The organism is Phenylobacterium sp. (assembly GCF_013911965.1).
In the GTDB taxonomy this organism is placed as follows: Bacteria; Pseudomonadota; Alphaproteobacteria; order Caulobacterales; family Caulobacteraceae; genus Phenylobacterium.
Genome location: NZ_JACESE010000013.1, coordinates 1 through 54678 on the forward strand (window position 1 = coordinate 1; position 54678 = coordinate 54678).

Here is a 54678-nt window from a genome sequence, read left to right on the forward strand (position 1 = left end):
CCCCCGTGACCACCGCCCCCCGCGCGCCTATCTTCCGCGGATGACCGACACGCTCGACGCCGCCCCGCTTCCCGACCTGCCACGGACGCCCACTCAGGACGGGCCGCCCGTGCGGCTCTATCTGGTGGACGGCTCGGGCTACATCTTCCGCGCCTATCACGCCCTGCCGCCCCTGACCCGCAAGAGCGACGGCCTGCCCATCGGGGCGGTCTCGGGCTTCTGCAACATGCTGTGGAAGCTGCTGGTCGACATGCGCGCCCAGGCCGATGCGCCGACCCACCTGGCCGTGGTGTTCGACCATTCGGAGAAGACGTTCCGCAACGACCTCTACGACCAGTACAAGGCCCACCGCCCGCCGCCGCCGGAGGACCTGATCCCCCAGTTCCCCCTGGTGCGCGAGGCGACGCGGGCCTTCGGCGTGCCCTGCCTGGAGCTTCCCGGCTATGAGGCCGACGACCTGATCGCCGCCTATGCCTGCAAGGTGCGCGACGCCGGCGGCGAGGTGACCATCATCTCGTCGGACAAGGACCTGATGCAGCTGGTCGGCGACAGCGTCTTCATGCTCGACACCATGAAGAACCTGCGCATCGGCCGCGAGCAGGTGATCGAGAAGTTCGGCGTGCCGCCGGAGAAGGTGGTCGACGTCCAGGCCCTGTGTGGGGATTCCGTCGACAATGTGCCGGGCGCCCCGGGCATCGGCATCAAGACCGCCGCCCAGCTGATCAACGAATATGGCGATCTCGACACGCTGTTGTCCCGCGCCGAAGAGATCAAGCAGCCCAAGCGCCGCCAGACCCTGATCGACTTCGCCGACCAGATCCGCCTGTCGCGCGAGCTGGTCCGGCTGGACTGCAACACCCCGCTGCCCTCCCCCGTCGACGCGCTGGCGGTGACCGAGCCGGACCGCACGAGCCTGGTCGCCTTCCTGGACGAGATGGAGTTCCGCACGCTCGCCCGCCGGGTGGGCCAGGGCGAGGCGGCGCCGAGCCAGGGCCCCGCCCCGGCCGCGCCGACGCCAAGCGCGCCCGAAATGCCGAAGATCGACGTCGAGGCCTATGCCTGCGTCCGCGATCTCGGGACCCTGGAAATGTGGATCGAGAAGGCCCGCGCCGCCGGGGTGGTGGCCTTCGACACCGAGACCGACGCCCTGTCCTCGGCCAGCGCCAATCTCTGCGGCGTGTCGCTGGCGGTCGCGCCGGGCGAGGCCTGCTACATCCCGCTGGGCCACGAGGAGCTGGACGGCCTGGCCCTGGAGGCGCCCGCCGACCTGACCCAGATCCCCATGCCGGTGGCGCTGGAGCTCTTGAAGCCCCTGCTGGAAGATCCGGCGGTGCTGAAGGTGGCGCAGAACGCCAAGTACGACCTGGCCGTCCTGTCGCGCTACGGCATCCGCGTGGCGCCGGTCGACGACACCATGCTGATCTCCTACGTGCTGGAGGCCGGCCTGCACGGCCACGGCATGGACGAGCTGTCGCGCCTGCACCTGGGCCACGAGCCCATTCCCTTCAAGCAGGTGGCCGGGACCGGCAAGTCGCAGAAGAGCTTCAAGCATGTCGAGCTGAAGTCGGCGACCTGCTACGCGGCCGAGGACGCCGACGTCACCTTCCGCCTCCATCAGGTGCTCAAGCCCCGCCTGGCCGCCGAGGGGCTGGCCACGGTCTATGAGACCCTGGAGCGGCCACTGGCCGGCGTGCTCGCCGACATGGAGGTGGCCGGCATCGCGGTCGATCCCGAACGGCTGCGCCTGCTCTCCAACGACTTCTCCATGCGCATGGCCGAGTACGAGGCCAAGGCCCACGCCCTGGCCGGCCGGCCCTTCAACCTCGGCTCGCCCAAGCAGATCGGCGAGATCCTCTATCAGGAGATGGGCCTGGCCTCGGGCCGCACCACGGCCACCGGCGCCTCCTCCACCGACGCCTCGGTGCTGGAGGAGCTGGCCGCGCAAGGCCACGAACTGCCCCGCGTCCTGCTCGACTGGCGCCAGCTCTCCAAGCTGAAGGGCACCTATACCGACGCCCTGGTGGCCGCCATCTCGCCGGAGACCAGGCGCGTCCACACCTCCTTCGCGCTCGCCGCCACCACGACGGGGCGGCTGTCCTCGTCGGACCCCAACCTGCAGAACATCCCCATCCGCACCGAAGAGGGGCGCAAGATCCGCCAGGCCTTCGTGGCGGAGCCGGGCAAGGTGCTGATCAGCGCCGACTACAGCCAGATCGAGCTGCGCATCCTGGCCCATATGGGCGACATCCCGCAGCTCAAGCGCGCCTTCCAGGAGGGCCTGGACATCCACGCCATGACGGCCTCGGAGATGTTCGGCGTGCCGATCGAGGGCATGCCGGGCGAGACGCGCCGGCGGGCCAAGGCGATCAATTTCGGCATCGTCTACGGCATCTCGGCCTTCGGTCTCTCCAACCAGCTCTCCATCCCGCAGGACGAGGCGGCGGCCTATATCCGCACCTATTTCGAACGTTTCCCCGGCATCCGCGACTACATGGACCGGGAGAAGGCGCGCGTGCGGGCGCAGGGGTTCGTCACCACCCTGTTCGGCCGCAAGGTGAACATCCCCGACGTGAAGGCCAAGTCGGTGGGCCAGCGCGCCTTCGCCGACCGGGCGGCCATCAACGCCCCCATCCAGGGGACGGCCGCCGACGTCATCCGCCGGGCCATGATCCGCATGCCGGGCGCGCTGGCGGCCGAGGGGCTGCAGGCGAAGATGCTGCTGCAGGTGCACGACGAACTGGTCTTCGAAGCGCCGGAAGCCGAGGCCGATGCGGCCATCGCGGTCATCAAGCGCGTGATGGAGACCGCCGCCGAACCGGCCGTGGCCTTCAGCGTGCCGCTGGAGGTCGAGGCCCGCGCCGCCGGCAACTGGGACGACGCGCACTGACAAGGCCCCTCTGGCGTCAAGCGCGAGGGTGACGTCGAGGGGGCGCGCGCACCGCATCCCGGAACCTGCGCCTTGGCCTCACGTTCCGGCCCGGTCATGGTCGCAGCCTCCGAACACGAAGCCGAGACCGCCGTCCGCCAGACCCTGCGCTGGCTGAGGGCGGCGCCGCTCGGCGCGCTCACCCAGCTCGCCTGCCGCTTCGGCTACGCCGCCCGCGGCTTCGTCTATCTGAGCATCGGGGCCATCGCCCTGTTTGCGGCCCTGGAGCTGGCGCCGGAGGCCGAGGGCTCCATGGGCGCCCTGCGCGCCTGGGCGCAATGGCCGCTGGGCTTCGTGCTGCTGTGGGTCACGGGCCTTGGCCTCTACGGCTTCGCCGGCTGGCGGCTGCTGCAGTCGGTGTTCGACGCCGACCGGCAGGGGACCGCGATGAAGGCCATCCTGACCCGCCTCGGCCAGGCGATCAGCGGCGCCGTCTATGGCGGCCTGGGCTACTCCGTCTTCGGCGCCCTCGACACGCTGGAGGATCTCGCCGAACCCGACGACCAGGGCGCCGAACAGGCCGCCGCCCAGCAGGCGCTGGCCATGCCGGGCGGCGAACTGGCCATCGCCGCCGTGGGCGTCTTCGTCTTCGCCGCCGGCGTGGCCAATATCGTCAAGGCGGTGCGCGGAAATCTGGACGAGCGCCTCGTCTGCCAGGACCGGCTGAGCGAGGCCGCGGGCCTGATCGGCCGCATCGGCTACGGCGCCCGCGGCGTCGCCTTCCTGACCGCCGGGACGATGCTCGCCCGCGCCGGCCTGCACGCCAGCGCCGAGGAGGCCGCGGGCCTGGGCGACGCGCTCCAGGCCCTGGAGCGCGCGCCCCTAGGTTCGCCCCTGCTGGTCCTGGTGGCGCTGGGCCTCGTCGCCTTCGGCCTCTTCGCCCTGCTGGAGGCCCGCTACCGCATCATCCCCGCCAGCGAGGTGGTGGAGGATTAGGCCGCCGCCCGGGCGGCCCTGGCCTGGATGATCTTCTGACCGGAATCGTCGAGCCGCGCGGCGGTGAGCACGCCCGTCGCATAGGCGCCGGTGTCGAGGCCCAGGCGGTGGCGGGTGACCTGCGGGGCCTCCATGGGCGTATGGCCATGGACGATCACCTTGCCGAAGGGGCCCGAGGCCTGCAGGAACTCGCCGCGGATCCACAGCAGGTCCTTCTCCGCCTGCCGCGCCAGCGGCACGCCCGGCCGGACCCCGGCATGGACGAAGGCGTAGTCGCCCACCTCCAGCATCAGCTCCAGGCCCGAATAGAAGTCGCGATGGTGTGCGGGCAGGCCGGCGTCGAACTCCGCCCGGGCGCGAGCCCAGGCTTCCAGGTCGGTGCGCGCCGCCGGCGGCTGGACGCCATAGGAGGCCAGCGTCGCCGAACCCCCGTGCTCGGCCCAGGTGACGCCGAAGGCCGCGTCGTCGAGGAACTGCAGCAGCGCCTCTTCGTGATTGCCCTTCAGGGCGCGGACCTCGAAGGGCGAGGCGCGCGCGGTCTCGAGGATGGTCTCCACAACCTCCGCCGAGCCGGGGCCGCGGTCCACATAGTCGCCCAGGAAGACCAGCAGCGGCGCCTGGGCCGGCGCGCTGGCCTCGGCGTCGCGGGCGAGCTCGCGCAGGAGCGAGCCGAGCAGGTCCGAGCGCCCGTGGATGTCGCCCACCGCATAGACCAGCCGCCCGTCCGTGGAGGGCGGGGCGGCGGACTTCCGTTGGCCGAAGAGGCGGGAGAACAAGGGCGGTCGAACCTCCAGGTTGCGCCGGGCAGATAGTGCGCGTCCCGCAGCGGTCAAGGCAAGCTGCGCCTATCCGAAGACGGCGGAGATGACGGCCGCCGAGGTCGCCACCACCAGGATGGAGAGGAAGGCGCCCACCCGCCCGTAGTCGGCGAACTTGTAGCCGCCCGGCCCCATGACCAGCAGGTTGTTCTGGTGCCCGATGGGGGTCAGGAAGTCCGAAGAGGCGCCGATCAGCACGGCCAGCAGCAGGGCGTCCGGCGACACCCCGAGCTGGTTGGCCACGGCGATCGCCACCGGGCCCATGATGACGGCGGTGGCGACATTGTTGAGGAAGATGGACAGCAGCAGGGTCGCCGCCGTGGTGGCCGCCGCCGCCGCCCACAGCGCGGAGTCGCCCAGCGCCAGGCCCAGCCAGTCGGCCACGATGGCGGCCGCCCCGCTGGTCTCGAAGCTTTGGCCCACCGGGATCATGGCGCCCAGGAGGACGATGGCCGGCCAGTCGATGGAGGAATAGATCTCCCCCGAGGGCAGGAAGCGCAGGGCCGCCAGTCCGGCGGCGGCGGCCGCGAAGGTCAGCGCCGTGGGCAGGCCGAAGCCCACCGCGGCGATGACGGCGGCGGCGTAGATGGCCAGGGCCAGGGCCGCCCGCCGCGGCTGCACGGCCACCGCCGACTTGCGGTCGAGCTCCAGAAGGCGGCCGTAGCGCAGATAGCTCTCCAGCCGCTCGGCCGGGCCGTGGACGACGAGCTGGTCGCCGGCCCGGATCTCCATGGCCCCCAGCGGCCCGTCGGCGCCCGCGGCCCGCGGCCCGGCGGCCACCACGCGCAGCTCCCGGTCGGTCTCGGCGGCGATGGTGTCGTAGGGCCGGCCGATCAGGGGCGAGCCATGGGCCACGGCGACGCGCGAGGTCACCGCGTCCTGCGCCGTCGACCGCTCCACCGTCAGCTCGCAGCCGACCTTCTTGGCGAACTCCCAGGGGTCGATGGAGGAGACCACCAGGATCCGGTCGGTGGAGGCCAGGCGGTCCACCCTGTCGGGCTTCAGGCGGCGGTGCCGCCGGACGACCCCCAGCACATGGGCGCCGGCCTCCTTGATCTGGCCGAACAGCGCCTCTGGCGTCAGCTCGGCCTCGTCCTCGCTCGCCGGGCGCGGCGGGGCCAGTTCGAAGACGTTGCGGCCGCCGCTGGCGGCCTCCTCGCCCTTGCGGCTGGGCGTCAGGCGCCAGCCCACCAGGCAGAGGTAGAGCAGCCCCATGCCGGCCACGGCGACGCCCACGGGCGTCATGTCGAAGAAGCCGAAGGGCTCGCCGAGCTGCTCGCGACGGACCGACGAAAGGATCAGGTTGGCCGGCGTGCCGATGAGCGTCGTCATCCCGCCCAGGATGGTGGCGAAGGCGAGCGGCATGAGCCCCGCGCCGGCCGGCCGGCCCGAGGCGCGGCAGACGCTGGCCACCGCCGGCATGGTGATGGCGAGCGCCGCGATATTGTTCATGAAGGCCGAAAGGACGGCCGCCGTCAGCAGCAGGATGCTGAGCTGCAGGGAGAAGGGCGCCTTCAGCGCCGCCAGCTTCTCCGTCGCCGCGGCCGCCACGCCGGTGAGTTCGATGGCCCGGCCGATGATCAGCACCGCCGCGACCACGACGACGGCCGGGTCGGAAAAGCCCTGCAGCGCCTGGTCGGGCGCCACAAGGCCCAGCACGAGGCAGGCGCCGAGCGCGGTGATCGCCACCAGGTCGTGGCGCACCCGGTCCCAGGCGAACAGGCCGAGCGCGATCAGCAGGACGAGGCCCGCCAGCAGAGCGTCGCTCAAGCGCCGGCCCCCGGCTGGGCGGCGGCCGGCGGCGGCGGCGGCGGCTCGGCGTCCTGGCCCGGCACGCCGAGCGGCCGCACCGCGGCGTACCACAGGACGGACGGATCTTCCGGCGCGACGTCCGGAATGTTGGTGGTGATCTCGACGCCCCGCACGCCCATGGCCTCCAGCCGCTCGGCCACGGCCTGCGCACGGGCGGCCGCCACCCGCGCGTCGCGCGGTCGCGGCCCCCTAGGGCCGGGGCTGGCCGATCCAATGACTTGAGCGGCCGGAATGTTCCATCGCCGGAAGGCCCAGGCGATCAGATCCAGGCGCCGCTCGGCGGATTCGCTCAGCGTGCTGCGGCCCTCCTCGAAGGGGATGAGGGGCAGGTCGACGAAGGGCGGGGTGAGCTCCAGCCGCACCTCCGGCAGGAAACGCTGGGCGGCCGCTTCCAGAGCCGCATAGTCGCTGAGCGTCGCGCCGTCCTCCAGCCGCACCGCCGCCGTCAGGCGCCCGGGCTCCGGCGCCACGGCGGCCTCCACCGTGGCCACGCCGCCCAGCATGTCGCGCAGACGCTGCTCGGGCGTGGAGCGCAACGGACGGGAGGTGGCGAGCGCCCGGTTGGCCAGGGCCCCGCCCGCCGGGTCGGCCTGGGGCAGGCCGTCGGCGGTCAGGATCTGCTCGATCTGCACGTTCGGCCGTCCGCCCAGGGCCTCGGCGACGCGGGCGTCGGCCTGCCGCTGAAAGCGGCTGGTGACGATGACGGCCCGCACCTCCTCCACCCCGCCCCCGCCGGCGCGCACCTGGAGGTCGGTGATGTGCTGATCGCTGGTGGCGAAGACCTGCTGGATGGCGTTGCGCACGCGGGCGGTCTCGCGCGCCTCCACCACGATGTCGCGCAGGGAGACGGCCAGGGGCAGGGAGAGCAGCAACAGAGTCGCCACCAGGGCGATCTCCTCCCACCGGCGGCGGCGGCGGATCACCGGCGTGAAGCCGTAGCGGCGCGCGACCGCCACCACCGCGCCGAGAATGGCGACGACATTGGTCAGGAACAGCAGAAGGGCGCCGCCGGCCACGCCCCAGGCCCGCGTCGCCACGCCATACCCGACCACGGCCAGGGGCGGCATCAGGGCCGTGGCGATGGCCACGCCGGCCACCACGCCCGGCCGCTTGGTGATCAGCACGTAGGCGCCGACGATCCCCGACAGGATGGCGACGATCAGGTCGAGCAGGGTCGGCCGGGTGCGCGCCAGGATTTCCGGGGTGACGTCACGCAGCGGCGAGGCGAAGACGATCAGGGCCGAGGCCGCCACCGACACCGCCGCCCCCAGGGCCAGGCTCACCGCCGCCCGCTCGAAGGCCCGCGCGTCGAGCCGCGCCACCCCCATGCCCATGCCCATGATCGGCCCCATGAGCGGGGAGATGAGCATGGCCCCGATGACCACCGCGGCCGAGGACTGCAGCAGGCCCAGCGCGGCGATGCCGCAGGAGCAGAAGAGCAGGGCGAAATAGCCGTTGGAGATCCGCGCGCCCTCGGCGACCTCGGCCTCGATCTGCAGGCGCTCGGCGTCGGTATGGGGGGCCGCGCGGTTGTCCAGCGCCTCGCGGAGCCGCTTCCAGCCGAGGCGGACAAGGGCGCGCAGGCGCAGGGGAACGAAGCTCTCGAACATGCCGGCCGTTTAGCGGATGCAGGCCGGGCCTGTCTCGCCTGTCTCGGTCACGCCGCCGCGCGCTGGCTCGGCCGGCCGGCCGCGGCGGCGCCGATCTCGAAACGCGCGATGCTGTCGGCCAGGATCTTGGCCTCGCTGTTCAGCGAATGGCTGGCGGCCGTTGTCTCCTCCACCATGGCGGCGTTCTGCTGGGTGACGCGGTCCATCTCGTTGACCGCGGTGTTCACCTCCTGAAGGCCCGTGGCCTGCTCGCCGGCGCTGGCGGCGATCTGGCGCACCAGCTCGTCGATCTGCGCCACCTGGGAGACGATCCGTTCCAGCGCGGCGCCGGTCTGGCCGACGAGACCCACCCCCTGCTCGACCTGGTTGGTGGAGGCGCTGATCAGAGCCTTGATCTCCTTGGCCGCGTCGGCGGACCGCTGGGCCAGCGCCCGCACCTCGGAGGCGACCACCGCGAAGCCCTTGCCGGATTCGCCGGCGCGGGCGGCTTCGACGCCCGCGTTCAGGGCCAGCAGGTTGGTCTGGAAGGCGATCTCGTCGATCACGCCGATGATCTGGCTGATCTGCTGGGCGGAGGTTTCGATCTGGGCCATGGCCGCGACAGCGTCGGCGACGACAACCCCGGCCCGCTCGGCGTCGGCGCGCGAACTGGCCACCACCGCGGCGGCCTCCTTCGCGCCCTCGGCGCTCTTGCGGCCGGTCGCCGTCACCTCGTCCAGCGCCGCGGCCGTTTCCTCAAGGCCGGCCGCCTGCTGCTCGGTGCGGCGCGAGAGGTTGTCCGCCGCCGCGGCGATCTCACCGGCGCCGGCGCTCATGTTGTGGGCGGCGCGGGCGATCACCGTCATCGCCGCCTGAAGCTGGTCGGCGGCGGCGTTGAAGTCGCGGCGCAGGGCCTCGTACTGCGGCGTGAAGGCTTGGGCGATACGATAGGTCAGAACGCCGCGCGCCAAGTGGTCGAGACCTGCGGCGAGACCTTCCACGACCGCCTTGCGCTCCTCCTCGACCGCGGTCTGGAGCTGGTGACGCTCCTGGCTGGCCGCGGCCTCGGCGGCGCGCGAGCGCTCCACCGCCTCGGCCGCCTGCTCGGCCGCGGCGCGGGCCTCCTCGGCGCGCGCCACGGCCGCGCTGGAGGTCTCGAACATCTGCAGGATGCGCAGGGCCGCCCAGATGAGGACGCCGGCCTCGGCCACCAGGATGACGGCGTGCAACAGCACGCGGGCGATGTCGCCCCCGCCGGGGAAGACGGCCGCCGGCAGCAGGAAGCTGAGCGACAGGTGGTGCGCCGCCACGGCGCCGGCCGCCGCGACGATGGCGCGCCAGTCGCAGAAGACGATCAGGGTCGCGAGCGCCGCGAAATAGGCCATGTGGATGTCGATCTGCCAGGCCTGGCCCGCATAGGCGGCGACCAGCAGCGAGACGCCGCCCATCAGGGCGACGCTGAGCGCCGCGCGTCCGGCCGCGCCCTCGCGGTCCAGCCGGGCCAGCAGGGTCGCCGCGCCGGCCAGGGCCGAGGCCGAAAGGCCGAGCGCGAGCCACGGCCCGCCATGCGTGGCCGCCGCGATGGCCACCAGCGGGACGAAGAGCCAGCAGAGGACGGTGATCACCTTGGCCCCGAAGGCGCGCTGTGCGTCGAGGGTCACGGTCTGGGAGGCGGACATGGTCGCGGTTCCGGGATCAGGAGGCGGAAGGCGGCGGCTCGCACGGTCCGGCGAAGCCAGGATCGATGACCAGCCAGGCGCCGTTGGCGCGCAGCGCCCGCGCGAGTCCCGGCTCCGCGCCCGGCGGGGCGGCGGTGATCACGATGGAAGAAAGGGTTCCGACGCCGGCGACGTCGCCAGCCCTGTCGGCGGCGTCCAGCGACCGGGCGGCCGACCACCAGGGGGGAAAGAAGGCCGCCGCACGGTCGGGCGAACGCGGCTGGGCCCCGAGCACCACGGCGGGCGCGAGGCTGAACAGGCAGAGGGCGGCGGCGGGAAGCCAGGCGGACGCCACGCGTCTTGCTCCTCAAATCGAGGAGAACACCGCTATACGGGCCGTCTTAACCAAAGCTCTACGGGAAGGGTGCGGGAAGGGGGGCGCGGCAAGACGCCGCACCTGGGCCGGCGGGGGGACGGCCTGCGCGGCCGTCCGCCAGGGGTGCAAAAGGACCCGAAGTCGCCGCGGGGTCCGAGCCGGCCGGCCCCGCGACTTCACCTTCGAGCGCTTCGATCCATCAGAAGACGAAGGCGATGATGGCGCCCACGACGACGACGAGACCGACGATATAGATGATCTGGTTCATGGCTTCTCTCCACGGTTTCAGTGTCCGCAGAGGGAACGCCACCCTCCCGCCCAGGTTCCGGCGGCGCGCCCGCCGAAGCGCTCACGCCGGGGCGCGGGCGGCGTCCTCCAGCCGGAGGCCGGCGAGTTCGGCCTCCGACTCCGGCGTGCCCGGCAGGTGGGTGCCGCGCAGCGAGGCGCCCGCCGTCTCGATGACGAAGAAGAGCGAGACGAGACCCACCACGCAGGCGGCGATCATCAGATAGGCCGGCATCATCGGATCGCCGGTCCGGGTGATCAGCCAGGAGCTGGCCGCCGGCGCCGTCCCCCCGAACAGCGAGGTCGAGACGTTGTAGGCGATGGCGAGGCCTGCGAACCGCACATGGGTCGGCAGCATGGCGGGGAAGGTCGAGGAGATGGTCGCCAGCTGCGGCACGTAGAGCATGCCCAGCACCGCGAAGCCGACGATCGCGCCGACGAAGCCCGTGGCCATCAGGTGGTAGAGGGGCACGATGGCGATCACCAGCCCGATCAGAGAGAACCACCACATGGGCTTGCGCCCCACCTTGTCCGACAGCGCCCCGGCGAAGGGGACCAGCACCATCATGAACAGCATGCCGATGATCGGCACGATCAGCGCCTGTTCCGTCGAAAGCCCCAGCCGCGCCTGCAGATAGGTCGGCATGTAGGACAGCAGGGTGTAGTTCACGACGTTGAGCGCCACGACGAGGCCGCTCATCACCAGCAGGGGCTTCCAGTACTTGGAGACCAGGTCGCGGAGTTCGGCCTTGCGGCTGGGCTCCTGCTCGCCGTGCGCCTCGATCTCGCGGAAGATGGGCGTGTCCTCGATCTTGGCCCGCATATAGACCCCGACCAGGCCGAGCGGCGCGGCCACCAGGAAGGGCAGGCGCCAGCCCCATTCGGCCATGGTCTCGGCCCCCAGCGCCAGGTCGAAGCCAAGCATCAGGAGCGCGCCGAGGGAGAAGCCCGCGAGCGTGCCGAACTCCAGGAAGCTGCCGCAGAAGCCCCGCGCCTTGTCCGGCGCATACTCGGCCATGAAGGTCGCCGCCCCGCCGTACTCGCCGCCGGTGGAGAAGCCCTGGACCATGCGCAGCACGATGAGCGCCGTGGGCGCCCAGAAGCCGATCGTGTCGTAGGAGGGGATCAGGCCCACGCAGAAGGTGGCCACCGACATCATGATGATGGTCAGGGCCAGCACCGTCTTGCGCCCCAGCCGGTCGCCCAGCGGGCCCCAGAAGAAGCCGCCCAGCGGGCGGATCAGGAAGGAGATGGCGAAGGTGGCCAGCGCAAAGAGCGTCGCCTGCGCCGTCTCGCCCGGGAACAGGGCCTGGGAGATGTAGGTCACCCCGTAGGCGTAGATGCCGTAGTCGAACCACTCCGTCGCATTCCCGATGGCCGAGGCGGCGATGGCCCGCTTCAGCACCCCCGGCGGCACGGCGGCGGTGGAGCCGGCCGGCACGTCCTCGCCGACCAGGTGATGCTCGTGATGGCTCATGGGGTTGGTCCTCCTCGGGGATCGGCGGCGCCCCCGCGAGACCTTCGGCCACGCGACGGCGCCTGCAGAGGCGACAACCCGCGGCGGCGCCCCTCAGTTCTTCGTCTGCGTCTTGAGGATGAGAGGCATAACAGCCGCAGCACAGGCTTGGCCACCCCGCAGGGGGAAATGGGCTGGGCTTGAGTAGCGGCGCGACTGGTCCGCCCGGCCCCGCCAAGTGGCGACAAACGACGCAGGGGAACGACTGGCGATGATCCGTCGCCGGTCCGTCAGGAACTCTCCGCAACCTCTCGGATCAGGGGCGCAGTCTGCCGCTCATCTTGGCTTGACGGGCCCGGCCGACATCCTGGCGTCTTGATGATCTGTCCGGCGCCGGCGCGCCGGCCGCCACAGGAGATCCGCCATGGAGCTGGCCGAACTGTCCGACCGCGCCTGGACCCTGCGCCAACGCTACGCCGAACTGGAGATACGGCGCCACGGCCGCCCCTGGTCGCGCGAAGAGATCGCCCTCGGCTTCGTGGGCGACGTCGGCGACCTGATGAAGCTCGTCCAGGCCGCCGAAGGCGTGCGGGCCATCCCGGACGCCCGCGCCAGGCTCGAGCACGAACTCGCCGACTGCCTGTGGAGCGTCCTCGTCCTGGCGCGCCTCTACGAGGTCGACCTGGAGGGGGCCTTCGATCGCACCATGGCCGAGCTCGACGCAGCGATCGCCACGCGGCTTCGAGACCCCGGGTCATGAACCCGGCCGACAGAGGTCGATGCGATGAGAATCCTGGTGGAGCCGAGGGGAGTCGAACCCCTGACCTCCTCATTGCGAACGAGGCGCTCTACCAACTGAGCTACGGCCCCAGGAAGGCGCGGAGTTAGGCGGGCGGCGGTGTTCTGTCAAGCGCGCGCGAGGGCGCAGCCGGGAGGTCCGCGGCGGCGGCGCGACCTCCCCGTCCTTGTCAGGAGGCGTCCGGCCCCGGTAGAACCGGCGCAACACGGACACGGGACGCCATGATCGCCATCATCCAGTTCATCTTCTTCATCATCGGGGCTCTGATCGAGCTTCTGATCTGGGCGATCATCATCAACGCCATCCTGTCGTGGCTGGTCGCCTTCGACGTCATCAACCTGCGCAACCCCTTCGTCTACAACGTCGCCAACTTCCTGGACCGGGTGACCGCGCCGATCATGCGGCCGGTGCAGCGCATCATCCCGACCCTGGGCGGCGTCGACATCAGCCCGATCATCGTCATCCTCATCCTGATGGGTCTGCAGCGCTTCCTGCTGCCAGCCCTGCAGGGCGCGCTGATCGGCGCCTTCATCTAGGGCTTCGCCGGTGCGGCTGGCCGTGCGCCTGACGCCCAAGGGCGGGCGCGACGCGGCCGAGGGCTGGGCGGCCGACGGCGAAGGCCGGCCCTACGTCAAGGTGCGCGTTTCGGCCCCGCCCGTGGACGGGGCGGCCAACGCCGCCCTGATCTCTTTCCTGGCCAAGACGTTGAAGCGTCCGCGCGCGTCGGTCCGTATCGTCTCGGGCGAGACGTCGCGCCTGAAGATGATCGAGATCGAGGACCTTTCCGATGAAGCGCTCGCTGCGGCCTTCGGCCCCCGCCCCTAAGCGTCCGTCCGCCGCCCTGGCCGCGGTCTTGCTGCCGGCCGTCCTGCTGGCCGCCTGCGTCGCCGGCCCCTCCGGCAACAGCGACGTGCCCGAGCCCGCCCGGCCCGTGGACCTCACGAGCTATATGGGCCTGTGGTACGAGCAGGCGCGCTATGAAACCTCCTTTGAGGAAGGCTGCGAAGGCGTCACCGCCGAATACGCTCTGAAGCCCGGCGGCGAGGAGGTCTCGGTGACCAACACCTGCCGGCAGGGCTCGGTCGACGGGCCGGTGGAGGTCTCCGAAGGTCGGGCCGTCCCGGCCGGCGATCCGATGGGGGCCAAGTTCAAGGTCACCTTCTTCGGCCCGGCCCTCTTCACCAACTATTGGGTCCTCGACCACGGCGAGGCCTATGAGTGGTCCATCGTCGGCGAGGGGTGGGGGCGCTTCCTGTGGATCCTGACCCGCGACGCCACGATCTCGCCCGCCGTCTATGACAGCCTGACGGCGCGGGCGGCCGAACTCGGCTATGACGTCTCGATGCTGCGGCGGACGCAGCAGCCGCCGGGCCCGCCGCCGGCCGCGCAGGAGAACTGACCATGATGAAAGCCCTCCGTCTGGCGAGCCTCGGGGCCCTGGCGTTCGCCCTGACCGCCTGCGCCGGCGCCCAGCGCCTGGACGCCGCCGGCGACGTACACGAGCTGCTGGTGGCCATCCGCGACGGCGACCAGGCGGCCTTCGACGCCCATGTCGACCGCGCCGCCCTCCGCCGCCAGATCGAGGCCCGCCTGGCCCAGGAGGTGGAGGAGGCGCCGGTGGACTCCAACGTCCGCGCGCTCGGCGCCCTGCTGGGGCCGGCCATCGCCAAGGCCGCCAGCGAGCAGCTCGTCCAGCCCGACGTCTTCCGCGGCGTGGCCGAATATTACGGCTATGACCGCAGCCAGCCCCTGCCCAACCGGGTCGCCATCGCCGGCTCGCTCAAGGCCCTCGAGGACGGCCGCGTCTGCGCCACCCGGGACAAGGACGGCCCCTGCCTGCTGGTCTTCACCGAGGAGGAGGGCGTCTGGCGCCTGACCGGTTTCGAAGGCGACGTGGGCATGCTTCGGCGCTAGTCTTCCCGCCCGACAGGGAGGGGCCCATGGGTGATCTGTCGAACTACGCCTGCTCGGACTTCTCGGACGGGCGCTGGACCCGGCCGGTCTATCGCCGCGGTCAAGGCCCTGCCGTCATCGTCATCCACGAGTTGCCCGGCCTGCACCCGCTGGTGGTCGACTTCGCCGACCGGATCGTCGCCGCGGGAATGAGCGCCTGGTGCCCCAGCCTGTTCGGCGAGCCGGGCAGGCCGGTCGGCCGCGGCTACATGCTCGGCGAGGCGCTGAAGGCCATCTGCATCCGCCGAGAGTTCCATGTCTGGGCGAAGGACGCCTCGAGCCCCATCGTCGACTGGCTCCGCGCGCTCGCCCGCCAGGCCCATGCCGAATGCGGCGGCCAGGGCGTCGGCGCGGTCGGCATGTGCTTCACCGGCGGCTTTGCGCTGGCCATGATGACCGAGCCCGCCGTCGTGGCGCCGGTGGTGGCCCAGCCGTCCCTGCCGCTCATCGCCGGCTCGAAGGCGCGGGCGGCTTCGATCGGGGCGAGCCCGCAGGAGATCGCCTGCGCCAGGGCGCGGTTCGAGGACGAGGACCTCTCGATGATCGGCCTGCGCTTCAAATCCGACAAACTGGTGGGCGACGCCCGCTTCGACCGCTACCGCGCCGAGTTCGGCGCGCGCTTCGAGGCGATCGAGTTCGAGGACGCCGACGCCGCGCCCGCCGACGTGCCGCCTCACTCCACCCTGACCCTCCATCTGCGCGCCGACGGCCCGACTGCCGAGGCGGCCGACAGGGTGATCGCCTTCTTCCGCCGGCGCACGGGCGCCTGAGCCGGAACCGCGCCGCCCTTCCGGCGCGTTGGAGGCGGGCCTGGACTTGCGGCGGCCGCGCCCCTAGAAGCGCGCCCTTCCCCTGCCCGGGCGTTCGAACCGCCGGCCAGGCCCGAACCAGATGAGCGACCCGTCATGACACGCAGACCCCCGATTTCCCGCGGCGCCGGCCGTCCGGCGCAGAAGGGCCCCAGCCAGCGCCAGCTGCGCGCCGGCGAACTGGTGCGCCACGCCCTGGTGGAGATCCTGCGCGAGGAGGAGCTGGACGACCCGGCCCTCTACGGCGTGCCGGTGACCATCACCGAGGTGCGCGTCAGCCCCGACCTCAGCCACGCCACCTGCTTCATCCAGCCGCTGGGCGGCGAGAACGCCGAGGCGGTGACCGCGGCCATGAACCGCGCCTCGCGCTTCCTGCGCGGCAAGCTCGGCCGGATGATCGACCTGCGCGTGACGCCGGACCTGAAGTTCCGCCACGACGAGACCTTCGACGCCGCCGAGAAGATGAACCGCCTGTTCGACGACCCCAAGGTCCGCCAGGACCTCGACCGGCCGGACGGCGACGCCCCCGACTCCGGCGACGAGGACTGACCCGTGGGTCGGCGGCGCAAGGGCGAGGCGGTGTCCGGATGGATCTGCCTGGACAAGCCCTATGACCTGACCTCCACCCAGGCCGTCAGCCGGGTGCGCAGGATCTTCAACGCCCAGAAGGCGGGCCACGCCGGCACGCTCGACCCCCTGGCCACCGGCGTCCTGCCCATCGCATTGGGCGAGGCGACCAAGACGGTCGCCTTCATGGTCGACGCCGACAAGTCCTACAGGTTCACCATCGCCTGGGGGACCTCGACCACCACCCTCGACCGCGAGGGCGAGGTGACCGGCCGCTCCGACGTGCGCCCGACGCCCGACCAGGTGAAGGCGGTGCTCCACGAGTTCGAGGGCGAGGTGATGCAGGTCCCGCCCGCCTACTCGGCCATCAAGGTGGACGGCGAGCGCGCCTACGACCTGGCCCGCGCCGGCGAGGCGGTGGAGCTTTCCGCCCGCCCCGTCCTGATCCACGGCCTGGCGGTGGGCGAGGCCCCCGACGCCGACCACGTCGAAATCCACATGGACTGCGGCAAGGGCGCCTATGTGCGCGCCGTCGTCCGCGACCTGGCCGCCCGGCTCGGCGCCGAGGCCCACGTCAGCGAGCTTCGCCGCACGCGCGTGGGGCCGTTCACCGAAGCCTCGGCGATCGGACTGGATTTGCTGGAGGATTTGGGGCATAAGGCCCGCCAGTCGGAGGCCCTGCTTCCGGTCGAGACCGCGCTGGACGACATCCCGGCGCTGGCCGTGACCGACGAAGACGCCTTCCGGCTCAAGCAGGGACGGTCGATCGTTCTCGTTCCCCGACAGGTCGAAAGCTTGAGAGCCGGGCTCGCGCCGGGCTCTCGAACCGTTTCGGCCATGTGCGGCGGCGTGATGGTGGCCCTCTGCGAGATGCGCGCCGGCAGGCTCGAGCCGTCGCGGGTCTTTCACCTCGACTAGAGCGGAGACAACCCGATGTCGATCACGGCCGACCGCAAGGCGGAAATCATCAAGTCGCACGCCCGTGGCGAAGGCGACACCGGAAGCGCCGAAGTGCAGGTGGCGATCCTGACCGAACGGATCATCAACCTCACCGAGCACTTCAAGACGCACAAGAAGGACAACCACTCGCGCCGGGGCCTGCTCAAGCTCGTCTCCCAGCGCCGGTCGCTCCTCGACCACCTGAAGAAGTCCGACCAGGGCCGCTATCAGGCGCTCATCGAGGTCCTCGGCCTGCGCCGCTAAGGGCCTTCATCCCCGCCCCCGCCTTGCGCGGGGGCGTTGCATATGGGGCCCTGGCTCTTAAGGTCCCCGTTGCGCCGCCCCGTGCGGCGCGCCATCTAACGATCGCCGCCCGTCCGAAACAGGCCGAGACGGGCAAGACGGCGGTCCGGGGCGCTCGCCCCAAGACGTACGCCGAGGGTTCAGACGAAATCCTCGATCCGCCTGTTCACCTGGAGAGGATTTCGGAAGTCCGACGCCCTGTCCGCCCCCGCGAGGAATTCGCCCGCGGGATCTGAAAGAAGAAAATCATGTTCGACATCAAACGTAAGACGATCGAGTGGGGCGGTAAGACGCTGACGCTCGAAACCGGCCGCATGGCCCGTCAGGCCGACGGCGCCGTGCTCGCCACCTATGGCGAGACCGTGGTGCTGGCCACCGCCGTCTACGCCAAGAGCGCCAAGCCGGGTCAGGACTTCTTCCCCCTGACCGTCAACTATCAGGAGAAGACCTACGCCGCGGGCAAGATCCCCGGCGGCTTCTTCAAGCGCGAAGGCCGGCCCTCGGAAAAGGAGACCCTGGTCTCCCGCCTGATCGACCGTCCGATCCGCCCGCTGTTCGTCAAGGGCTTCAAGAACGAAGTCCAGGTGGTCATCAACGTCCTGGCCCACGACCTGGAGAACGATCCCGACATCGTCGCCATGGTCGCCTCCTCGGCCGCCCTGGTCATCTCCGGCGCCCCCTTCATGGGTCCGATCGGCGCCGCCCGCGTCGGCTTCATCGACGGTGAGTACGTGCTCAACCCGACGCTGGAGCAGATGAAGGAGACGAAGATGGACCTCGTCGTCGCCGGCACGGCCGACGCGGTCATGATGGTGGAGTCCGAGATCCAGGAGCTCACCGAAGAGCAGGTCCTGGGCGGCGTGACCTTCGCCCACAAGGAAATGCAGCCGGTGATCGAGGCGATCATCGAGCTGGCCGAGCATTCCGCCAAGGAGCCCTTCGAGTTCGAACCGGAGGACACCGACGCGCTGAAGGCCAAGATGAAGGACCTGGTCGGCGCCGACATCGCCGCCGCCTACAAGATCACCAAGAAGCAGGACCGCTACGAGGCGATCGGCCAGGCCAAGGCCAAGGCCCTGGACGCCATGGCCAAGTCCGAGGCCAATCCGGACGGCGCCGACGCCCAGAAGCTGGCCGGCGTGTTCAAGGAGCTGGAAGCCGACGTCGTCCGGCGCGGCATTCTCGACACCGGCCTGCGCATCGACGGCCGCACGGTCGACACGGTCCGCCCGATCGTGTCCGAAGTGGGCGTGCTGCCCCGGGCCCACGGCTCGGCGCTGTTCACCCGTGGCGAGACCCAGGCCCTGGTGGTCGCCACCCTGGGCACCGGCGACGACGAGCAGTTCATCGACGCCCTGGAAGGGACCTACAAGGAGAAGTTCCTTCTCCACTACAACTTCCCTCCCTTCAGCGTCGGGGAAGCCGGCCGCATGGGCTCGCCCGGCCGCCGGGAGATCGGCCACGGCAAGCTCGCCTGGCGCGCCATGCGCCCGATGCTGCCGCCGACCGAGGAGTTCCCCTACACCATCCGTCTGGTCTCCGAGATCCTGGAGTCCAACGGCTCCTCCTCCATGGCCACGGTCTGCGGCGCTTCGCTGGCCCTGATGGATGCGGGCGTGCCCCTGAAGAAGCCGGTCTCCGGCATCGCCATGGGCCTGATCCTGGAATCCGACGGCTTCGCGGTCCTGTCCGACATCCTGGGTGACGAAGACCACCTGGGCGACATGGACTTCAAGGTCGCCGGCACCGCCGACGGCATCACCTCGCTGCAGATGGACATCAAGATCGCCGGCATCACCGAGGCGATCATGAAGCAGGCGCTGGAGCAGGCGAAGGCCGGCCGCCAGCACATCCTGGGCGAGATGAAGAAGGCCATGGACGCGCCGCGCACCGAGCTCGGCGAGTTCGCGCCCAAGATCGAGACCATCAAGATCGCGGTCGACAAGATCCGCGAAGTGATCGGCTCGGGCGGCAAGGTGATCCGCGAGATCGTCGCCGAGACCGGCGCCAAGGTCGACATCTCCGACGACGGCACGATCAAGATCGCCGCCCCGGAACAGTCGAAGATCGACGCCGCGCGCGACTGGATCCGCTCCATCGCCTCGGAGCCGGAAGTCGGCGCCATCTACACCGGCAAGGTGGTCAAGGTGGTCGACTTCGGCGCCTTCGTGAACTTCTTCGGCGCCAAGGACGGCCTGGTTCACGTCAGCCAGATCTCCAACGAGCGCGTGGGCAAGGTCTCCGACGTCCTGACCGAAGGCCAGGAAGTGAAGGTCAAGCTCCTGGGCTTCGACGATCGCGGCAAGACCCGCCTGTCCATGAAGGTCGTCGACCAGCAGACCGGCGAGGACCTGTCCAAGAAGGAAGAGGCCGAGGCCGAAGCCTAAGGGCCTCGCCTCACCTCCGAACGGTCAGGGGCGGCTGCGGCGACGCAGCCGCCCTTTTTCGTGGACGTCGCAGGCGCCTTGGCCTAGAAGCCGCGGCTCGAAGGGTCCGCAGTTCACCCAGGCGTCACCGCCCCGCTTGTCGGGGAGCTAAACCTGCCTTGATCTTCCAGCCGCCGCGCTTGTCCTTATGCAGCGCTCGGGTCGAAAGCCGGTGACCACGACGCCCCCCTTGCGGGGTCCTCGAGCGCCCGAGAGGATCAAGTCATGCCGCGAACGGCCCTGCCCTACGCCACGCCCGACATCTCCGCGCTCGCGCGCTTCCTGCGCGACCAGCTCGCCGCCCGCGCCACGCCGCCCGGTCATGTGGAGATGCTGAACCTGCTCGCCCGCGCCGCCGGCGCGCGCAACTTCCAGCACTTCCGCACGCTGGCCGAGCCGACAGCCGCGGCGCCTTCGGCCAGCCCGAACGAGCTCGAGCGGGTCGAGCGCCTGGCCCGCCAGTTCGACGCCCAGGGCCGCCTCGTCCAGTGGCCCGCCAAGCCCTCGCAGCAGGCGCTCGCGCTCTGGGCCTTCTGGGCCCGCATGCCGAGCGGCGAGAGCTTCACCGAACAGGCGATGAACACCTTCCTGAACGGCCTGCACCGCTTCGGCGACCCCGCCATCCTGCGACGGTCCCTGGTCAGCGCCGGCCTCGTCTCGCGCACCCTCGACTGCCGCGACTACCGCCGCATCGAACGCCAGCCGCCGCCGGAGGCCCTGGCCCTCATCCGGCGGCTGGGGCGAGGGCGGACGGCGCCCTGACGTCCGCCCGAAACGCGAAAGGCCCGCCGGAACTGGCGGGCCTTCTGGCTTGCCGGGCCACGCCGGCCTGACCTCCGTGGAGGCGTCGGTCAGCCGCGCAGCTTGCGCAGCAGGACGTCGAGGTCGCGGGCGAGGTTCGGGTCCTCGGCCTTCAGGGACTCGATACGGCGCACCGCATGCAGCACCGTCGTGTGGTCGCGCCCGCCGAAGCGGCGGCCGATGTCGGGCAGGGAGCGGGTGGTGATCTGCTTGGCGATCCACATGGCCGTCTGGCGGGGCCGGGCCACGGCGCGGGCGCGGCGTTCCGACAGGAGGTCGGCCTGCTTCAGCCCATAGTGCTCGGCCACCACCTTCTGGATCTGGTCGACCGTCACCCGGCGTTCCGGGGCGGCCAGGTGGGGCCGCAGGATGGCCTGGGCCTCGTCCAGGGTCAGGTGCGCCACCTCGGCGCCCACACGGGCCACCAGGGTGTTCAGGGCGCCCTCCAGCTCGCGCACGCTGTCGGTGAAGCGGTCGGCGAGGAACTGCAGCACCTCGGGCCGGGCCGCCGGCGTGAAGCCCCCCTGGCGGGCCAGCACGGCCAGCTTGCGCTCCAGGATGCCCATCCGCAGGTCCCGGTCGGCCGGCTCGATGCCGCAGACGAGGCCGGCCTGCAGGTGCGAACGCAGCCGCGGCTCCAGGTCCGACAGTTCGTGCGGCGGCCGGTCGGCCGTCATCACCACCCGGCGGCCGTCCTGGACCAGGGAGATCAGGGTGTGGAACAGCTCCTCCTGCGTCGAGGCCTTGCCGGCGACGAAATGGACGTCGTCGATCAGCAGCAGGTCGGCGTCGCGCAGCTCGTCCTTGAAGGCCGCCGTCTGGCGGTCCTGCACGGCCTTGACGAAGGTCTGGGTGAACTTCTCGGCGGTCAGATAGACCACCTTCTTCTCCGGCGCCGTGCGCATGGCCTCCCAGCCGAGCGCGTTCAGAAGGTGGGTCTTCCCGAAGCCGTAGGGCCCGTGGAAGACCACCGGGTTGAAGTGGCCGTCGGCCCAGGCGCCGACCCGCTTGGCCACGGCGAAGGCGAACTCATTGGCCGGGCCGGGCACGAAGTTGTCGAAGGCGAAGCGCTCCTGCAGACCGCTCGGACGCGCCGGACGGGCGGGCGCAGCGGCGGCCGACGGGGCCAGGTTCTCCAGGACCGTCAGGACCGGCGCAGGCGGCGCGTTGGCGGCGGGCGGCGGCGCGGTCTCGGCCGGGGCCAGGGCCTCGAACTCCATCTTGGACTTCAGGTCCAGAGCCCGGCCCTGCGGATCGTTCTCAGCCCACAGCTCGCCGATGCGGCGCCAGGCGTGGCGGCGGATCCAGTCGCGGGCGACGCCCGTGGCGGCCACCAGACAGACTTCGCGCTCCGACCGCTCGCGCAGAGCGGCATGTCCCAGCCAGGACCCGAACGTGGCCTCGCCCAGTTCGCGTTTCAGCGTCTGGCAAGCCTTCGCCCAGACCGCGATCGCCGGCGTGTCCGCCGCCCTGTCTGCAAGACCTCCCGAAGCCATACCGACACAACCCCCAGATCTTCCGTCACCTCAGATCGAGACCCCACGCCTCGACCCCCTAATTCAACAAACACAGAGGCTTATCCGGCGAGCGCATAGACTCCCGCCGCCGATTTTTCATCCGAACTCGAATGGAAATACGTGTGTGTTGAAGGTCCAGAGACTAGCCAGGGGCGGGGGGGGGTCAACGGTGATTCTTCGCGCCGTCCGCGGATATTTTCGTTGACTCATCGGCGGGCCCTCGCGCCACAAGGGAATTGCCAAAACACCGCTCCGTTAACTGAGAAGTTTGGTCGCAGGCGCCGCAGGGCCAAGCTTTCGCCACGAAAAAGCCCGCAGCCTCAAGAGGCATGCGGGCTTTCCCGAAAGCTGATTAGATTCAATGCGTCAGACGGTCACTGCCGCCTTAAGCTCAAGCTTTAGGCAGCGGCGAGCTTCTTCAGCTGAGCGTTCAGCCGCGAGACCTTCCGAGAGGCCGTGTTCTTGTGGATCACGCCCTTGGTCACCGCCCGCATCACCTCCGACTGCGCCTCCACGAAGGCCGTCTTGGCGGCGGCCGCATCGCCGGCGGCGACGGCCTCCTCGAAGCGGCGCAGATAGGTGCGCACGCGCGAACGACGGGCTTTGTTGACTTCGGTGCGGCGGGCGATCTTGCGGATCGCCTTCTTGGCGCCGGGCGTGTTGGCCATAGGACAGCTCTCGAAAAGTGTCGCGCCCGAGCACGGGCCCGGGCGTTGAAAATCGGAGGCGCGGATATACGGGATGCGACAGCCCGGGTCAATGCCGGCCCCGCGCTTCGTCTCCCCGTTCAATCCTGGCCGATGAAGCGCCGCCAGGCGGGATGGGCGGCGATCAGGTCCGCCATCAGCTGATAGCCGCCCGCCCCCGGATGGGCGCCGTCGCCGGCCCGGGCCTCGGCCAGCCAGGTCCCGCTCACCGCCAGCGGGCGCAGGACGTCGAGATAGGGGACCTTGAGGCGGGCGCAGAGCGTCTTGAACGCCTCGTTGAGGGCCTCCAGCCGCGCCGCCAGGGCCGGCTCCTCGGCGGGGGGCGGACCGACCATCAGCACCGGCGCCAGCCGGGCGCCCTGCGTCAGGAGCAGATGGGCGGTCTTCAGGCTCTCGGCCGGCGAAAGCCGCGATCCCCCGCCCCCAGCGGCGTTGGCGTCGTTGCGGCCGAAGGAGAAGACGATCCCGCAGGGTTCGGCCTCCGTCAGCCTCGCCTGCGCCTCGGCGGCCCAGCGGCGGGCGATGTCGGCGCTGGCCTCGCCCCGGACGCCGAGGTTGTAGACGGTCACCTCCGGCCGCCCGGCCAGGGCCCGGCCCAGCCAGCCCTGGTGGTCCGGATCGCCGACGCCGGCGACGAAGGAGTCGCCGAAGGCGAGGATGCGCATGCTAGCGGCCCTTGAACGCCGGCTTCCGCTTCTCGACGAAGGCGGCCATGCCTTCCTTCTGGTCCTCGAAGGCGAAGAGGGAGTGGAAGAGCCGGCGCTCCACCGCCACGCCGGCGGCGAGCGTGGTCTCGTAGGCGGTCTCCGCCAGCTCCTTGTTCATCATCACCGCCAGCGGCGACTGGCCGGCGATCTTGGCGGCGACGGCCAGGGCCTCCTCCACCAGCTTGTCGGCGGCCACGATGCGGGAGACGAGGCCCGCCCGCTCGGCCTCCTCGGCGTCCATCATCCGGCCGGTCAGGATCATCTCCATGGCCTTGGACTTGCCGACGAAGCGGGTCAGGCGCTGGGTGCCGCCGATGCCGGGCGCCACGCCCAGATTGATCTCCGGCTGGCCGAACCTGGCCGTGTCGGCGGCCAGGATGAAGTCGCACATCATGGCGAGCTCACAGCCGCCGCCCAGCGCGAAGCCGGCCACGGCGGCGATGATCGGCTTGCGGCACTGCTCGATCGCCCGCGCGCCGCGGGTGAAGGTGTCGGCGGCGAACATGTCCGCATAGGACTTGTCGGCCATCTCCTTGATGTCGGCGCCGGCGGCGAAGGCGCGTTCCGAGCCGGTGAGCACCAGGCAGCGCACCGCCTCGTCCGCCTCGGCCGCGGCGACGGCGGCGGCCAGCTCGTCCAGCAGGGCGGCGTTGAGCGCATTCAGCGCCTGGGGCCGGTTCAGGCGGATCAGGGTGACCGGCCCGTGGGCCTCGACGATCAGGGTCTCGTAGCTCGGGGCGGACATGGGGCGGCCTCCTTTGCGCGTGTGCCCTTCGCGCTTAAGGCCCCTCGACCGCATAGCCAAGGGCGCGCAACCGTTCGGGCAGCCCGTCGGGACCGATCAGATGGCCGACGCCGACCACCACCACGGTCGTCCCGCGCCCGTCCAGACGGGCCGTCAGCGGCTCCATCCAGGCCATGTTCCGGGCCACCACCATGCGCTGGTAGATGCCGGGCGCGGCCTCGCGCAGGGGATCGAGGGCCTCGTCCTCCAGGGTCGCCACGTCGCCCGCCATCCAGGCGGCCACGAGGCGATCGAACTGCTCCGGATCGGTCTCGAGCTGCTCGAGGGACTCCTCGAGGCTCGCCACCTGCTCCTCCAGGGGGGCGGCGGCGAACATGGCGATCTGCTCTTCGGCCGTCTCGAAGGCGCGCCGCGCCACGTCCGGGGGCGCCGTAAGGCTGATCTGGCGCTCCACCCCCTGGTCGGTGGTCGCACCGGCGCGGCCGAAGGCGAGGGTCGCCAGCATGACCTCGGCGAGCCACGGCTTGACGCCCGCCAGCAGCTGCGGCGGGGCGCCATAGAGGGCGCCGACCCGCGCCAGCCGCTCACGCCCCTCGACCGAAAGCAGGTCCGGGAGGGACTCGCCCGCCGGCAGCCGGCCCAGCCGCAGAGCCGCCGCGGCCCCCTGGGCCTCGGAGGCGGCGTCCACGGGCAGTTCGAACCAGAGGTCGTCGGCCTGGGCCAGCCCCGCCTCCAGCGCGTCCGGCCGCCAGTCGAGGCCCGGCGGCAGGAGATGCACCGAGCCGAAGAGGATCATCTCGGAATCGGCGTCGCGCACCGTCCAGACCGGCGGCTCGGCCCGCGCCGGCTCGCAGGCGGCCGTGAGGCCCACGGCGAGCAGGAGGGCGATCATGGACCTGCGGCGCATGCTCACCTCTGGCAGACGGGACAGTAGAAGGTGGAACGGCCGGCCTGGACCGTGCGGGCGATGGTTCCGCCGCAGCCGGGGTTGAGGCAGGGCTCGCCCTCGCGGCCATAGGCGCGGAAGCTGTGCTGGAAGTAGCCCAGCGCGCCGTCCGCCGAGGCGTAGTCGCGCAAGGTCGAGCCGCCCGCGGCGATCGCCTCGGCCAGCACCTCGCGCACGGCCTGGACGAGGCGCGCCAGCCGCTCGCGGCCGATCCGGCCCGCCGGCCGGTTTGGGGAGATCCGCGCCCGGTTCAGCGCCTCGCACACATAGATGTTGCCCAGGCCCGCCACGATCCTCTGGTCCAGCAGCAGGGTCTTGGGCCCCTGGCGACGGCCTTCGAAGGCGCGCGCCAGGTGGGCGGCGTCGAAATCGGCCGAGAGGGGTTCGGGCCCCATGCCGGCGAACCACGGATGCTCGGCGAGGGCGTCGGTCTCCGCCAGCCCCATGAAGCCGAACCGCCGGGGGTCGTAATAGGTGACGCGCCCGCCGGCCTCGGTCTCGAACACCACATGGGCGTGGCGGGGGTCGGGATCGGCGGCGTAGACGAACTGGCCGGGCCGGGCGGAACCTTCGGGCCTGGCGATCTCAAACCGGCCGGTCATGCCCAGGTGCATGACCAGCGTGTCGCCCCGGTCGGTGGGCAGCAGCAGGTACTTGGCCCGCCGGGCGAGGTTGCCGGCCCTGGCGCCGGTCAGGCGCTGGACGAAGTCGGGCGGAAAGGGAAAGCGCAGGTCGGGCCGGCGCGCCTCGACCCGGGTCAGCCTCTGGCCGTCCAGGACCGGCGAAAGGCCCCGGCGGACAGTCTCGACCTCGGGAAGTTCGGGCATGCCGCTTCGATTGGCAGACGAAGGGGCCAAGATCAACTTGCGTCACGAGCCCGCGCCTGCGCTGGCGCCGCCGCGCGCGGGGGGCTAAGAGCGAGCCATGACCGGACCTGCCGCCACCTTCGGATTCCGCGACGTCGCGGCCGACGAGAAGCCGCGACTGGTGCGCGGCGTCTTCGACCGCGTCGCCCGCCGCTACGACCTGATGAACGACCTGATGAGCGGGGGCGTCCACCGGCTGTGGAAGGACGCCGTCGCCGCACGCCTCAACCCGCAGCCCGGCGAGGTGATCATCGACTGCGCCGGCGGCACCGGCGACATGTCCCGCCGCTTCGCGAAGATGGCCCGGCGCGCCCAGGCGCGCCGCGGCGGACCGGACGCGAAGATCTTCCTGATCGACTACAACGCCGAGATGATCACGGCCGGGCGCGAGAAGGGCTCCGAGCCGGAGATCTGCTGGAGCGTCGGCGACGCCCAGCGCCTGCCGCTGCCGGACGCCTGCGCCGACGCCTATGTCATCGCCTTCGGCATCCGCAACGTCACCGACGTCTCCGCGGCCCTGCGCGAGGCCCGGCGCGTGCTGAAGCCGGGCGGCCGGTTCCTCTGCCTGGAGTTCTCGAAGCCTGTCACGGAGCCCCTGCAGAAGGCCTATGACGCCTATTCCTTCAAGGTCATCCCGCAGGTCGGCGAGTGGGTGGCCAAGGACCGCGAGTCCTATCAGTACCTGGTGGAGAGCATCCGCCGCTTCCCCGACCAGCAGACCTTCGCCCAGATGATGCGCGAAGCGGGCCTTTCCCGCGTGAGCGTCACCAACTTCACCGGCGGCGTGGCGGCCCTGCACCAGGGCTGGGCCATCTGAGCATGGCGCGACCGGCCGCCTATGGACGCCTGCTGGCCGCCGCCTGGACGCTCGCGCGCCACGACGCCCTGCTGCCGGCCGAGTACGAGACCCACTATCCCCCGCCGATCCGCGACCTTTCCCGGGCCGTCCGCCTGCTGGGCGGCCGCCAGGCGCGGGAGGGCCGGCCGGGCGAGCGCCTGGCCGCCGCCCTGGTCACGCTGGGACCCGTGGCGATCAAGCTCGGCCAGCTCCTCTCGACCCGCGCCGACATCTTCGGCGCCCAGTTCGCAGAGGACCTCGCCCGGCTGAAGGACAAGCTGCCGCCCTTTCCCATGGAGAAGGCGCGGGCCCAGGTGGAGACCTCGCTCGACCGGCCGGTGGAGAGTCTGTTCGCCCAGTTCGGCGAGCCGGTGGCCGCCGCCTCCCTCGCCCAGGCCCACGACGCGCGCCTGCACGACGGGCGCCGCGTGGCGGTCAAGGTGCTGCGGCCGGACATCGGCTACCGCGTGGCCCAGGATTCCGCCGCCCTGGAGCTGGCCGCCCGCCTGGTCGCCCGCTTCGTGCCCGCCGCCCGCCGGCTCGAACCCCGCGCCTTCGCCCAGACGGTGATCCGCGCCACCGAGCTCGAGCTCGACCTGCGCCTGGAGGCCGCCGGCGCCGACGAGCTGGGCGAGGTCATGGCCCGCGACGGCTACATGTTCGCGCCCAAGGTCATCTGGGAGGGCGTGGGCAAGCGCGTGCTCACCCTGGAATGGGCGCGCGGCGCGCCGCTTTCCGATCCCGCCACGCTCGACCTGCCCGATCTCGACCGGCCGGCGCTGGCCTCCACCCTCATCCGGGCCTTCCTGTCCCAGGCGCTGGACCATGGCGTCTTCCACGCCGATCTGCACGAGGGGAACCTGTTCGTCGAGGCGCCGGCGCGCATCACGGCCGTGGACTTCGGCATTCTCGGCCGCCTCGGTCCGGACGAACGCCGCTATCTCGCCGAGATCCTCTACGGCTTCCTGGAGCGGGACTACGCCAAGGTGGCGGAAGTTCACTTCCGCGCCGGCTATGTGCCGCCCCACCACGACAAGGCCGCCTTCGCCCAGGCTCTGCGCGCGGTCGGCGAGCCGGTCTTCGGCCGGGCGGCCAGCCAGGTCTCCATGAGCCGGGTCCTGATCCAGCTCTTCGAGATCACCGCCCTCTTCGACATGCACCTGCGGCCGGAGCTGGTGCTCCTGCAGAAGACCATGATGACCGTGGAGGGCGTGGCCCGCCGCATCGACCCGGACCACGACATCTGGGCCGCGGCCGATCCCGTCGTGCGTCGCTGGATCCTGCGCGAGCTGGCGCCGCCGGCCGAGGTCAAGCGGCTGGCCGGCGAGGCCGTGGAGGTCCTGCACGGGCTGAAGCGGCGGCTGCAGGAGCCCGACCGGCCGGTCGCCATTGTCGAGACGGTCGAGCCCGACCGCAGCTGGGTGTGGTTCGTGATCGGCGCGGCCACGGCGGGCGCCGCCTTCCTGGCGGGCGCCCTCTTCTGAGGCGAGAGGCCTAGGCCTGGCCGACCGGGCCCGCCTCGCCCTGGGCCTTGCGGGCGGCATAGACGCCGGCGAAGTCGATCGGGTCGAGCAGGAAGGGCGGGAAACCGCCGTCCGAGGTCACCGCCCCGATCACCTGCCGGGCGAAGGGGAAGAGGAAGCGCGGGCACTCGATCAGCAGCACCGGCTCCAGGTCCTCCTGGGCGACGCCGTTGATCTGGAAGACGCCGCCATAGACCAGCTCCACGTGGAAGACCGGGCCGTCCTCGCGGGCCGCGCGGGCCGAGAGCTTCAGGTCCACCTCGAACAGGCCGTCTTCACGCCCGCGAGCGTTCATCTCCACGCCCAGGTCGATCTGCGGCTGCGGGCCGCCGGCGCGCAGCGCCTCGGGCGCCCGGGGGTTCTCGAACGACAGGTCGCGGATGAACTGCGCCAGGATGCGCACCCCCGGGCCGCTGTCCTGCGCGCCATTGCCTTGCGCGCCGTTGCCCTGAGCGGGTTGGGATGCCGCGTCGGTGTCGGTCATGAAGCCTGTCCGTTCTGGAAAAAAACCTTGAGGGCGGACCGGCTCGAAATGGTCCGCCAGGAGCGGCAGGGGCCACCCTTTTCTGGCGCGGGCTGCTAACATGGCCCCCACAGGGATGCAACGTCGGTCCTGACGGCGGCGTTCTTGGCCACTATATAGGGCGTTACGGGCGCGAGCCCCACCACGCCAGAAACCGACGAGATAGCTGTTGCCCCTACTGGAGCTGATCATCTTCGCCGCCCTCGCGGCCATCGTCCTCTACCAGCTCTACTCGGTGCTGGGTCGCCGGGTCGGCCGCCAGCCCGAGGACCAGCCGCAGCCGGAGACGGCGCCGGCCCAGGTGCGCGCGCCTGAGCGCAATCCCGCCGAACAGGCCGAGGAGGGCGTGGCCCTGACCGGCGTCGCGGCCATTCGCGCGCGAGACCCGGCCTTCGACCTCTCGCACTTCCTGCACGGCGCCAAGTCCGCCTACGAGATGATCGTGCGCGCCTTCGCCGAGGGCGACCGCACGACCCTGCGCAACCTGCTGTCGGACGAGGTCTACAGCTCCTTCGACAGCGCGCTGTCGGCCCGCGAGGCCGAGGGGCGCAGCGAGCAGGTGGAGTTCCTGCATCCGCCGCGCGCGGACATGGACCGGGCGCAGCTCGACGGGGACCGCGCCCGCATCACGGTGCGCTTCCTGGCCGAGATCCGCAGCCGGACCAAGGACGCCAGCGGCGAGGCCGTCGACGATCGCCGCACCGCCGAGCTCTGGACGTTCGAGCGCAGCCTCAAGGCGCGGGACCCCAACTGGACCCTGGTTCACGTGGCCGCCGCGGAGGCTTAAGTCGTGTCCCTGCGTGCGTGCGGCGCCCTGGCCGGCGCCCTTCTCGTGTCGGCCTGCGCCACCGCGCGCACGCCTGTCGAACCTCCGCCCCAGACGCCCCCCGAGCCCGGCCGGCCGCCCGCCGAAGCGCCGGTTCCTCCGCCCATGGCGGCGGAGTTCCGGGATCTGCGCGGCTGGGCCCAGGCCGATCACGTCGCAGCCTTCGCCGCCTATCGCGCCACCTGCCATGTGGCCAAGGGACCGGCCGAGGCCGAGGTCTGCCGCCGCGCCCGCGCCCTGCCCGATCCCGGCGATGCGGCGGCCCGCGCCTTCTTCGAGGCCAATTTCCGGCCCCAGCCGATGGCGGGCGAAGGCGTGCTGACCGCCTATTACGCTCCGGAGTACGAGGCGCGCCGCAAGCCCGATGCGGAGTTCAGCGCGCCCGTCCGGCCCAAGCCGGCCAACCACGCCGCCCTGTCCGGCCGCGCCGACCGCGCGGCGATCGAGGCGACGCCGGCCCCCGATGCGCTCGCCTGGATGCGTCCGGAAGAGCTCTTCTTCCTGCAGGTCCAGGGCTCGGGCGTCCTCACCTTCCCGGATGGCGAGCGGGTCAAGGCGCTCTACGCCGCCCATAACGACCTGCCCTTCGCCGGCATCGCCAATCCGATGCGCGACCGCGGCCTCCTGGCGGCCGACAACACCTCGGGCGAGGCGATCCGCGCCTGGCTGGCCGAACGCCGCGGGGCCGAGGCCGACGCCATCATGCGGCTGAACCCCCGATACGTCTGGTTCCGGCTGGAGCCTGACGACGGCCGTCAGCCGGTCGGAGCCGCCGGCATTCCCCTGCCGCCGGAACACTCCATCGCCGTGGACCTCAGCCAGCACGCTCTGGGCTCGGTCTTCTGGATCGACGCCGAGGCGCCGATCCTCACCGGCGCCTTCCCCACCTATCGCCAGCTGGTGGTGGCGCTGGACACCGGCGGGGCGATCAAGGGGCCGGTCCGCGCCGACCTCTATCTGGGTTCCGGCCCCGCCGCCGGGGTCGAGGCCGGCCGCGTGCGGCACACCCTGCGCATGGTCCGCCTGGTTCCGCGGGTCGGTCCCGAACCCGCGGCGAGCCCCGCCGCGCCATGAAGCGTCCGCTCCGGCCCGAGGAGCACAGGCTCTGGTCGGTCGTGGCGGCCACCGTCCATCCTCTGCCCGGCCGCGCCACGCCAAGCGCCCCGGCGCCCGAGCCGCCGCCCGAGACGGAGCCGGGCCCGGCGCTGAGCGCGCCCGCACGCAAGGGCAAGGGGATGGTGAGCGGCGCGCCGGCCCACGCCCCGGCCGTCCCGCCCAAGCCGGGCATCGGTTCGGCCTGGCCGACGCCCGAACACATCGAGCCGAACCGCCGGCATCGCATCATCCGCGAGCGGGACCCGATCGCCGCCCGCCTGGACCTGCATGGCCTCGACTACGATCGCGCCCGCGCCGCAATGGAGAGCTTCCTGCGCCGGGCCTGGGACGAGGGCCACCGCAGCGTGCTGATCATCACCGGCAAGGGGTCCCGCGGCGGCGGGATTCTTCGCCGGGCCGCGCCGGAATGGCTGGCCGCCGCCCATCTGAAGCCCATCGTCGCCGGCGTCTCCGAGGCCCACCGGCGGCACGGCGGCGAGGGCGCCCTCTACGTGGCGCTGAAGCGCAAGCCGCGGGGCTGATCGCCCGGCTTGCGCGTTGAGGGGGGATGGCGCCAGAAGGTCCATCCCCAGAAGGTCCATCCCATGAGCAAGCCCCTGACCGTCACCATTCCCCACAGCCTGGGACCGGCCGAGGCCCGCCGGCGCCTGGACGAGGGGTTCGCCAGGATGGCCGCCCAGTTCGGCCAGAACGCGAAGCTCGCCAAGGACTGGAACGGCGACCGCATGGGCTTCTCGGTCAGCGCGCTCGGCCAGACCATCATCGGACACCTCGACGTCCTGGCCGACTCCGTCCGGCTGGAGGTGGCGCTGCCGGGCGTCCTTGGCCTGATGGCGGGCAAGATCCGCGGCAAGGTCGAGACCCAGGGCCGCCTGCTGCTGGAGAAGAAGTAGGCCCGAGGGCGCGCCGCCTTCTCCGTCACGCCCGCCCTCATGGCGGGCATCCCCGTCCGGAGCGGGCGCAAGCTGCGCGAGGGAGCCCCGGCGCAAGGCCGGGCATGGCGATCGGGGAGAGCCTCAGCCCGTCCGGTTCGCCTTCTCGTCCAAGCCGGACACGCCTTCGCGCGCGGCGAGCTTTTCGGCCACGGCCTGCAGCGGCACGCCCGCCGCGGCCATGACCACCAGCCAGTGATAGAGCAGGTCGGCGCTCTCGGCGGCCAGCGCCTCGGCGTCCCCCTGGACGGCGGCGATCACGGTCTCCACCGCCTCCTCGCCCAGCTTCTTGGCCGCCCGCTCGGGCTCGGCCAGCAGCCTGGCGGTGTAGGAGGCCGAGGGGTCGCCGCCCTTGCGGCTTTCGATCACCGCCGACAGCCGGGCCAGCACCTGCGCCAGGTCGCTCATCGGAACGCCGCCTCGGCCTCGCGGCGCATCTCGGGGCCGGTCATGCGCGCCGGCAGCCCGGCCGCGGCCATGGCCTGCTTCACCTCGGCGATGGAGACCTCGCCGAAGTGGAAGATGGAGGCCGCCAGCACGGCGTCGGCCTTACCCTTCGTCGCCGCCTCGACCATGTGGGCCGCCGATCCGGCGCCGCCGGAGGCGATGACCGGCACGGTGACGGCCGAGGTCACCGCGCGCAGCAGGTCGATGTCGTAGCCCGTCTTGGCGCCGTCGCGGTCCATGGAGGTCAGCAGGATCTCCCCCGCCCCCTTGGCCACGGCGAGCGCGGCGTAGTCGACCACGTCCAGGCCCGTGTCCTTGCGCCCGCCATAGGTGAAGACGCGCCAGGCGCCGTCCTCGGTCCGCTTGGCGTCGATGGCCGTCACCACGGCCTGGGAGCCGAAGGCGTCGGCGCAGGCGGCGATGAGGTCGGGGTTCTCCACCGCCGCGGTGTTAACGCTGATCTTGTCGGCGCCGGCCAGCAGCAGGCGGCGCGCATCCTCCACCGTCCGGATGCCCCCGCCGACGCTGAGCGGCATGAAGCAGACGTCGGCCGTCCGCGCGATCACGTCCAGTATGGCGCCGCGGCCTTCGTGGCTGGCGGTGATGTCCAGGAACATCAGTTCGTCGGCGCCGGCGGCGTCATAGGCGCTGGCCTGCTCGACCGGGTCGCCGGCGTCGCGCAGGGACAGGAACTGCACGCCCTTGACCACGCGGCCGTCCTTGACGTCCAGGCAGGGGATGACGCGCAGGTTCAGCATCAGGCGGCGGCCTTGATGGCTTCGCCCGGCTGGATGGCGCCGGTGTAGAGCGCCCGGCCCAGAACCGCCCCGGCGATGGGGCGGCCCTTGCGGGCGCGCAGCTTCTCGATGTCGGCGACGCTGGCCAGGCCGCCGGCGGCGATCACCGGGATGTCCACGGCGTCGGCCATGGCGCCGAAGACGTCGACATTGAAGCCGGTCAGGGCGCCGTCGCGCTCGATGTCGGTGATGATCAGGGCGGCCACGCCGGCGTCCTCGAACCGCTTGGCCACGGTGACGGCGTCGAGGTCGGAGTCCTCGGTCCAGCCCTGGACGGCCACCTTGCCGCCGCGCACGTCGACGCTGACGGCGATCTGCTCGGGCCAGCGTCGGGCGGCCTCGACCACGATCTGCGGCTCGCGCACGGCCACCGTGCCCAGGATCACCCGGCTGACGCCCTTGTCGATCCACCGCTCCATGTCGGCGAGCGTCCGGATGCCGCCGCCGAGCTGGACCGGCACGGAGACCGCCTCGAGGATGGCCTCCACCGCGTCGGCGTTGACCGCCTTGCCCTCGACCGCGCCGTTCAGGTCGACCACGTGGATCCAGGGGAAGCCGGCGTTCGCCCACTGACGGGCCTGATCGGCCGGGGAGGTGTTGAAGACGGTGGCGGTGTCGAGCACGCCGTGCAGCACGCGCACGCACTGGCCGTCCTTCAGGTCGATGGCGGGGTAAAGAATCAAGGTCGCCACTCCAGAAAGCGCGCCAGAAGGGAAAGCCCGGCAGATTGTGACTTCTCCGGGTGGAATTGAACTCCCGCCACATTGCCGCGCGCCACGGCGGCGGCGAAGCGGCCCCCGTGGTCGGTCCAGGCGGCCACGTCGGCCGGATCGGCCGCATGGAAGGCGAAGGAGTGGGTGAAGTACATGGCCGCGCCGGGATCGAGCCCCAGGCCGCCGCCGGCCGGGCTCAGATCCTCCACGGCGTTCCAGCCCATGTGCGGGACCTTGCAGGTCGGGCTGGCCGGCGCCAGGCGGCGCACCTCGCCGCCGATCCAGTCGAGCCCCGGCGTCTCGCCGAACTCCAGTCCGCGCGTGGCCAGCAGCTGCATCCCGACGCAGACGCCGAGGAAGGGGACGCCGCGCTCCCGCACCGCCTCGGTCATGGCCTCGACCACGCCCTCGCGCGCCATCAGGGCGTCGCGGCAGGCGGCGAAGGCGCCGACGCCGGGCAGGACGATGCGGTCGGCCCTGGCCACCACTTCGGGATCGTTGGTCACGGCGATGCGCGCGCCGCCGGGGCTGGCGGCGGCGACCCGCTCCAGGGCGTTCTGGGCCGAACGGAGATTGCCCGACCCGTAGTCGATCAGGGCGACGGTCTGCATGGGCGGGTCCTAAAGCACGCCCTTGGTGGACGGGGCCTGGCCGCCGGTCTTCGGGTCGATCTCGACAGCCGTGCGCAGGGCGCGGGCGAGCGCCTTGAAGCCGCTTTCGGCGATGTGGTGGCTGTTGTCGCCGTAGAGCGTCTCCAGGTGCACGCAGGCGCCGCAGTTCATGGCGAAGGCGTGGTGGAACTCCTTGAAGAGCTCGGTGTCCATCTCGCCGATCTTTGGCGTGCGGAAGGCGACCTTCCAGATCAGATAGGGCCGGTTGGAGAGGTCGATGGCGCAGCGCGTCAGGGTCTCGTCCATGGGGATGTAGGCATGGCCGAACCGGCGGATGCCCTTGAACCCGTCCAGCGCCTTGTGGATCGCCTGGCCGAGGACGATGCCGGTGTCCTCCACCGTGTGGTGGGCGTCGATGTGCAGGTCGCCCTTGGTGCGCACCTTCAGGTCGATGCCGCCGTGGCGGGCGAAGGAGTCGAGCATGTGGTCGAAGAAGCCGACGCCCGTCTCGACGTCGGACACGCCGGTCCCGTCCAGATCCACACTGACCGTGATCTGGGTCTCCTTGGTGTTGCGGACCACCTCGGCCGTGCGCGCCATGGTCTCTAGAGTCCTTTCGAAGCGGCGAGGTCCTTGAGCGAGACCTGCGGCCGCGGGCCATAGTGCGAGATCACCTCGGCCGCCGCCAGGGCGCCGAGCTGGCCGCAGACGGGCAGCGAACGATCGCTCGCCAGTCCATATAGGAAGCCGGCGGCGTATTGATCCCCCGCGCCGGTGGTGTCGACCACCTTGTCGACCGCCGCGGCCCAGATTTCGTGCCAGGCCTCGCCCGAGACGATGACCGAACCCTTCTCGCTGCGGGTGACCGCGGCGATCTGGCTGCGGGCGGCGAGCGCCTTCACCGCGGCGTCGAAATCCTGCGTCTGGAAGAGGGCGGTGACCTCGGCCTCGTTGGCGAAGACGATGTCCACCTGGTCCTCGATGAACTCCATCAGCGCCCCGCGGTGGCGCTCCACCACGAAGGCGTCCGACAGGGTGAGCGCGATCTTCCGCCCGCTGGCCCGGGCCAGGCCCGCGGCCTTGGCGAAGGCGCGGCGCGCTTCGGACGGATCGAAGAGGTAGCCTTCCAGATAGACGACCTTCGAGGCCTCGATGACCGCCGGGTCGACGTCGTCGGGGGTCAGCTCGGTCGAGGCGCCCAGATAGGTGCACATGGTGCGCTGGCCGTCGGGCGTGACATTGATCAGGCAGCGGGCCGTCGCCGGCCCGGCCCCCAGGGGCGGCACGTCGAAGCGGACGCCCGTGGCGCGCATGTCGTGGGCGAAGACCTCGCCCAGCTGGTCCTTGGCCACCTTGCCCAGATAGGCCGCGCGGCCGCCGAAGCTGGCGATCCCGGCCACCGTGTTGCCGGCCGAGCCCCCCGAGGTCTCCACGCCCGCAGCCATGCGGCCGTAGAGGTCGACCCCGCGCGCCTCGTCGATCAGCATCATCGAGCCCTTCACGAGGCCCTCGGCCTCCAGGAAGGCGTCGCTGGCCGGCGCGATCACATCGACGATGGCGTTGCCGATGGCGGCGACGTCGTAAAGCTCGGTCATTCCGGGGGTTTTCCCTCTCTCGGCTGGGGTCGGGCGCCGATTACAGGGAAAGCCCGGCCGGGGCAATGTGAAGTCGGTGCGCGCCCGGGCCAAAGAGGCGCCCGCCCAGGCCTTGCGCGGGGGCCCGCGATGGGGCCCCATCGCGCCGATGGACCTCCACCACTTCAGCGACGACCCGCAGATTTCGGTCTTCGAGCCCCGTCCGGTGCGCACGCCCTCCGAGCGCGGGCCGGGACGCGACTGGCTGAACGGGCCGCTGGTGTGGGCCATCGACGGCGATCACCAGGCCATGTACCTCTTTCCCCGCGACTGCCCGCGCATCCTCGTCTGGCCGACGGCGAAGACGAGCGCCGCCGACCGGGAGCGCTGGTTCGGCGACAGCCCGGCGCGGATCATCGCCTATGTGGAATGGGACTGGTTCGAGCGGCTGAGGACCACCGCCATCCACCGCTACGACCTGCCGCCGGACTCCTTCGAAAGCCTCGACGACGCCGGCATGTGGATCTCCCGCGCCGCCGTCCGGCCGACGGCGGTCGACACCCTCTCCGACCTGCCCGCCGCCCTGCGCGCCCAGGGCGTGGAGCTGCGCCTGACCGAGCGGCTGACCCATCTGCGCGGCCTGTGGTCCACCACCCTGCATGCGAGCGGCCTGCGCCTGCGAAACGCCCAAGACTGGAGCTGAGCCCTCGATGAAGATGCGTCTGGCCGCCGCGCTCTGCGCCGCCCTGCTCCCCCTGGCCGCCCAGGCCGCCGACTGGCGGACGCCCGACCCCGAGACGCTCCTGGTGATCGACACCTCCAGGGGCCGGATGGTGGTCGAGATGGCGCCGGAGGTCGCGCCCCAGGCGGTCGAGCGCGTGAAGCTCCTGGCGCGGGAAGGCGTCTATGATGGCCTGCTGTTCCACCGGGTGATCGAAGGCTTCGTCGCCCAGACGGGAAATCCGAACAATCGCGACGGCGGGACTTCCCGACACCCCGACCTGCCCCCGGAGTTCACCTTCCGCCTGACGCCGGCGCTGAAGGACGAGGTGGTCTTCGTCACGGAGGCCAGCGACGCGCGCAGCGGCTTCCTGCGGGCCCTGCCCGTCGCGGCGGTCTCGGCCGGCGAGGAGGCCCGCGCCCGCAACGGCCGCGTTCTGGCCTGGGGCGCCTACTGCCCGGGCGTCTTCGGCATGGGCCGGCAGGCCGATCCCGGTACGGCCAACAGCGAGATCTTCGTCATGCTCGACGCCGCCCGGCGGCTGGACCGCGACTACACGCCCTTCGGCCGGCTCGTGCAGGGGATGGAGGTGGCCCGCGCCCTCGCCGTGGGCGAGCCGCCGCAGGCGCCCGACAGCATGGTCCGGGTCCGGCTCGCCGCCGACCTCCCCGAGGCCGAGCGTCCCAAGCTGGAGATCGCAGACCCTGCGGGCGAGGTGTTCCAGGCCAGGCTCGCCGCCCTCCGCGCCGAGAAGGGCGCCGACTTCACCGTCTGCGACCTGGAGATCCCGGTGCGCTGAGCGCCGGGGGCGGAGGCCGCCGGCTCAGCCGCCCCCAGCGGCCTGCGCCTCGGGCTCCGGCGGCCCGGCGCGCGCCGGCGGCGCAGCGCGTTCCCGCAAGGGCATGACCGGGATCATCAGCATCAGCACGAAGCCGATGATCAGCACCGCCAGGCTGAAGACGATGCCGTGGACCACGGCGGTGGAGAAGCTCTGGCGCACGACGTGGTCGACCGCCCGGGCCTGCGGATCGCTGAGCCGCGCCTCGGCGGCCGCCGGATCGGCGTCGCGCTCCATGGCCATGCGCTGAAGGTCCGAGAGTTCCAGCCGCTCGACCTGAACGCCGGGCGTCGCCGCCGAGAGGCGGTCGAGCTCGGCGGTGAGGCCCGAGGTCAGCAGGGCGCCGAACAGGGCCACGCCCATGGTCGAGCCGATCTGGCGGACGAACTGGCCCGAACTGGTGGCCACGCCCAGCTGGTGCATGGGCACGGCGTTCTGCACCGCCAGGCTGAAGAGGCTCTGCCCCGGCCCCAGCCCGATCCCCACCAGAAGCAGCCGCCAGGCGAGGTCCAGCGTGCCGGTGTCGGGGCCGATGAAGCAGAGGGTGAAAACGCCGACGATCAGGATCGCGCCGCCGCCGATCATGAAGGGCTTGTAGCGGCCGGTCCGCGTGACGAGCTGTCCGTTGATGGTGGAGGAGGCGATCAGCCCGACCATCAGGGCCAGCATGGTCAGGCCGCTGCGGGTCGCCGGCACCCCCTGCCCCACCTGCATGTAGAGGGGCAGGAAGGAGGTCACGCCCATGAAGGCCATGGAATAGACAAAGGCCGCGCCATTGGCGGTGTTGAAGGTCCTGTTCCTGAAGAGCTCCAGCGGAAGGATCGGATCCCAGACGGCCCGCTCGACGAAGACGAAGGCCGTCAGGGTGGCGGCCGACAGGGCCAGCAGGCCGAGGATCACGCCGGAGGTCCAGGCGTAGTCGCGGCCGCCCCAGGTGATGGCCAGGAGGAGCGCGGTGAAGCCCACCACGATGAGCGCCGCCCCCGCATAGTCGATGCGCCCTTCGCCCCGCCGGGGCAGCTCCGGCATCTTCAGGGTGATCATGGCCACGGCGGCCAGGGCGAAGGGCACGTTGACGTAGAACACCCAGCGCCAGCCCTCGATCACGTGTCCGGCGAAGCTGACCGTCCCATGGTCGGTGAAGAAGCCGCCGATGACGGGGCCGAAGACGCTGCCCACCCCGAAGACCGCGCCGAAGAGGCCTGAGAACTGCGCCCGTTCCCGTGGGGCGTAGAGATCGGCGATGATGGCGAAGGCGGTCGTGAAGAGCGCGCCGCCGCCGATCCCCTGCACGGCGCGGAAGGCGATCAGCTGGGTCATGCCGCCGCCGAGCAGAGGCAGGTCGCCGAACTCTCCCGAGAGGCCCGCCAGCCACGAGCCGACCAGGAAGACGCCGATGCCCACGAGCAGGATCGCCTTGCGGCCGAAGATGTCCCCGAGCTTGCCCCAGATCGGCACCATGACGGTGGAGGCCAGCAGGTAGGAGGTCGTGGCCCAGGCGTAGAGCTGCAGGCCGGAAAGGTCCGCAACGATCCGCGGCATGGCCGTGGCCACCACCGTCTGGCTCATGGCGCTGAGCAGGAAGACGATCAGGACGGAAATCAGGGTGAGGCGGCGGTCGGCCTCCTCGACATGCGGCTCTTGCAAAACGGCGTTTCCCGGCAGGGCCCGAGGGTCCCGCCAAACCTGGAGTTCTGAAATGTCTTTGGCCCCGCCGCCGGGCCGCGCGGGCGGCCCGGCGGCGGGGATGAATGACCAGACGTTATCAGAACTTACACGCCGCGCACGTCTTCATCCGTGGCCGCCGCCGCCGGTTTTCCGCGTCGCGCGCCGGGCGGCCATGTTGAGGCCCTCCACCAGGCCCGAGAAGGCCATGGCCGCATAGATGTAGCCCTTGGGCACGTGGAAGCCAAAGCCGTCGGCGATCAGGGTGGCGCCGATCATCAGCAGGAAGCCCAGGGCCAGCATGACCACCGTCGGGTTGTCGTGGATGAATTCGGCCAGCGGGTCGGCGGCCACCAGCATGACGGTCACGGCGATGACCACCGCCACGACCATGATCGGAAGGTGATCGGTCATGCCCACCGCCGTCAGGATCGAGTCGATCGAGAAGACGAGGTCGAGCAGCAGGATCTGGACGATGGCGGAGGTGAAGTTGGCCGCCACGGCGCCCTTGGCGTCCAGCACGCCGTGGGTGGTGTTCACATCCACCTTCTCGTGGATCTCGGTCGTGGCCTTCCAGACCAGGAAGAGGCCGCCGGCGATCAGGATCAGGTCGCGCCAGGAGAAGTTGAGCTCGAACATCGGGTGTCCGCTCACCGGGTCCGGCGGACCCTGGAAGGGCAGGCTGAACACCGGCTGGGTCAGGCCGACCAGGAAGGCGAGGGTCGAGAGCAGGGCCAGGCGCATGATCAGGGCCAGCGAGATGCCGATCTTGCGGGCCTTGCTGCGCTGCTCCTCCGGCAGCTTGTTCGAGAGGATCGAGATGAAGACGAGGTTGTCGATGCCGAGCACGACCTCCATCACCACCAGGGCGATCAGGGCCGCCCAGGCGGCGGGGTCGGCGAGCAGGGCCAGTATGCTGTCCATCGGGCGAGGTCCTCCAGGGTGTGGCCAGGCTTTCTAGCTGATCCGCTTACCGCGGCCAGCCGCCATTTCCTCCGGCGATAACCCGCTGGTGAGGCTTGGGATGCAAGCTTGTCCCGAGCGCCACCAGACCGGACACGCCATGACGGACGCCCAGCACATCCGCCCGCTCACCTCCTTGCGGTTCTTCGCCGCCTTCTGGGTGGTGCTGTTCCACTACTGGCCGGCCCTGTCGGCCGCCGCGGCCCCCATGGTCGTGGGCAAGGGCTATCTGGGGGTGGAGCTGTTCTTCATCCTGTCGGGATTCATCCTCTGCCACGTCTACCGGACCGAGGTGGAGGAGGGGCGCTTCGCCTATGGCGGCTTCCTCTGGGCGCGGCTGGCGCGGGTCTATCCGCTGCACCTGGCGACCCTGGTCGGCATGGGGGTCCTGGCCGCCGCGGCCGGCGCGGCGGGCTTCGCCGTGGACGCCAACATCCTCTCCTGGGAGTCGCTGCCGGCCAACCTGCTCCTGATGCAGGCCTGGGGCCTGGCGCCCGTCGCCGGCTGGAACCACCCCTCCTGGTCGATCTCGGCGGAGTGGTTCGCCTATCTCACCTTTCCGCTGTTCGCCTGGGCGGCCCTGGCGCTGAAATCGCGGCCGCTGACGGCGGTGGTCCTGGCGGCCGTCTTCATGGCGGCGCTCTACGAGCTATTCGCGGCCCTCGCCGGACATCCTCTGACCTTGGCCACCATCCGCTGGGGCGCCCTGCGCATCGTCCCCTGCTTCGCGCTCGGCTGCGCGCTGCACAGCCTCTGGCGCGCGCGGCCGGCCCGCAGCGTCCCGTGGGCGGTGGCCGGCGCCGCCTTTTCAGGCGCCGGCGCCTTCGGCCTCGCTTCGATCGGCGCCTCCGACACCCTGATCGTGCTGTCGCTTGGAGGACTGATCTTCTTCCTGGCGCGCGCGGCGCAGGCCGGATCGAACCTGATGAGCGCGGCCCCGCTGACCTATCTCGGCGAGATCAGCTATTCGATCTACATGATCTGCGTGCCGTGGAAGATCGTATTCGTCAACGGCGTCTCCAGTCTGCTCAAGCTTGAAGGCGACCAGCTGCCTTTGGCTGTCTGGTTGATCGGGGTGGCGGCCGTGGTTCCACTGGCCGCGGTCTCGTATCATCTCATCGAGAAGCCGGCGCGGGATCGAATGAAGCTGTGGGCGGGGCTGTGGAAAGGTCGGGCGCCGAAGGTCGCAGGCGCATAAACCGTCTTTTCATTGTCGCAATGGGAAACTATCCCTAACAGCAGTTCGCGCGTCGGGGAGTGCCCAGCATGGTGAAACGGACGAAGACCGTCCTCGGTTCCATTGCGGCCGCCGCTGTGGTGGTCCTGGCCCCTGCGGGCGGCGCTGTCGCCGACACCTACTGGCAGTGCGTTCCCTTCGCCCGGATGATCTCCGGCGTTCAGATCTTCGGCGACGCCTGGACCTGGTGGAAGCAGGCCGCCGGAAAATACGAGACCGGTTTCACGCCCAAGGCCGGCGCCGTGCTCTGCTTCAAGCCCACCGGCAAGATGAAGCTCGGCCACGTGGCCGTGGTCAGCCAGGTGCTGACCGACCGGGTGATCCAGATCACCCACGCCAACTGGTCGCGGATCAACGGCACGCGCGGCCAGATCGAACGCGACGTGACGGTGATCGACGTCTCGCCCGAAGGCGACTGGAGCGAGGTCAAGGTCTGGTACGATCCCATCGGCGACCTGGGCACCACGACCTATCCGACCCACGGCTTCATCTATCAGGACGCCACGGCGACGACGCTCGCCAAGTCCGGCCTCTCCACCGCCCAGAACACCGCCGTCAGCGTCGCTCAGAACGCCGCCAACCAGATGGTCGCCGCGGTCCGGCCGGGCTCCGGCCCCCTGCAGATGCTGGGCCAGGCTGCGGACGCCACCGACCGCATCGCCGCCCTCATCCAGGCCGCCGCCGGCCAGCCCGTCTCGGGCGGGGATCAGGCCGAGCAATAGGGCCTGGCGCGCGCCCTTTTCGGCGGCGGCGCAAACCCTTCCTTAAAATGGCCCGGGGCAGGGTTGCGGCTTGAGGACGCACCCAGCCATGACCGCCCCTGCCCCCGCCGAGTCGCATCTGCGCCCGGTCGCCGCGTCCAGCCTGCGCGAGGCGCTGGAGGCGCACGGCCGTTATGTCCAGCGGCTGGCGGGCGGCCGCCGTCTCAGCCTGGCGCGCGCCGATCTCTCCGACTGGAACCTCGAAGGCGCGGCCCTGGCCGAGGCCGAGCTGGCCGGGGCGCGGCTCGCCGGCGCCATCCTCGCCGGAGCCGATCTGTCGCGGGCCAACCTTTTCGGAGCCGACCTTCGGGACGCCGACCTGCGGGGGGCGATCCTGCGGCGGACCGATCTGCGCGGCGCCTGCCTGCGCGGGGCCAACCTGTCGGGCGCCGACCTGTCCGAGGCCGATCTGCGCGAGGGCCGCATCGCCATGCAGGACCGGCAGGACGGCTTCCGCATCCTCACCCCCGGCGACCGGCAGGGGAATGTGGAGTACGCCATCATCGCCGGCGCCGACCTGACCGGCGTGCTCACCGCCGTCGACGCCACCGACGCCAGCCTGACCGGGGCGGTGCTGGTGGGCGCGCGGCTCGCCGGCGCCAGGCTGGACGGGGCGGATCTTTCCGACGCCCGGATGGACGGCGCCGACCTGGAAGGCGCGTCCCTGCGGGGCGCCGTCGTCGCCGGCGCCAACCTGGCCGCCGCGGGCCTGAACCAGGTGGACCTGAGCGAGGTCCTGAAGGCGCCGCCGCCCATCTTCTACGTGGACGACGCGCCGCTCTACGAGCTGGTGGATGATCACGAGGCCTTCTGCGACAGCGAGGGCGCCAAGGGCGCGCCCGCCCGGCTGCCGGAGGTGGACTTCCGCTCGGTGCGGCGGCTCGCGCGCCGGCGCCTGTCGGGCCTGGTGGCCCCGGGCTCGATCTTCTTCGGCCTGGACCTGTCCGGCGCCCAGCTCCAGGGCGCCGACCTCTCGGGCTGCGACCTGCGCAAGGCCGACCTGCGCGGCGCCGACCTGCGCGGCGCCCGGCTGACCGGCGCCCAGTTGATCCGCGCCGACCTGCGTGAGGCGAGGCTCGGGCCGCTGCAGATCGGCGAGGGCCGGCTGCTGCGCACCGACCTCAACCGCGCCATCCTGCGCTATGCCGACCTGTCGGGCGCCCAGGCCCAGCGCGCCCGCTTCCTGGAGGCCGACCTTTCCGGGGCGAACCTCACGGGCGCCGACCTGCGCGGCGCGGAGATCGTGGTCTAGGCGCGAGCGGAGAGAGGCTCCCCTCGAGGGGAGCCGCCGCGATGCGACCGAAAGGCCCGCAGCCGCGCGGGCGCCTCACATGGCGTTGCGCAGAGGTTGCAGGTCGGGGAAGTCGGGGTCGCGCTTCTCGGCCTTGGCCTTGAAGGCCTCGCCCATGTGCGGCCCGGCGAACATGCCGGTCTGCCAGACGGCGATGTAGTCGAGCCCGTCGCGGATGGAGTGATCGCGGGCGTAGTTGATCATCACCTTGGACCCCGTCACCGCCAGCGGCGCCTTGGAGGCGATCTCGCGCGCCGTGGCCATCACATGGTCCAGCATGGCCTCCTGGGTGTCGAAGACCTCGTTGACCAGACCGATCTCCTTGGCCTTCTGCGCCGGCAGGCGGCGGCCGGTATAGGCGAGCTCGCGCACCCAGCCCTCTGGGATCAGCTTGCACAGGCGCGGGAAGGTGCCGACGTCGGCGGTCATGCCGATATTGATCTCCTGCACGCAGAAGAAGGCGTCGGCCGTGGCGTAGCGGATGTCGCAGGCGCTGGTCATGTCGACGGCCCCGCCGATGCAGCCGCCCTGGATGGCCGCCAGCACCGGCATGCGCGCCTCGTCCAGGCAGGAGAAGCAGTCCTGCAGCCAGCGCACGTGGTGGCGCTGGCTCTCGGCGGCGATGAAGCGGTCGCTTCCGCCGGCGTCCTGCGCCGAGGAGCCGCCGCCGCCGAAGACGGCCAGGTCCATGCCGGCGGAGAAGTGCTTGCCGGTCGAGGAGATGACGATGCAGCGGGCGCGCGCATTGTCGTTCAGGTCGCGCACGATCACCGGCAGCTCGTTCCAGAAGTCCCGGATCATGCTGTTGAACGCTTCGGGCCGCTTCAGCCGGATATGGGCCACCTGGTCCGCGATGCTGACGTCGAAGCAGGTCCAGGGCCCCTCGGCCACTGTGGCGGGGGCGGCGTGGGTCTCGGCGGCGCTCATGGCGGGTCCTCCAAACATCTGTTCGGCCCATCATCGACGCTGACGCCGGGGAATGCCAAGCGCTCTCAGAGATCCTTGACCGGGAGGTCCAGGGCCTCGCAGACGCGTTCGGCCACGATCGCCCGGTGGCAGTCGCAGGCCGCGGCCTCGTAGCAGAGCAGCGCGATCTTGCGTCCGCGGGCCAGCTCCGTCGCGCGGGCGAGCTGCACCTGGGCTTCCGGTTCGGCTAGATGAGCCTCGAAGATCTCGCGCATCTCCGCCGTCCGCCCGGCGCGTGCGGCCTCGCGGCCCGCCTTGGGCGTGCCCAGCCCGCGCAGATGCTCGTAGCCGATGCCCTCGGCCTCCAGGCTCGCAGCCAGGATGGTCTTGGAGAAGCCGGGCCGGCGGCTGGCGGCGACGGCGCGCACATCGACCACCGTCTCCACGCCGGCGGCCTTCAGCTGCGCGATCATCTCGCCTTGCGTCTTGGCCTCGTATCCGATGGTGGCGACGGCTGCGGGCATGGGGCGATCCTTCTTGGGTGAGGGGCGGACTTGGCTATATGGATGCCACACGGCGGGGAGGCGAACAGACATGGACGGACAGACGGGCGGATCGGTCATCAGCGCGCCGCGGTCGCGCCGCTTCCCCCTGCCGAGCCGCGGGGGCGAGATCGCCGCCCTGGAGTTCGGTCCCCAGGACCGGCCGCTGGACGTCCTCTTCTGCCACGCCAACGGGTTCAACGCGCAGACCTATCGCAGCATCCTTTCGCCGCTCGAGGGCCTTCGGATTCTGGCCATCGACCTGCGCGGCCATGGCGCCACGACCCTGCCGACCCCGATCGAGGATCGCGACGGCTGGAAGATCTATCGCGACGACATCCTGGCCCTGCTGCCCTTCGTGGCCGAGGCGCCGGTGGTGATGGCCGGCCATTCCATGGGCGGGGCGTCGAGCCTGCTGACGGCGGCCGCGGCGCCGGAGAAGGTGCGCAGCCTCGTCCTCTTCGATCCGGTCCTGATGCCGGGCGCCACGCCGGCGGCGGAGCCGTCCGCCGTGGCCCAGTCGCCGATGGTTCAGGGGGCGCTTCGGCGGCGGGCGACCTTCGCCGACAAGGAAGCGGCGCTGGAGGCTTATCGCGGCCGCGGCGCCTTCAGGACCTGGAGCGAGGCCCAGCTCGCCGACTATGTGGAGGCGGGTTTCGTCCCGACCGACGACGGCCAGGTGACCCTGGCCTGCGCGCCGGCCTGGGAGGCCTCCAACTTCGCCTCCTATGACCGCGACATCTATCCGGCCCTGGTCGCCGAGCCGTGCCCCATCCGCATCCTGCGGGCGGAGACCGGCTCCACCTGCCGTATCGAGGATCGCATCCCGCAACTCACCGCCAGCGGCCGCATCCGGGTGGAGACGGTGGCCGGCGCCAGCCACTTCCTGCCCATGGAGCGGCCCGACCTGGTGCGTCAGGCGCTGTGGGCGGCGGCCCAGGTCTAGCGCAGGATCAGGCGGCCGGCGGCGCGCCGCGGCGCCAGTCGACGGCGAGTTCGTTTTCGCGGAAGGCGAAGCGCTGCAGGTGGCTGGCCACCACGCCTTCCAGGCGGGCGAGCGCCTCCTCGCCCTCGGTCTCGACCACCAGCAGCAGGGCCTCAGGCCGGGCGCGCAGCTTGGCCTCGCCCATTTCGAAGCGGATGCGGCCCTCGTGGTCGTCGAACCGCGTCTCAACCTTGTGGCCGAAGTGTTTGCAGAGCTGGATCATGTAGCGGCGGGCGTGCTCGGTGGGCACGGTGGCGCTGGATTTCACCATGGCTGCGGCTCCTGTCTTCAGAGGTTCTCGATCCGGCTCGCGGCCTCGTCCAGGATGGCGGCGATCTGCTCGGCCTGGGCCTGGTCGGACCCGCGCGAGAGGCGCAGCTTGAGCGCCGTCTTCACGTTCTCCATGGCGCGGCGGACCTTGTGGCGGCCCGCGTCGTCGGCGCCCACGGTGTCGAGGCGCGCGAAGATGGCGTCCACCGAGCCCTGCTGCCGGGCCAGGGCCTGGCGGCCTTCGTCGGTGATCTCATAGGCCTTGCGCCCCGCGGCGGCCTCGGTGGCCCGCACATAGCCTTCGTCCTCGAGCAGGGCGAGCGTCGGATAGACCGCGCCCGGGCTCGGACGATAGGCGCCGCCGGTGCGCTCCTCGAGCGCCCGGATCAGTTCGTAGCCGTGGGCCGGCGTCTCGCCGATCAGGGCCAGCAACACGAACCGCAGGTCGCCATGCTCCAGGAAACGGCCGATCCGCGGACCGCGTCCGTGACGCCCCCGCCCCTCGCCCGGCCCGCCCATGCCAGGCCCCGAAAAGCCGTGGCGGCTGCGCCGCGGATGATCCCAGCCAAAGTGTCGATGCATGTCTTACGTTCCTATTTCGATGTATCTTATTCTAGATATATCGAAGCTGTTTCGAATTGCAAGGGAGGGCTATGGGCGCCGGCGCGGCCCAAACCCCCTCTGTCGCCTTCGGCGACAGCTCCCCCTGGCAGGGGGAGCATCTTCGCGCTGAGATCGCGACACCCGCTGGGCAGATCCTCCCCCTTCTTCAGGGGGAGGTGGCCCGGAGGGCCGGAGGGGGTCTGCGGCCTCTCAACCCCCACGAAGGTCACTCCCAGGCTTGGCGAGGTCGGTGGGGTCGAGGCGCCCCTCAGGCCAGCTGCGTCTGGTCCAGCACTTCGGACATGATCTCGGCCAGCAGGCGGCCTTCGGGGGCGCGGCTGGAGCCGGCGCGCCAGGCGACGACGATTTCGCGGCTGGGGTGTTCGGCCGCCAGGGGCCGGATGGTGACGGCGGCCTGGTCGGTCAGACCCGCCTCCACCGCCATGGCCGGCAGGAAGGAGACGCCGAGGCCCGAGCCGACCATCTGCACCAGCGTCGGCAGGGAGGTGGCGGCGAAGGGCCCGTCATCGCCGCTCGCCCGCGGCGGCTTGAGCCCGCAGGCGGCGAGCGCGTGCTCGCGCAGGCAGTGGCCGTCCTCCAGCAGGATCATCTCCTCGCCTTCCAGGGCCTCCGGCGTCGTCGCCGCCTGGCGGGTGAGCGGATGGTTGGCCGGCAGGGCGGCGACCAGCTCGTCCTCGGCCACGTGCGCCGTCTCCAGGCCCGCGGTGTCGTAGGGCAGGGCGATCAGGGCCGCATCGAGCTGGCCGGCCTTCAGCGCCGTGATCAGCCGTCCGGTGAGGTCTTCGCGCAGGAACAGCCGCAGGTCCGGATAGCGCAGCCGCAGGAGCGGCAGGACGCGCGGGAGGAGGAAGGGGGCCACCGTGGGAATGACGCCCAGCCGGAAACGGCCGGTGAGCGGCTGGCCGGCGCGCTTGGCCTCCTGAACCATCTCGTCGGCCTCGTTGAGGATGGTCTCGGCCCGCCGCAGGGCCGCCTCGCCCACGCCGGTCAGGATGACGCCGGTGCGGGCCCGGTCCACCACCGGCGCGCCCAGCGTGCGCTCCAGTTCCTGGATGCCGGCCGAGAGCGTCGGCTGGGTGACGTGGGCCGCCTCGGCGGCGCGCCCGAAGGCCCCGTGCTCGGCGAGCAGTTTCAGATACTGGAGTTGGCGGATGGTCGGCAGCATGGAACCAACATAGGTCACATCTATCCAAAATCCAAAAACAATCGATTGGATTCATGTCGGGCCGCGCGGCATCTTCCGCCCAAGGCCGCCGGTCATCCCGGACGGCGGCCCCGGGAACCCCTCGCGCCTGGCGCGCGAGCCGGGGCGGCGCCTCTCTCCCCCAAGCGCAGCGCCGTCCCGGGTTTCCGGACCTGTCTTCCGTCGGCCTTTCGGTTCCAGGCGGCTTGATCGGACGGCGGGACACCGACGCCGCCCCCACCCGCCGGGGGCGGCGTCTTCCGTTCAGGCGGCCCTCGACAGCGCCTTCACCGGCGGCAGCGGCCGCTCGGCTTCGAAATAGTCCGCCCAGGCCTTGGTCCTGGACAGCAGGGCCGGCGTGGTCCGCAGGGTGTAGCGCAGCGGCTCGAGCCCGGACTTCACCTGGCTCCAGGTGAGCGGCATGGACACGCCCGCACCATCGCGGGCTCGCGGCGACAGGGGCGCGACCGCCGTGGCCATGCGCGAGTTGCGCAGATAGTCCACGAAGATCTTCCCGTTCCGCTTGGCCTTGGTCATGACCGCCACATAGCGGTCGGGGCTGTCGGCGGCCATCTGCAGGGCCACTTCATGGGCGAAGGCCTTGGCCTTGTCCCAGTCGAGGCCCCGCGTCCTGGCGAGCGGCGTGACCACGTGCAGCCCCTTGCCGCCGGTGGTCTTGCAGAAGGCCTCCAGGCCCACCGCCTCCAGGCGCGCCTTCACCTCCTTGGCCGCCGTGACGACGTCGTCGAAGGTCAGGCCCGGCCCCGGATCGAGGTCGAAGACCAGGCGGCCGGGGACGTCGGGTTCGCCCTCGCGGCAGTTCCACGGGTGCAGCTCGATGGCGCCCATCTGGGCGAGCGCCGCCAGCGCCTCCACACGGTCCACCTGCAGGTAGGGCTGCCGGTCGCCCCGCACCTCGACCTGTTCGATCAGGTTGGACGTCCCCTTGCCGGCGTGGCGCTGGAAAAAGGTCTGTCCGCCGATGCCGTCCGGCGCCCGGATGATGGAGCAGGGGCGGCCGCGGATGTGGTCGATCATCCAGTCGCCCACGGCCTCGAAGTACCGGGCCAGGTCGAGCTTGGTGAGCGGCTCGTCCTTGTCGGCCGAGCGGGGCCAGAGCGCCTTGTCGGGGCTGGAGATCACCACCCCCATGACGGTGGAGGACGGGGAGGGCTTCGCCGCCCCGCCCCTGGCCCTGGCCTTGCCCTTGCCGGGTTTCGGGTCGGCCAGCTCGACCTCGTCCGCCGGCGCCTCGGCCTCCACCTCCTCCGCGGGCTTGTCGGCGCGCAGCCCCTTGAAAGCCGCCTGCCGCACATTGCCGGCCCCGGTCCAGCCGGCGAACTCGATCTCGGCCACCAGTTCGGGCCTGGCCCAGTTGATGTCGCCGCTCTTCTTCGGAGCGCCGGGACCGGAGAAGGGGCTCTCGCCCGCCGCCCGCGCCTCCAGTTCGGGCAGCACCTTGTCCACGGTCGCCCGGCCGAAGCCCGTGCCCACGCGGCCCACATAGACCAGGTGATCGCCCCGATGGACGCCGACCAGCAGGCTGCGAAGCTGGCCCTTGGCGCCGGTCCAGCCGCCGATCACCACCTCGTGGCCCGCCCGGCACTTGGACTTCACCCAGTCCTGACCCCGGCCCGAGCGGTAGGGGGCGTCCAGCCGCTTGGAGATCACGCCCTCCAGGGAGAGGCGGCAGGCCGACTGCAGGACGGCCTCGCCGGCGGTTTCGAAGTGCTCCACATAGCGGATCTGGCCTCCCAGCCCCTCGCCGGCGCCCTCCACCGCCCGGGCGAGCCGCGCCTTGCGATCGCGCAAGGACAGGCTGCGCAGGTCCTCGCCGGCCAGGAAGAGGGCGTCGAAGACGAAGAAGATCAGGTTCTCGCTCCGGCCCTCCGACAGGGCCGCCTGCAGGGCCGGGAAGTCGGGCGCGCCGTTGTCGTCCAGGGCCACCGCCTCGCCGTCATAGAGGCCCTCGGGCAGGCCGCGGGCGCGGTCGGCGATGGCCTGGAACTTCTCGGTCCAGTCCAGGCCCTTGCGGGTCTTCAGCGTCGCCTGGCCGTCCTTGACCCGAAGCTGGAGGCGATAGCCGTCGAACTTGATCTCGTGCGCCCAGCCCTTGCCCTTGGGCGGCGCATCCACGCTCTTGCAGAGCTGCGGCTCGACGAAGCCCGGTACGCCCGACGCCTTCGCCGGCGCCTGGGCGGAGGCGGCCTTCGGGGCGGCCTTCGACGCCGCCGACCTGGCGGCGGAGTCCTTCGGCTTGGAGTTCCACACGTCGTCGGCCGGCGCGGCCTTGGCCTTGCCGCGCATGAAGGGCTTGGGGCGCTCGCCCTTGCCCGCGGCGATCTCCTCCATGCCGCGGCCGGAGGCGACGGAGGTGTCGGCCTCCGCCAGCAGGGTGTCGCCGCCCTCCACGGCGCCTTCGTCCCGGTGCTTGATCAGCAGCCAGTTCTCGCGCTTGCCGCCGGTGCGATCCTTCTTCATGCGGACCAGCACCCAGCCGCCGTGCAGCCGCTCGCCCTCCAGGACGAACTTCAGCTCGCCCTTCTTCAGCGCCTTGGCCGCGTCCACGCCCGGCTCCGGCGCCCAGTAGCCGCGGTCCCACAGCATGACCGAGCCGCCGCCATACTCGCCCTTGGGAATGGCGCCTTCGAAGTCGCCGTAGTCGAGGGGATGGTCCTCGGTCGCCACCGCCAGCCGCTTGTCGGCGGGATCGCGCGACGGGCCCTTGGTCACCGCCCAGGACTTGAAGACCCCGTCCAGCTCGAGCCGGAAGTCGTAGTGCAGGCGGGTCGCCGCATGTTTCTGGATGACGAAGCGCAGGCGCTCCGACGGCGCCACGGGCTCGCGTCCGGAGGGCTCGCTCGTCCGGTCGAAATCCCGCATCTCCCGATAGCGCGCGAGCTTCTTCGCCATGTGCGAACCTCCTGGCCTTCCGCCTAGCTCGCCAGGGCGGCGGCCTTCTGGGCCGGAGCCTCATCAGCCAGGGTGCGAACGAAGGCGTCGCGCCAGGCGCCCACATCCTCGCCCTGGACGTTCGCGAACAGAGCGCGCCAGCGGTCGATTCGCTCCGCCAGCGGCATGGTCAGCGCCCGCTTCAGCGCCTCGGAAATCTCCTCGGGGCTGTTGGGATTGACGATCAGGGCGTCCTTGAGCTGGTTCGCCGCGCCGGCGAAGCGCGACAGGATCAGCACGCCGGGGTCCTCCGGATTCTGAGCGGCGACGTACTCCTTGGCCACCAGGTTCATGCCGTCGCGCAGCGGCGTCACGAGCGCCACCTTGGCGGCGCGATAGAGACCGGCGAGCTCGTCGCGCCGGTAGTTGCGGTTGACGCAGCGCAGGGGATTCCAGTCGAGATCGGCGTGCTCGCCGTTGATCCGCCCCGACAGGGCGTCCAGGCGCGAGCGGATCTCCTGGTAGGATTCCACCGACTCCCGGCTGACCGGGGCCACCTGGACCATCAGCACCTCGCGCCGAAGGTCCGGATTGTCGGCGAGGAAGCGTTCGAAGCCGGCGAAGCGCTCCTCCAGCCCCTTGGAATAGTCCAGCCGGTCGACTCCCACGATCAGCTTGCGGAAGACGCTGTGGGCCGCCATGCGGTCATAGGTGCGGTTCGCGCGCTCCGAGGTCAGCATCTCGGCGAAGTCGCCGGCGTCGATGCCGATGGGAAAGGCGCCGGTCTGAACCACGCGGCCGAAGGCCTTCAGGCAGTCGGGACTGAGCTTCTCGCCGCCCGCCTCGGCGACCACATACTCCTCGAAGGCGGTGACGTATTCCGGCGTCTGGAAGCCGACCAGATCATAGTCGAACAGCGCCTCCACCAGCGCCTTGTGCGTCGGCAGGGTCACCATCAGCTGGTGCGCCGGCCAGGGAATGTGGAGGAAGAAGCCCATCCGGTTCTTCAGGCCCAGGCGCCGCAGCTCCCGGGCCATGGGGATCAGGTGGTAGTCGTGGACCCAGATCAGGTCGTCGGGCTCGATCAGCGGGCGCAGGGTCTCGGCGAAGCGCTTGTTGACCCGCTGATAGCCCTCGTCGAAGGAGCGGTCATAGGCGGTCAGGTCCACCCGGTAGTGGAAGAGCGGCCAAAGCGTCTTGTTGGCGTAGCCGTTGTAGTACTCCTCGAAGTCGGACTGTTCGAGGTCCACCGTGGCGACGGTGACGCCCTCGATCCGCCGCATGGCGAGCTGGCCGCTGAAGGCCGGGGCGGTCCTGCCGCTCCAGCCGAACCAGATGCCCGAATACTCCCGCAGCGCCGCCGCCAGGGCCATGGCCAGACCGCCGACGCTCTCCTCGCCCTTGCCCGCCGGCGGGTTGACCCGGTTGGACACGACGATCAGGCGGCTCATAGGGCGGACTCCAGCCAGTCGAGCACGGCGCTCACATCCTCCAACCGATGCGTCGCCGCGCTGTTCCTTGCCGGTCCCACGAGAACGCCGAATCCGCCCCCGTCGCGCGCCGCGCGGAAGGCGGGCTCGTCGGTCAGGTCGTCGCCCACGAAGACCGGCGTGCTGCCGGAAAACGGCGGGACGGCCATGAAGTCGCGCAGGGAATCGCCCTTGTCCGGCCCCGGCGTGCGCAGCTCCACCACCATGTGGCCGGGCTGGAGCTTCAGGCCGGTCCGCTGCGCCAGGTCCTGGGCCAGCGCCTGGACGGCGTCGGCCTCCGCCGGCGCCTGGCGGTAGTGCAGGGCCGCGCTCAGCCCCTTCTCCTCCACGATCAGCCCCGGGTCCCGGCCGGCGAGCTCGCGGAAGGCCGAGAGCGCCTCGGGCAGGGCCGGGTGCGGGGGCACGGGGTCGAGAGCGCCGTCCGGACGACGCCGATCGAGACCGTGGACCGCGGCCACCGGGCCGACGGCGGCGCCGGCGATATGGTCCACCTCGGCCAGGGTGCGCCCGGAGAGGATGGCCACGCGCCCGTCCATGCGGCGGACCAGCGCCTCCAGGATGGCGGTGCGGCGCGGGTCGGGGCCGACGTCGGAGGGACGCGCCACGATCGGCGCCAGCGTGCCGTCGAGGTCGAGGAACAGGGAATGGCGCGACAGGTCCAGCGCCGGCGGCGTGCGTGCTTGGGTGTCTGTGATGGTCATGGTCTGGCCCGCCCTCCCGGCGCCTAACGCGGGACGGCGGCTTCGGCTCCCTTCGTGGCTGAGACGCCGCGCGCGAGCTGAACCGGCGCGGCGCCTTGACGTTGCCTCAACTGAGGTAAGGGTATCGCTCCGCGATCTCCACTCCTCTATTCCCGCCCGACCTCAGGAAGGTGAAGCCCATGGCCAAGGCGCCCGAAGCCGATGCGATCGTCCTGTTCGGAGGCGCCGGCGACCTCGCCCTGCGGATGCTCTTCCCCTCCCTCTACTTCCTCGACGCCGACGGCTTCCTGCCGGAGGGCTTCCGGATCATCGCCGTCGCCCGCAGCGAGCTGGCGGCCGAGGATTTCCGGCGCCAGGTGCGCGAGGCGGTCGAGACGCGCGCCCGCCCCGTCGCCGTGGACGAGGCGGTCTGGAGCCGGTTCGCCGCGCGTCTGGACTACCGGGCGGTGGACGCCACCCAGGCCGGGGAGCTGAAGGTCGTCGAGGCCGCGCTCGCCGGGGCGCGCGCGCCGATCTTCTATCTGGCGCTGTCGCCCAGCCTCTATATCGGCGTCTGCCAGGCGCTCTGGGCGTCGGGGCTGGCCACGCCCCAGAGCCGCATCGTGCTGGAAAAGCCGATCGGCCAGAACCTGGAGAGCTCGCGCGAGATCAACGCCGCCCTGGCCGAGGTGTTCGAGGAGGAGCAGGTCTTCCGCATCGACCACTATCTGGGCAAGGAGACGGTGCAGAACCTGATCGCCCTGCGGTTCGCCAACACCCTCTTCGAACCGCTGTGGAACAACCTGACCATCGACCACGTCCAGATCACCGTGGCCGAGACCGAAGGGGTGGGCGAGCGCTGGCCCTATTACGACGAGTACGGCGCCCTGCGCGACATGGTGCAGAACCACGTCCTGCAGCTTCTCTGCCTGGTGGCCATGGAGCCGCCCTCGGACATGGACGCCGACTCCCTGCGCAACGAGAAGGTCAAGGTGCTGCGCTCCCTGCGCCCCTTCACCCGCCACGAGGCGGGCCAGTCGAGCGTGCGCGGCCAGTATGTGGCCGGCGTCGCGGGCGGCGAGGCGGTGGCCGCCTACGAGGCCGAGCGCGGCCAGCCGAGCGCCACGGAGACCTTCGTCGCCCTGCGGGTGGACATCGACAACTGGCGCTGGGCCGGCGTGCCCTTCTTCCTGCGCACCGGCAAGCGCCTGCCTGAGCGGCGGACCCAGATCGCCATCCAGTTCAAGGGCGTGCCCCACTCCATCTTCGGCGGCCAGGCCACGACCGACCTCACCGCCAACCGGCTGGTGATCGACCTGCAGCCGGACGAGGACATCGAGCTGCTCCTGATGAACAAGGCGCCGGGTCTGTCCCAGGGCGGCATGCGGCTGCAGTCCCTGCCGCTGTCCCTGTCCCTGCTGAAGGCCTATTCGGGGCCGAACTCGCGGCGGCGGATCGCCTATGAGCGGCTGATCCTCGACGTCATCCACGGCGACAACGCCCTCTTCGTCCGCCGCGACGAGGTGGAGCAGGCCTGGCGCTGGGTGGACGGCGTGGCCGAAGCCTGGGACGAGGCGGCCATGGCGCCGCGCCCCTATCCGGCCGGCAGCTGGGGCCCCGCCGGCGCCTTCGCCCTGATCGAGCGCGCCGGCCGCGCCTGGTACGAGTAGGGCCGGGCGAAGACCGGCCTCACCCCTTCGGCGGATAGGCGTGCCGGCCGCCGTTGGGATCCTCGACGCGCCAGGCTCCGTCCTCGCCCTCGGCATAGGCCGGGCCGATCGGCGCCTTG

At 71.2% G+C, this 54678-nt stretch carries 56 protein-coding genes and 1 tRNA gene (1 of these 57 only partly in view); 26 read left to right on the top strand and 31 right to left on the bottom strand.

Features of this window, described 5'->3' with window-relative positions:
- The first annotated feature begins 40 nt into the window (after positions 1–40).
- Together polA and H2041_RS13535 are read left to right on the top strand one after the other, a co-directional pair.
- A complete protein-coding gene (polA, locus tag H2041_RS13530; RefSeq protein WP_293413662.1) occupies positions 41–2887 on the top strand; it encodes a DNA polymerase I in 2847 nt (948 codons plus the stop codon).
- A 72-nt stretch (positions 2888–2959) separates the two neighbouring features.
- Positions 2960–3862 (top strand): DUF1206 domain-containing protein, encoded by a 903-nt coding sequence (locus H2041_RS13535; RefSeq protein WP_293413442.1) that lies wholly within the window; start codon positions 2960–2962, stop codon positions 3860–3862.
- On the opposite strand, the gene H2041_RS13540 is transcribed toward H2041_RS13535, so the two are convergent.
- The 6 genes from H2041_RS13540 to H2041_RS13565 all read right to left on the bottom strand — a co-directional run bounded on the left by H2041_RS13540 (position 3859) and on the right by H2041_RS13565 (position 11877).
- Positions 3859–4638 (bottom strand): metallophosphoesterase family protein, encoded by a 780-nt coding sequence (locus H2041_RS13540; RefSeq protein WP_293413444.1) that lies wholly within the window; start codon positions 4636–4638, stop codon positions 3859–3861. The genes H2041_RS13535 and H2041_RS13540 overlap by 4 nt on opposite strands.
- Positions 4639–4707: 69 nt before the next feature.
- On the bottom strand, positions 4708–6450 hold the full coding sequence (locus tag H2041_RS13545) for an SLC13 family permease (RefSeq protein ID WP_293413446.1): 1743 nt from the start codon (positions 6448–6450) through the stop codon (positions 4708–4710).
- On the bottom strand, positions 6447–8102 hold the full coding sequence (locus H2041_RS13550) for a DUF389 domain-containing protein (protein ID WP_293413448.1): 1656 nt from the start codon (positions 8100–8102) through the stop codon (positions 6447–6449). Before H2041_RS13550 ends, H2041_RS13545 begins: the two co-directional genes overlap by 4 nt.
- A gap of 47 nt (positions 8103–8149) precedes the next feature.
- Positions 8150–9760 carry a methyl-accepting chemotaxis protein gene (locus H2041_RS13555; protein ID WP_293413450.1) on the bottom strand — a complete coding sequence of 537 codons (1611 nt, stop codon included), beginning with the start codon at positions 9758–9760 and terminating at the stop codon, positions 8150–8152.
- Between the two features lie 16 nt (positions 9761–9776).
- Positions 9777–10094: a hypothetical protein gene (locus tag H2041_RS13560; RefSeq protein WP_293413452.1), complete on the bottom strand. Its 318-nt coding sequence runs from the start codon at positions 10092–10094 to the stop codon at positions 9777–9779.
- A 370-nt stretch (positions 10095–10464) separates the two neighbouring features.
- Positions 10465–11877 (bottom strand): MFS transporter, encoded by a 1413-nt coding sequence (locus tag H2041_RS13565; RefSeq protein WP_293413454.1) that lies wholly within the window; start codon positions 11875–11877, stop codon positions 10465–10467.
- Positions 11878–12280: 403 nt separating this feature from the next.
- On the opposite strand from H2041_RS13565, the gene H2041_RS13570 reads away from it, so the two are divergent.
- Entirely contained in the window at positions 12281–12616 is a 336-nt protein-coding gene (locus tag H2041_RS13570; protein WP_293413456.1) for a MazG nucleotide pyrophosphohydrolase domain-containing protein, read from the top strand.
- A 34-nt stretch (positions 12617–12650) separates the two neighbouring features.
- Here H2041_RS13570 and H2041_RS13575 read toward each other — a convergent pair.
- A tRNA-Ala gene (locus tag H2041_RS13575) sits at positions 12651–12726 on the bottom strand.
- A 150-nt stretch (positions 12727–12876) separates the two neighbouring features.
- On the opposite strand from H2041_RS13575, the gene H2041_RS13580 reads away from it, so the two are divergent.
- The 10 genes from H2041_RS13580 (at position 12877) to H2041_RS13625 (ending at position 20414) form a co-directional block, all read left to right on the top strand.
- Positions 12877–13191, top strand: coding sequence for a YggT family protein (locus H2041_RS13580; protein WP_293413457.1), 315 nt, complete (start codon positions 12877–12879; stop codon positions 13189–13191).
- 10 nt (positions 13192–13201) lie between these two features.
- Complete coding sequence (locus tag H2041_RS13585) at positions 13202–13480, top strand: DUF167 domain-containing protein (RefSeq protein WP_293413458.1); 279 nt, start codon at positions 13202–13204, stop codon at positions 13478–13480.
- Complete coding sequence (locus tag H2041_RS13590; protein WP_293413460.1) at positions 13443–14054, top strand: lipocalin family protein; 612 nt, start codon at positions 13443–13445, stop codon at positions 14052–14054. The genes H2041_RS13585 and H2041_RS13590 overlap by 38 nt, the downstream gene beginning before the upstream one ends.
- 2 nt (positions 14055–14056) lie before the next feature.
- Positions 14057–14569 (top strand): DUF2939 domain-containing protein, encoded by a 513-nt coding sequence (locus tag H2041_RS13595; RefSeq protein ID WP_367133819.1) that lies wholly within the window; start codon positions 14057–14059, stop codon positions 14567–14569.
- A gap of 26 nt (positions 14570–14595) precedes the next feature.
- Complete coding sequence (locus H2041_RS13600; protein WP_293413462.1) at positions 14596–15378, top strand: dienelactone hydrolase family protein; 783 nt, start codon at positions 14596–14598, stop codon at positions 15376–15378.
- A gap of 135 nt (positions 15379–15513) precedes the next feature.
- On the top strand, positions 15514–15966 hold the full coding sequence (gene rbfA / locus H2041_RS13605) for a 30S ribosome-binding factor RbfA (RefSeq protein ID WP_293413464.1): 453 nt from the start codon (positions 15514–15516) through the stop codon (positions 15964–15966).
- Positions 15967–15969: 3 nt separating this feature from the next.
- The gene (gene truB, locus H2041_RS13610; protein WP_293413466.1) at positions 15970–16902 is read left to right on the top strand and encodes a tRNA pseudouridine(55) synthase TruB; all 933 of its coding nucleotides are present in this window, start codon (positions 15970–15972) and stop codon (positions 16900–16902) included.
- 15 nt (positions 16903–16917) lie between these two features.
- Positions 16918–17187, top strand: a complete 270-nt coding sequence (gene rpsO / locus H2041_RS13615) for a 30S ribosomal protein S15 (RefSeq protein WP_293413468.1) — start codon at positions 16918–16920, stop codon at positions 17185–17187.
- Between the two features lie 287 nt (positions 17188–17474).
- Complete coding sequence (gene pnp, locus H2041_RS13620; protein ID WP_293413469.1) at positions 17475–19613, top strand: polyribonucleotide nucleotidyltransferase; 2139 nt, start codon at positions 17475–17477, stop codon at positions 19611–19613.
- A gap of 264 nt (positions 19614–19877) precedes the next feature.
- Positions 19878–20414: a DUF2087 domain-containing protein gene (locus tag H2041_RS13625; protein WP_293413470.1), complete on the top strand. Its 537-nt coding sequence runs from the start codon at positions 19878–19880 to the stop codon at positions 20412–20414.
- 89 nt (positions 20415–20503) lie between these two features.
- Here the strand turns inward: H2041_RS13625 and dnaA are convergent, their stop codons facing one another.
- The 6 genes from dnaA to mutM all read right to left on the bottom strand — a co-directional run bounded on the left by dnaA (position 20504) and on the right by mutM (position 25902).
- On the bottom strand, positions 20504–21949 hold the full coding sequence (gene dnaA, locus H2041_RS13630) for a chromosomal replication initiator protein DnaA (RefSeq protein ID WP_293413472.1): 1446 nt from the start codon (positions 21947–21949) through the stop codon (positions 20504–20506).
- A 419-nt stretch (positions 21950–22368) separates the two neighbouring features.
- The gene (rpsT, locus tag H2041_RS13635) at positions 22369–22638 is read right to left on the bottom strand and encodes a 30S ribosomal protein S20 (protein WP_293413474.1); all 270 of its coding nucleotides are present in this window, start codon (positions 22636–22638) and stop codon (positions 22369–22371) included.
- 119 nt (positions 22639–22757) lie between these two features.
- Positions 22758–23342: a GDSL-type esterase/lipase family protein gene (locus tag H2041_RS13640; RefSeq protein WP_293413476.1), complete on the bottom strand. Its 585-nt coding sequence runs from the start codon at positions 23340–23342 to the stop codon at positions 22758–22760.
- A gap of 1 nt (position 23343) precedes the next feature.
- The gene (locus H2041_RS13645) at positions 23344–24129 is read right to left on the bottom strand and encodes an enoyl-CoA hydratase (protein ID WP_293413478.1); all 786 of its coding nucleotides are present in this window, start codon (positions 24127–24129) and stop codon (positions 23344–23346) included.
- A gap of 34 nt (positions 24130–24163) precedes the next feature.
- Positions 24164–25036, bottom strand: coding sequence for a TraB/GumN family protein (locus H2041_RS13650; RefSeq protein WP_293413480.1), 873 nt, complete (start codon positions 25034–25036; stop codon positions 24164–24166).
- Between the two features lie 2 nt (positions 25037–25038).
- A complete protein-coding gene (gene mutM, locus H2041_RS13655) occupies positions 25039–25902 on the bottom strand; it encodes a bifunctional DNA-formamidopyrimidine glycosylase/DNA-(apurinic or apyrimidinic site) lyase (protein WP_293413482.1) in 864 nt (287 codons plus the stop codon).
- Positions 25903–25999: 97 nt separating this feature from the next.
- On the opposite strand from mutM, the gene H2041_RS13660 reads away from it, so the two are divergent.
- Positions 26000–26758 carry a class I SAM-dependent methyltransferase gene (locus H2041_RS13660; protein WP_293413483.1) on the top strand — a complete coding sequence of 253 codons (759 nt, stop codon included), beginning with the start codon at positions 26000–26002 and terminating at the stop codon, positions 26756–26758.
- Between the two features lie 2 nt (positions 26759–26760).
- Positions 26761–28263 (top strand): 2-polyprenylphenol 6-hydroxylase, encoded by a 1503-nt coding sequence (gene ubiB / locus H2041_RS13665; RefSeq protein ID WP_293413485.1) that lies wholly within the window; start codon positions 26761–26763, stop codon positions 28261–28263.
- Between the two features lie 10 nt (positions 28264–28273).
- Here the strand turns inward: ubiB and secB are convergent, their stop codons facing one another.
- On the bottom strand, positions 28274–28786 hold the full coding sequence (gene secB / locus H2041_RS13670; RefSeq protein WP_293413487.1) for a protein-export chaperone SecB: 513 nt from the start codon (positions 28784–28786) through the stop codon (positions 28274–28276).
- 208 nt (positions 28787–28994) lie between these two features.
- Between secB and timA the strand changes: the two genes are divergently transcribed.
- The 4 genes from timA to H2041_RS13690 all read left to right on the top strand — a co-directional run bounded on the left by timA (position 28995) and on the right by H2041_RS13690 (position 31660).
- Positions 28995–29612 (top strand): TIM44-related membrane protein TimA, encoded by a 618-nt coding sequence (gene timA, locus H2041_RS13675; RefSeq protein ID WP_293413489.1) that lies wholly within the window; start codon positions 28995–28997, stop codon positions 29610–29612.
- 3 nt (positions 29613–29615) lie between these two features.
- Positions 29616–30725: an MltA domain-containing protein gene (locus tag H2041_RS13680; protein WP_293413491.1), complete on the top strand. Its 1110-nt coding sequence runs from the start codon at positions 29616–29618 to the stop codon at positions 30723–30725.
- Positions 30722–31288 (top strand): Smr/MutS family protein, encoded by a 567-nt coding sequence (locus H2041_RS13685; RefSeq protein ID WP_293413493.1) that lies wholly within the window; start codon positions 30722–30724, stop codon positions 31286–31288. Before H2041_RS13680 ends, H2041_RS13685 begins: the two co-directional genes overlap by 4 nt.
- A 63-nt stretch (positions 31289–31351) precedes the next feature.
- Positions 31352–31660: a polyhydroxyalkanoic acid system family protein gene (locus H2041_RS13690; protein WP_293413495.1), complete on the top strand. Its 309-nt coding sequence runs from the start codon at positions 31352–31354 to the stop codon at positions 31658–31660.
- A 123-nt stretch (positions 31661–31783) separates the two neighbouring features.
- Here the strand turns inward: H2041_RS13690 and H2041_RS13695 are convergent, their stop codons facing one another.
- Genes H2041_RS13695 through H2041_RS13720 form a run of 6 tightly spaced genes read right to left on the bottom strand, consistent with a single transcriptional unit; the run spans position 31784 to position 35862 of the window.
- Positions 31784–32107, bottom strand: coding sequence for a phosphoribosyl-ATP diphosphatase (locus H2041_RS13695; RefSeq protein ID WP_293413497.1), 324 nt, complete (start codon positions 32105–32107; stop codon positions 31784–31786).
- Positions 32104–32904: an imidazole glycerol phosphate synthase subunit HisF gene (hisF, locus tag H2041_RS13700; RefSeq protein ID WP_293413499.1), complete on the bottom strand. Its 801-nt coding sequence runs from the start codon at positions 32902–32904 to the stop codon at positions 32104–32106. The genes H2041_RS13695 and hisF overlap by 4 nt, the downstream gene beginning before the upstream one ends.
- Entirely contained in the window at positions 32904–33626 is a 723-nt protein-coding gene (hisA, locus tag H2041_RS13705; RefSeq protein ID WP_293413501.1) for a 1-(5-phosphoribosyl)-5-[(5-phosphoribosylamino)methylideneamino]imidazole-4-carboxamide isomerase, read from the bottom strand. Before hisA ends, hisF begins: the two co-directional genes overlap by 1 nt.
- Positions 33623–34267 carry an imidazole glycerol phosphate synthase subunit HisH gene (gene hisH, locus H2041_RS13710; protein WP_293413503.1) on the bottom strand — a complete coding sequence of 215 codons (645 nt, stop codon included), beginning with the start codon at positions 34265–34267 and terminating at the stop codon, positions 33623–33625. Before hisH ends, hisA begins: the two co-directional genes overlap by 4 nt.
- Before the next feature lie 9 nt (positions 34268–34276).
- Positions 34277–34867: an imidazoleglycerol-phosphate dehydratase HisB gene (gene hisB, locus H2041_RS13715; protein WP_293413505.1), complete on the bottom strand. Its 591-nt coding sequence runs from the start codon at positions 34865–34867 to the stop codon at positions 34277–34279.
- Between the two features lie 5 nt (positions 34868–34872).
- Positions 34873–35862, bottom strand: a complete 990-nt coding sequence (locus H2041_RS13720) for an adenosine kinase (protein WP_293413507.1) — start codon at positions 35860–35862, stop codon at positions 34873–34875.
- 148 nt (positions 35863–36010) lie between these two features.
- Between H2041_RS13720 and H2041_RS13725 the strand changes: the two genes are divergently transcribed.
- Positions 36011–36544 carry a DUF6886 family protein gene (locus tag H2041_RS13725; RefSeq protein ID WP_293413508.1) on the top strand — a complete coding sequence of 178 codons (534 nt, stop codon included), beginning with the start codon at positions 36011–36013 and terminating at the stop codon, positions 36542–36544.
- A 7-nt stretch (positions 36545–36551) separates the two neighbouring features.
- A complete protein-coding gene (locus H2041_RS13730) occupies positions 36552–37361 on the top strand; it encodes a peptidylprolyl isomerase (RefSeq protein WP_293413510.1) in 810 nt (269 codons plus the stop codon).
- Positions 37362–37385: 24 nt separating this feature from the next.
- On the opposite strand, the gene H2041_RS13735 is transcribed toward H2041_RS13730, so the two are convergent.
- Together H2041_RS13735 and H2041_RS13740 are read right to left on the bottom strand one after the other, a co-directional pair.
- Positions 37386–39047 carry an MDR family MFS transporter gene (locus tag H2041_RS13735; protein WP_293413512.1) on the bottom strand — a complete coding sequence of 554 codons (1662 nt, stop codon included), beginning with the start codon at positions 39045–39047 and terminating at the stop codon, positions 37386–37388.
- Positions 39048–39191: 144 nt separating this feature from the next.
- A complete protein-coding gene (locus tag H2041_RS13740; protein ID WP_293413514.1) occupies positions 39192–39989 on the bottom strand; it encodes a TerC family protein in 798 nt (265 codons plus the stop codon).
- 139 nt (positions 39990–40128) lie between these two features.
- On the opposite strand from H2041_RS13740, the gene H2041_RS13745 reads away from it, so the two are divergent.
- The 3 genes from H2041_RS13745 to H2041_RS13755 all read left to right on the top strand — a co-directional run bounded on the left by H2041_RS13745 (position 40129) and on the right by H2041_RS13755 (position 43278).
- Positions 40129–41226, top strand: a complete 1098-nt coding sequence (locus H2041_RS13745) for an acyltransferase (protein ID WP_293413665.1) — start codon at positions 40129–40131, stop codon at positions 41224–41226.
- Between the two features lie 68 nt (positions 41227–41294).
- On the top strand, positions 41295–41987 hold the full coding sequence (locus H2041_RS13750; RefSeq protein WP_293413516.1) for a CHAP domain-containing protein: 693 nt from the start codon (positions 41295–41297) through the stop codon (positions 41985–41987).
- 88 nt (positions 41988–42075) lie between these two features.
- Positions 42076–43278: a pentapeptide repeat-containing protein gene (locus H2041_RS13755; RefSeq protein ID WP_293413517.1), complete on the top strand. Its 1203-nt coding sequence runs from the start codon at positions 42076–42078 to the stop codon at positions 43276–43278.
- A gap of 75 nt (positions 43279–43353) precedes the next feature.
- Here the strand turns inward: H2041_RS13755 and H2041_RS13760 are convergent, their stop codons facing one another.
- Both H2041_RS13760 and H2041_RS13765 read right to left on the bottom strand, forming a co-directional pair.
- On the bottom strand, positions 43354–44244 hold the full coding sequence (locus H2041_RS13760) for a crotonase/enoyl-CoA hydratase family protein (protein WP_293413518.1): 891 nt from the start codon (positions 44242–44244) through the stop codon (positions 43354–43356).
- A gap of 65 nt (positions 44245–44309) precedes the next feature.
- Positions 44310–44747, bottom strand: coding sequence for a DUF488 family protein (locus H2041_RS13765; protein ID WP_293413519.1), 438 nt, complete (start codon positions 44745–44747; stop codon positions 44310–44312).
- 70 nt (positions 44748–44817) lie between these two features.
- Here H2041_RS13765 and H2041_RS13770 point away from each other — a divergent pair, with 70 nt between their 5' ends.
- The gene (locus H2041_RS13770; RefSeq protein WP_293413521.1) at positions 44818–45711 is read left to right on the top strand and encodes an alpha/beta hydrolase; all 894 of its coding nucleotides are present in this window, start codon (positions 44818–44820) and stop codon (positions 45709–45711) included.
- A gap of 7 nt (positions 45712–45718) precedes the next feature.
- Here the strand turns inward: H2041_RS13770 and H2041_RS13775 are convergent, their stop codons facing one another.
- The 6 genes from H2041_RS13775 to otsB all read right to left on the bottom strand — a co-directional run bounded on the left by H2041_RS13775 (position 45719) and on the right by otsB (position 52910).
- Positions 45719–46021 carry a DUF2218 domain-containing protein gene (locus H2041_RS13775; RefSeq protein WP_293413523.1) on the bottom strand — a complete coding sequence of 101 codons (303 nt, stop codon included), beginning with the start codon at positions 46019–46021 and terminating at the stop codon, positions 45719–45721.
- A gap of 17 nt (positions 46022–46038) precedes the next feature.
- Positions 46039–46602 carry a PadR family transcriptional regulator gene (locus H2041_RS13780; protein WP_293413525.1) on the bottom strand — a complete coding sequence of 188 codons (564 nt, stop codon included), beginning with the start codon at positions 46600–46602 and terminating at the stop codon, positions 46039–46041.
- A gap of 289 nt (positions 46603–46891) precedes the next feature.
- A complete protein-coding gene (locus H2041_RS13785) occupies positions 46892–47809 on the bottom strand; it encodes a hydrogen peroxide-inducible genes activator (RefSeq protein ID WP_293413667.1) in 918 nt (305 codons plus the stop codon).
- A gap of 282 nt (positions 47810–48091) precedes the next feature.
- The gene (gene ligD, locus H2041_RS13790; protein WP_293413527.1) at positions 48092–50740 is read right to left on the bottom strand and encodes a DNA ligase D; all 2649 of its coding nucleotides are present in this window, start codon (positions 50738–50740) and stop codon (positions 48092–48094) included.
- A gap of 23 nt (positions 50741–50763) precedes the next feature.
- A complete protein-coding gene (gene otsA / locus H2041_RS13795; RefSeq protein ID WP_293413528.1) occupies positions 50764–52170 on the bottom strand; it encodes an alpha,alpha-trehalose-phosphate synthase (UDP-forming) in 1407 nt (468 codons plus the stop codon).
- On the bottom strand, positions 52167–52910 hold the full coding sequence (otsB, locus tag H2041_RS13800) for a trehalose-phosphatase (protein ID WP_293413530.1): 744 nt from the start codon (positions 52908–52910) through the stop codon (positions 52167–52169). Before otsB ends, otsA begins: the two co-directional genes overlap by 4 nt.
- 179 nt (positions 52911–53089) lie before the next feature.
- Here otsB and zwf point away from each other — a divergent pair, with 179 nt between their 5' ends.
- On the top strand, positions 53090–54559 hold the full coding sequence (gene zwf, locus H2041_RS13805) for a glucose-6-phosphate dehydrogenase (RefSeq protein WP_293413532.1): 1470 nt from the start codon (positions 53090–53092) through the stop codon (positions 54557–54559).
- Between the two features lie 19 nt (positions 54560–54578).
- On the opposite strand, the gene H2041_RS13810 is transcribed toward zwf, so the two are convergent.
- Positions 54579–54678, bottom strand: the final stretch of a protein-coding gene (locus H2041_RS13810; RefSeq protein WP_293413534.1) for a lysine-2,3-aminomutase-like protein. 944 nt of this gene lie beyond the right edge of the window; only the last 100 of its 1044 coding nucleotides appear in the window; the start codon falls outside the window, past its right edge; its stop codon occupies positions 54579–54581.

What these genes read in the sequence shown, in the direction of transcription:
- polA (WP_293413662.1), top strand. Translation starts at nt 41, where the DNA reads ATGACCGACACGCTCGACGCCGCCCCGCTTCCCGACCTGCCACGGACG.
- H2041_RS13550 (WP_293413448.1), bottom strand. Translation starts at nt 8,102, where the DNA reads ATGTTCGAGAGCTTCGTTCCCCTGCGCCTGCGCGCCCTTGTCCGCCTC.
- H2041_RS13555 (WP_293413450.1), bottom strand. Translation starts at nt 9,760, where the DNA reads ATGTCCGCCTCCCAGACCGTGACCCTCGACGCACAGCGCGCCTTCGGG.
- H2041_RS13565 (WP_293413454.1), bottom strand. Translation starts at nt 11,877, where the DNA reads ATGAGCCATCACGAGCATCACCTGGTCGGCGAGGACGTGCCGGCCGGC.
- H2041_RS13570 (WP_293413456.1), top strand. Translation starts at nt 12,281, where the DNA reads ATGGAGCTGGCCGAACTGTCCGACCGCGCCTGGACCCTGCGCCAACGC.
- H2041_RS13580 (WP_293413457.1), top strand. Translation starts at nt 12,877, where the DNA reads ATGATCGCCATCATCCAGTTCATCTTCTTCATCATCGGGGCTCTGATC.
- H2041_RS13590 (WP_293413460.1), top strand. Translation starts at nt 13,443, where the DNA reads ATGAAGCGCTCGCTGCGGCCTTCGGCCCCCGCCCCTAAGCGTCCGTCC.
- H2041_RS13595 (WP_367133819.1), top strand. Translation starts at nt 14,057, where the DNA reads ATGATGAAAGCCCTCCGTCTGGCGAGCCTCGGGGCCCTGGCGTTCGCC.
- H2041_RS13600 (WP_293413462.1), top strand. Translation starts at nt 14,596, where the DNA reads ATGGGTGATCTGTCGAACTACGCCTGCTCGGACTTCTCGGACGGGCGC.
- rbfA (WP_293413464.1), top strand. Translation starts at nt 15,514, where the DNA reads ATGACACGCAGACCCCCGATTTCCCGCGGCGCCGGCCGTCCGGCGCAG.
- rpsO (WP_293413468.1), top strand. Translation starts at nt 16,918, where the DNA reads ATGTCGATCACGGCCGACCGCAAGGCGGAAATCATCAAGTCGCACGCC.
- pnp (WP_293413469.1), top strand. Translation starts at nt 17,475, where the DNA reads ATGTTCGACATCAAACGTAAGACGATCGAGTGGGGCGGTAAGACGCTG.
- H2041_RS13625 (WP_293413470.1), top strand. Translation starts at nt 19,878, where the DNA reads ATGCCGCGAACGGCCCTGCCCTACGCCACGCCCGACATCTCCGCGCTC.
- dnaA (WP_293413472.1), bottom strand. Translation starts at nt 21,949, where the DNA reads ATGGCTTCGGGAGGTCTTGCAGACAGGGCGGCGGACACGCCGGCGATC.
- rpsT (WP_293413474.1), bottom strand. Translation starts at nt 22,638, where the DNA reads ATGGCCAACACGCCCGGCGCCAAGAAGGCGATCCGCAAGATCGCCCGC.
- H2041_RS13640 (WP_293413476.1), bottom strand. Translation starts at nt 23,342, where the DNA reads ATGCGCATCCTCGCCTTCGGCGACTCCTTCGTCGCCGGCGTCGGCGAT.
- H2041_RS13645 (WP_293413478.1), bottom strand. Translation starts at nt 24,129, where the DNA reads ATGTCCGCCCCGAGCTACGAGACCCTGATCGTCGAGGCCCACGGGCCG.
- H2041_RS13650 (WP_293413480.1), bottom strand. Translation starts at nt 25,036, where the DNA reads ATGCGCCGCAGGTCCATGATCGCCCTCCTGCTCGCCGTGGGCCTCACG.
- mutM (WP_293413482.1), bottom strand. Translation starts at nt 25,902, where the DNA reads ATGCCCGAACTTCCCGAGGTCGAGACTGTCCGCCGGGGCCTTTCGCCG.
- H2041_RS13660 (WP_293413483.1), top strand. Translation starts at nt 26,000, where the DNA reads ATGACCGGACCTGCCGCCACCTTCGGATTCCGCGACGTCGCGGCCGAC.
- ubiB (WP_293413485.1), top strand. Translation starts at nt 26,761, where the DNA reads ATGGCGCGACCGGCCGCCTATGGACGCCTGCTGGCCGCCGCCTGGACG.
- secB (WP_293413487.1), bottom strand. Translation starts at nt 28,786, where the DNA reads ATGACCGACACCGACGCGGCATCCCAACCCGCTCAGGGCAACGGCGCG.
- H2041_RS13685 (WP_293413493.1), top strand. Translation starts at nt 30,722, where the DNA reads ATGAAGCGTCCGCTCCGGCCCGAGGAGCACAGGCTCTGGTCGGTCGTG.
- H2041_RS13690 (WP_293413495.1), top strand. Translation starts at nt 31,352, where the DNA reads ATGAGCAAGCCCCTGACCGTCACCATTCCCCACAGCCTGGGACCGGCC.
- H2041_RS13695 (WP_293413497.1), bottom strand. Translation starts at nt 32,107, where the DNA reads ATGAGCGACCTGGCGCAGGTGCTGGCCCGGCTGTCGGCGGTGATCGAA.
- hisF (WP_293413499.1), bottom strand. Translation starts at nt 32,904, where the DNA reads ATGCTGAACCTGCGCGTCATCCCCTGCCTGGACGTCAAGGACGGCCGC.
- hisH (WP_293413503.1), bottom strand. Translation starts at nt 34,267, where the DNA reads ATGCAGACCGTCGCCCTGATCGACTACGGGTCGGGCAATCTCCGTTCG.
- hisB (WP_293413505.1), bottom strand. Translation starts at nt 34,867, where the DNA reads ATGGCGCGCACGGCCGAGGTGGTCCGCAACACCAAGGAGACCCAGATC.
- H2041_RS13720 (WP_293413507.1), bottom strand. Translation starts at nt 35,862, where the DNA reads ATGACCGAGCTTTACGACGTCGCCGCCATCGGCAACGCCATCGTCGAT.
- H2041_RS13725 (WP_293413508.1), top strand. Translation starts at nt 36,011, where the DNA reads ATGGACCTCCACCACTTCAGCGACGACCCGCAGATTTCGGTCTTCGAG.
- H2041_RS13730 (WP_293413510.1), top strand. Translation starts at nt 36,552, where the DNA reads ATGAAGATGCGTCTGGCCGCCGCGCTCTGCGCCGCCCTGCTCCCCCTG.
- H2041_RS13740 (WP_293413514.1), bottom strand. Translation starts at nt 39,989, where the DNA reads ATGGACAGCATACTGGCCCTGCTCGCCGACCCCGCCGCCTGGGCGGCC.
- H2041_RS13745 (WP_293413665.1), top strand. Translation starts at nt 40,129, where the DNA reads ATGACGGACGCCCAGCACATCCGCCCGCTCACCTCCTTGCGGTTCTTC.
- H2041_RS13750 (WP_293413516.1), top strand. Translation starts at nt 41,295, where the DNA reads ATGGTGAAACGGACGAAGACCGTCCTCGGTTCCATTGCGGCCGCCGCT.
- H2041_RS13755 (WP_293413517.1), top strand. Translation starts at nt 42,076, where the DNA reads ATGACCGCCCCTGCCCCCGCCGAGTCGCATCTGCGCCCGGTCGCCGCG.
- H2041_RS13760 (WP_293413518.1), bottom strand. Translation starts at nt 44,244, where the DNA reads ATGAGCGCCGCCGAGACCCACGCCGCCCCCGCCACAGTGGCCGAGGGG.
- H2041_RS13765 (WP_293413519.1), bottom strand. Translation starts at nt 44,747, where the DNA reads ATGCCCGCAGCCGTCGCCACCATCGGATACGAGGCCAAGACGCAAGGC.
- H2041_RS13770 (WP_293413521.1), top strand. Translation starts at nt 44,818, where the DNA reads ATGGACGGACAGACGGGCGGATCGGTCATCAGCGCGCCGCGGTCGCGC.
- H2041_RS13775 (WP_293413523.1), bottom strand. Translation starts at nt 46,021, where the DNA reads ATGGTGAAATCCAGCGCCACCGTGCCCACCGAGCACGCCCGCCGCTAC.
- H2041_RS13780 (WP_293413525.1), bottom strand. Translation starts at nt 46,602, where the DNA reads ATGCATCGACACTTTGGCTGGGATCATCCGCGGCGCAGCCGCCACGGC.
- H2041_RS13785 (WP_293413667.1), bottom strand. Translation starts at nt 47,809, where the DNA reads ATGCTGCCGACCATCCGCCAACTCCAGTATCTGAAACTGCTCGCCGAG.
- ligD (WP_293413527.1), bottom strand. Translation starts at nt 50,740, where the DNA reads ATGGCGAAGAAGCTCGCGCGCTATCGGGAGATGCGGGATTTCGACCGG.
- otsA (WP_293413528.1), bottom strand. Translation starts at nt 52,170, where the DNA reads ATGAGCCGCCTGATCGTCGTGTCCAACCGGGTCAACCCGCCGGCGGGC.
- otsB (WP_293413530.1), bottom strand. Translation starts at nt 52,910, where the DNA reads ATGACCATCACAGACACCCAAGCACGCACGCCGCCGGCGCTGGACCTG.
- zwf (WP_293413532.1), top strand. Translation starts at nt 53,090, where the DNA reads ATGGCCAAGGCGCCCGAAGCCGATGCGATCGTCCTGTTCGGAGGCGCC.